The organism is Ferroacidibacillus organovorans (assembly GCF_001642725.1).
GTDB classification, from domain to species: domain Bacteria; phylum Bacillota; class Bacilli; order Alicyclobacillales; family SLC66; genus Ferroacidibacillus; species Ferroacidibacillus organovorans.
Window position 1 is genome coordinate 1 of the sequence record NZ_LSUQ01000006.1, and the last position, 56,787, is coordinate 56,787.

68 protein-coding genes and 1 rRNA gene (1 of these 69 only partly in view) are annotated in these 56,787 nt (G+C 52.2%); 63 read left to right on the plus strand and 6 right to left on the minus strand.

The genetic code is table 11. From position 1 onward, the window contains the following. Positions 1–292, minus strand: a 292-nt coding sequence (locus tag AYW79_RS03095) for a hypothetical protein (protein ID WP_156481929.1), incomplete at its 3' end; no start/stop codon positions are given. 218 nt (positions 293–510) lie between these two features. Here AYW79_RS03095 and AYW79_RS03100 point away from each other — a divergent pair. From AYW79_RS03100 to AYW79_RS03120, 5 genes are all read left to right on the plus strand, one after another. After that, positions 511–753: a S1 RNA-binding domain-containing protein gene (locus AYW79_RS03100; protein WP_067561449.1), complete on the plus strand. Its 243-nt coding sequence runs from the start codon at positions 511–513 to the stop codon at positions 751–753. Positions 754–833: 80 nt separating this feature from the next. After that, the gene (locus AYW79_RS03105) at positions 834–1,274 is read left to right on the plus strand and encodes a fluoride efflux transporter FluC (RefSeq protein ID WP_231877907.1); all 441 of its coding nucleotides are present in this window, start codon (positions 834–836) and stop codon (positions 1,272–1,274) included. After that, positions 1,271–1,633 carry a fluoride efflux transporter CrcB gene (gene crcB / locus AYW79_RS03110; RefSeq protein ID WP_067561454.1) on the plus strand — a complete coding sequence of 121 codons (363 nt, stop codon included), beginning with the start codon at positions 1,271–1,273 and terminating at the stop codon, positions 1,631–1,633. Before AYW79_RS03105 ends, crcB begins: the two co-directional genes overlap by 4 nt. A gap of 115 nt (positions 1,634–1,748) precedes the next feature. Next, positions 1,749–2,978, plus strand: a complete 1,230-nt coding sequence (locus AYW79_RS03115; RefSeq protein WP_067561456.1) for a cysteine desulfurase-like protein — start codon at positions 1,749–1,751, stop codon at positions 2,976–2,978. 154 nt (positions 2,979–3,132) lie between these two features. Beyond that, on the plus strand, positions 3,133–4,119 hold the full coding sequence (locus AYW79_RS03120; RefSeq protein ID WP_067561460.1) for an aldo/keto reductase: 987 nt from the start codon (positions 3,133–3,135) through the stop codon (positions 4,117–4,119). Positions 4,120–4,217: 98 nt separating this feature from the next. Here the strand turns inward: AYW79_RS03120 and AYW79_RS03125 are convergent, their stop codons facing one another. Further along, positions 4,218–5,366 (minus strand): glycoside hydrolase family 18 protein, encoded by a 1,149-nt coding sequence (locus tag AYW79_RS03125; protein ID WP_067561462.1) that lies wholly within the window; start codon positions 5,364–5,366, stop codon positions 4,218–4,220. Positions 5,367–5,605: 239 nt separating this feature from the next. On the opposite strand from AYW79_RS03125, the gene AYW79_RS03130 reads away from it, so the two are divergent. Further along, positions 5,606–6,139, plus strand: coding sequence for a YceI family protein (locus AYW79_RS03130; protein ID WP_067561464.1), 534 nt, complete (start codon positions 5,606–5,608; stop codon positions 6,137–6,139). Positions 6,140–6,221: 82 nt separating this feature from the next. On the opposite strand, the gene AYW79_RS03135 is transcribed toward AYW79_RS03130, so the two are convergent. Continuing rightward, on the minus strand, positions 6,222–7,418 hold the full coding sequence (locus AYW79_RS03135) for an MFS transporter (RefSeq protein ID WP_067561466.1): 1,197 nt from the start codon (positions 7,416–7,418) through the stop codon (positions 6,222–6,224). Between the two features lie 27 nt (positions 7,419–7,445). Then, positions 7,446–8,648, minus strand: coding sequence for an MFS transporter (locus tag AYW79_RS03140; RefSeq protein ID WP_067561468.1), 1,203 nt, complete (start codon positions 8,646–8,648; stop codon positions 7,446–7,448). Between the two features lie 179 nt (positions 8,649–8,827). Here AYW79_RS03140 and AYW79_RS03145 point away from each other — a divergent pair, with 179 nt between their 5' ends. The 3 genes from AYW79_RS03145 to rrf all read left to right on the plus strand — a co-directional run bounded on the left by AYW79_RS03145 (position 8,828) and on the right by rrf (position 10,528). Then, positions 8,828–9,202 (plus strand): hypothetical protein, encoded by a 375-nt coding sequence (locus AYW79_RS03145; protein WP_067561470.1) that lies wholly within the window; start codon positions 8,828–8,830, stop codon positions 9,200–9,202. A 102-nt stretch (positions 9,203–9,304) separates the two neighbouring features. After that, complete coding sequence (locus AYW79_RS03150; RefSeq protein WP_067561477.1) at positions 9,305–10,378, plus strand: AI-2E family transporter; 1,074 nt, start codon at positions 9,305–9,307, stop codon at positions 10,376–10,378. Between the two features lie 33 nt (positions 10,379–10,411). Further along, positions 10,412–10,528 (plus strand): 5S ribosomal RNA (gene rrf, locus AYW79_RS03155). A 94-nt stretch (positions 10,529–10,622) separates the two neighbouring features. On the opposite strand, the gene AYW79_RS03160 is transcribed toward rrf, so the two are convergent. Further along, the gene (locus AYW79_RS03160) at positions 10,623–12,017 is read right to left on the minus strand and encodes a methyltransferase domain-containing protein (RefSeq protein WP_067561479.1); all 1,395 of its coding nucleotides are present in this window, start codon (positions 12,015–12,017) and stop codon (positions 10,623–10,625) included. Between the two features lie 46 nt (positions 12,018–12,063). Then, positions 12,064–12,636, minus strand: a complete 573-nt coding sequence (locus AYW79_RS03165; protein WP_067561481.1) for a TetR/AcrR family transcriptional regulator — start codon at positions 12,634–12,636, stop codon at positions 12,064–12,066. A 145-nt stretch (positions 12,637–12,781) separates the two neighbouring features. On the opposite strand from AYW79_RS03165, the gene AYW79_RS03170 reads away from it, so the two are divergent. From AYW79_RS03170 to rplO, 54 genes are all read left to right on the plus strand, one after another. After that, complete coding sequence (locus tag AYW79_RS03170; protein WP_067561483.1) at positions 12,782–13,474, plus strand: HAD family hydrolase; 693 nt, start codon at positions 12,782–12,784, stop codon at positions 13,472–13,474. A 55-nt stretch (positions 13,475–13,529) separates the two neighbouring features. Beyond that, the gene (locus AYW79_RS03175) at positions 13,530–14,006 is read left to right on the plus strand and encodes a CtsR family transcriptional regulator (protein WP_067561485.1); all 477 of its coding nucleotides are present in this window, start codon (positions 13,530–13,532) and stop codon (positions 14,004–14,006) included. 57 nt (positions 14,007–14,063) lie between these two features. Beyond that, the gene (locus tag AYW79_RS03180) at positions 14,064–14,573 is read left to right on the plus strand and encodes a UvrB/UvrC motif-containing protein (protein WP_335339635.1); all 510 of its coding nucleotides are present in this window, start codon (positions 14,064–14,066) and stop codon (positions 14,571–14,573) included. A 34-nt stretch (positions 14,574–14,607) separates the two neighbouring features. Next, positions 14,608–15,684 (plus strand): protein arginine kinase, encoded by a 1,077-nt coding sequence (locus AYW79_RS03185; protein ID WP_067561488.1) that lies wholly within the window; start codon positions 14,608–14,610, stop codon positions 15,682–15,684. A gap of 14 nt (positions 15,685–15,698) precedes the next feature. Then, complete coding sequence (locus AYW79_RS03190; RefSeq protein WP_067561490.1) at positions 15,699–18,137, plus strand: ATP-dependent Clp protease ATP-binding subunit; 2,439 nt, start codon at positions 15,699–15,701, stop codon at positions 18,135–18,137. A gap of 127 nt (positions 18,138–18,264) precedes the next feature. Continuing rightward, positions 18,265–19,629 carry a DNA repair protein RadA gene (gene radA, locus AYW79_RS03195; protein ID WP_067561745.1) on the plus strand — a complete coding sequence of 455 codons (1,365 nt, stop codon included), beginning with the start codon at positions 18,265–18,267 and terminating at the stop codon, positions 19,627–19,629. 41 nt (positions 19,630–19,670) lie between these two features. Continuing rightward, entirely contained in the window at positions 19,671–20,720 is a 1,050-nt protein-coding gene (disA, locus tag AYW79_RS03200; RefSeq protein ID WP_067561748.1) for a DNA integrity scanning diadenylate cyclase DisA, read from the plus strand. 53 nt (positions 20,721–20,773) lie between these two features. Further along, on the plus strand, positions 20,774–21,484 hold the full coding sequence (gene pssA / locus AYW79_RS03205) for a CDP-diacylglycerol--serine O-phosphatidyltransferase (RefSeq protein ID WP_067561498.1): 711 nt from the start codon (positions 20,774–20,776) through the stop codon (positions 21,482–21,484). Positions 21,485–21,649: 165 nt separating this feature from the next. Further along, positions 21,650–22,738 carry a PIN/TRAM domain-containing protein gene (locus tag AYW79_RS03210; RefSeq protein ID WP_067561503.1) on the plus strand — a complete coding sequence of 363 codons (1,089 nt, stop codon included), beginning with the start codon at positions 21,650–21,652 and terminating at the stop codon, positions 22,736–22,738. Between the two features lie 47 nt (positions 22,739–22,785). Then, positions 22,786–23,478, plus strand: a complete 693-nt coding sequence (gene ispD, locus AYW79_RS03215) for a 2-C-methyl-D-erythritol 4-phosphate cytidylyltransferase (RefSeq protein WP_067561505.1) — start codon at positions 22,786–22,788, stop codon at positions 23,476–23,478. Continuing rightward, entirely contained in the window at positions 23,463–23,948 is a 486-nt protein-coding gene (gene ispF / locus AYW79_RS03220; RefSeq protein ID WP_067561508.1) for a 2-C-methyl-D-erythritol 2,4-cyclodiphosphate synthase, read from the plus strand. Before ispD ends, ispF begins: the two co-directional genes overlap by 16 nt. Before the next feature lie 66 nt (positions 23,949–24,014). Next, a complete protein-coding gene (gltX, locus tag AYW79_RS03225) occupies positions 24,015–25,475 on the plus strand; it encodes a glutamate--tRNA ligase (protein WP_231877900.1) in 1,461 nt (486 codons plus the stop codon). A 428-nt stretch (positions 25,476–25,903) separates the two neighbouring features. Next, a complete protein-coding gene (gene cysE / locus AYW79_RS03230) occupies positions 25,904–26,596 on the plus strand; it encodes a serine O-acetyltransferase (RefSeq protein WP_067561512.1) in 693 nt (230 codons plus the stop codon). After that, positions 26,577–27,965 (plus strand): cysteine--tRNA ligase, encoded by a 1,389-nt coding sequence (gene cysS, locus AYW79_RS03235; protein ID WP_067561513.1) that lies wholly within the window; start codon positions 26,577–26,579, stop codon positions 27,963–27,965. Before cysE ends, cysS begins: the two co-directional genes overlap by 20 nt. Further along, positions 27,962–28,348 carry a Mini-ribonuclease 3 gene (locus AYW79_RS03240; protein WP_143216275.1) on the plus strand — a complete coding sequence of 129 codons (387 nt, stop codon included), beginning with the start codon at positions 27,962–27,964 and terminating at the stop codon, positions 28,346–28,348. The genes cysS and AYW79_RS03240 overlap by 4 nt, the downstream gene beginning before the upstream one ends. A 44-nt stretch (positions 28,349–28,392) precedes the next feature. Then, positions 28,393–29,379, plus strand: coding sequence for a 23S rRNA (guanosine(2251)-2'-O)-methyltransferase RlmB (gene rlmB / locus AYW79_RS03245; RefSeq protein WP_231884532.1), 987 nt, complete (start codon positions 28,393–28,395; stop codon positions 29,377–29,379). A 268-nt stretch (positions 29,380–29,647) separates the two neighbouring features. Next, positions 29,648–30,292, plus strand: a complete 645-nt coding sequence (gene sigH, locus AYW79_RS03250) for an RNA polymerase sporulation sigma factor SigH (RefSeq protein ID WP_067561515.1) — start codon at positions 29,648–29,650, stop codon at positions 30,290–30,292. Between the two features lie 154 nt (positions 30,293–30,446). Beyond that, a complete protein-coding gene (gene rpmG / locus AYW79_RS03255; protein ID WP_067561757.1) occupies positions 30,447–30,596 on the plus strand; it encodes a 50S ribosomal protein L33 in 150 nt (49 codons plus the stop codon). A 40-nt stretch (positions 30,597–30,636) separates the two neighbouring features. Beyond that, positions 30,637–30,858 carry a preprotein translocase subunit SecE gene (gene secE / locus AYW79_RS15435; protein WP_231877898.1) on the plus strand — a complete coding sequence of 74 codons (222 nt, stop codon included), beginning with the start codon at positions 30,637–30,639 and terminating at the stop codon, positions 30,856–30,858. A gap of 39 nt (positions 30,859–30,897) precedes the next feature. Continuing rightward, on the plus strand, positions 30,898–31,443 hold the full coding sequence (nusG, locus tag AYW79_RS03265; RefSeq protein WP_067561521.1) for a transcription termination/antitermination protein NusG: 546 nt from the start codon (positions 30,898–30,900) through the stop codon (positions 31,441–31,443). 100 nt (positions 31,444–31,543) lie between these two features. Beyond that, the gene (gene rplK, locus AYW79_RS03270) at positions 31,544–31,969 is read left to right on the plus strand and encodes a 50S ribosomal protein L11 (protein WP_067561523.1); all 426 of its coding nucleotides are present in this window, start codon (positions 31,544–31,546) and stop codon (positions 31,967–31,969) included. Positions 31,970–32,035: 66 nt separating this feature from the next. After that, complete coding sequence (gene rplA / locus AYW79_RS03275; protein WP_067561526.1) at positions 32,036–32,740, plus strand: 50S ribosomal protein L1; 705 nt, start codon at positions 32,036–32,038, stop codon at positions 32,738–32,740. 249 nt (positions 32,741–32,989) lie between these two features. Continuing rightward, positions 32,990–33,484, plus strand: a complete 495-nt coding sequence (rplJ, locus tag AYW79_RS03280; RefSeq protein ID WP_067561528.1) for a 50S ribosomal protein L10 — start codon at positions 32,990–32,992, stop codon at positions 33,482–33,484. Between the two features lie 78 nt (positions 33,485–33,562). Further along, positions 33,563–33,931 carry a 50S ribosomal protein L7/L12 gene (rplL, locus tag AYW79_RS03285; protein WP_067561530.1) on the plus strand — a complete coding sequence of 123 codons (369 nt, stop codon included), beginning with the start codon at positions 33,563–33,565 and terminating at the stop codon, positions 33,929–33,931. Positions 33,932–34,007: 76 nt separating this feature from the next. Continuing rightward, entirely contained in the window at positions 34,008–34,619 is a 612-nt protein-coding gene (locus AYW79_RS03290) for a class I SAM-dependent methyltransferase (protein ID WP_067561536.1), read from the plus strand. A gap of 237 nt (positions 34,620–34,856) precedes the next feature. Further along, positions 34,857–38,390 (plus strand): DNA-directed RNA polymerase subunit beta, encoded by a 3,534-nt coding sequence (rpoB, locus tag AYW79_RS03295; protein WP_067561537.1) that lies wholly within the window; start codon positions 34,857–34,859, stop codon positions 38,388–38,390. 15 nt (positions 38,391–38,405) lie between these two features. Then, positions 38,406–42,065: a DNA-directed RNA polymerase subunit beta' gene (gene rpoC / locus AYW79_RS03300; RefSeq protein WP_082806806.1), complete on the plus strand. Its 3,660-nt coding sequence runs from the start codon at positions 38,406–38,408 to the stop codon at positions 42,063–42,065. 127 nt (positions 42,066–42,192) lie between these two features. Continuing rightward, the gene (locus tag AYW79_RS03305; RefSeq protein WP_067561539.1) at positions 42,193–42,447 is read left to right on the plus strand and encodes a ribosomal L7Ae/L30e/S12e/Gadd45 family protein; all 255 of its coding nucleotides are present in this window, start codon (positions 42,193–42,195) and stop codon (positions 42,445–42,447) included. 87 nt (positions 42,448–42,534) lie between these two features. Beyond that, entirely contained in the window at positions 42,535–42,954 is a 420-nt protein-coding gene (gene rpsL / locus AYW79_RS03310) for a 30S ribosomal protein S12 (protein WP_067561541.1), read from the plus strand. Positions 42,955–43,048: 94 nt separating this feature from the next. After that, entirely contained in the window at positions 43,049–43,519 is a 471-nt protein-coding gene (gene rpsG, locus AYW79_RS03315; RefSeq protein ID WP_067561543.1) for a 30S ribosomal protein S7, read from the plus strand. Between the two features lie 35 nt (positions 43,520–43,554). Next, on the plus strand, positions 43,555–45,627 hold the full coding sequence (gene fusA / locus AYW79_RS03320) for an elongation factor G (protein WP_067561546.1): 2,073 nt from the start codon (positions 43,555–43,557) through the stop codon (positions 45,625–45,627). A gap of 26 nt (positions 45,628–45,653) precedes the next feature. Continuing rightward, the gene (gene tuf, locus AYW79_RS03325; protein WP_067561548.1) at positions 45,654–46,844 is read left to right on the plus strand and encodes an elongation factor Tu; all 1,191 of its coding nucleotides are present in this window, start codon (positions 45,654–45,656) and stop codon (positions 46,842–46,844) included. Positions 46,845–46,998: 154 nt separating this feature from the next. After that, on the plus strand, positions 46,999–47,595 hold the full coding sequence (gene lepB / locus AYW79_RS03330; RefSeq protein WP_231877897.1) for a signal peptidase I: 597 nt from the start codon (positions 46,999–47,001) through the stop codon (positions 47,593–47,595). A 247-nt stretch (positions 47,596–47,842) separates the two neighbouring features. Continuing rightward, positions 47,843–48,151 (plus strand): 30S ribosomal protein S10, encoded by a 309-nt coding sequence (rpsJ, locus tag AYW79_RS03335; protein ID WP_067561550.1) that lies wholly within the window; start codon positions 47,843–47,845, stop codon positions 48,149–48,151. 23 nt (positions 48,152–48,174) lie between these two features. Then, positions 48,175–48,795, plus strand: a complete 621-nt coding sequence (rplC, locus tag AYW79_RS03340; RefSeq protein WP_067561552.1) for a 50S ribosomal protein L3 — start codon at positions 48,175–48,177, stop codon at positions 48,793–48,795. Between the two features lie 20 nt (positions 48,796–48,815). After that, the gene (gene rplD, locus AYW79_RS03345) at positions 48,816–49,442 is read left to right on the plus strand and encodes a 50S ribosomal protein L4 (RefSeq protein WP_067561556.1); all 627 of its coding nucleotides are present in this window, start codon (positions 48,816–48,818) and stop codon (positions 49,440–49,442) included. Further along, positions 49,439–49,726, plus strand: a complete 288-nt coding sequence (gene rplW, locus AYW79_RS03350; RefSeq protein WP_067561559.1) for a 50S ribosomal protein L23 — start codon at positions 49,439–49,441, stop codon at positions 49,724–49,726. Before rplD ends, rplW begins: the two co-directional genes overlap by 4 nt. Before the next feature lie 33 nt (positions 49,727–49,759). Further along, complete coding sequence (gene rplB, locus AYW79_RS03355; protein WP_067561562.1) at positions 49,760–50,590, plus strand: 50S ribosomal protein L2; 831 nt, start codon at positions 49,760–49,762, stop codon at positions 50,588–50,590. Between the two features lie 20 nt (positions 50,591–50,610). Further along, on the plus strand, positions 50,611–50,892 hold the full coding sequence (rpsS, locus tag AYW79_RS03360) for a 30S ribosomal protein S19 (RefSeq protein ID WP_067561565.1): 282 nt from the start codon (positions 50,611–50,613) through the stop codon (positions 50,890–50,892). 22 nt (positions 50,893–50,914) lie between these two features. Continuing rightward, positions 50,915–51,247 carry a 50S ribosomal protein L22 gene (gene rplV / locus AYW79_RS03365; protein WP_067561568.1) on the plus strand — a complete coding sequence of 111 codons (333 nt, stop codon included), beginning with the start codon at positions 50,915–50,917 and terminating at the stop codon, positions 51,245–51,247. 16 nt (positions 51,248–51,263) lie between these two features. Next, positions 51,264–51,929: a 30S ribosomal protein S3 gene (gene rpsC / locus AYW79_RS03370; protein ID WP_067561572.1), complete on the plus strand. Its 666-nt coding sequence runs from the start codon at positions 51,264–51,266 to the stop codon at positions 51,927–51,929. Positions 51,930–51,948: 19 nt separating this feature from the next. After that, complete coding sequence (rplP, locus tag AYW79_RS03375; RefSeq protein ID WP_067561577.1) at positions 51,949–52,383, plus strand: 50S ribosomal protein L16; 435 nt, start codon at positions 51,949–51,951, stop codon at positions 52,381–52,383. Continuing rightward, positions 52,373–52,570: a 50S ribosomal protein L29 gene (gene rpmC / locus AYW79_RS03380; RefSeq protein ID WP_067561581.1), complete on the plus strand. Its 198-nt coding sequence runs from the start codon at positions 52,373–52,375 to the stop codon at positions 52,568–52,570. Before rplP ends, rpmC begins: the two co-directional genes overlap by 11 nt. Before the next feature lie 23 nt (positions 52,571–52,593). Further along, positions 52,594–52,860 carry a 30S ribosomal protein S17 gene (gene rpsQ / locus AYW79_RS03385; RefSeq protein ID WP_067561583.1) on the plus strand — a complete coding sequence of 89 codons (267 nt, stop codon included), beginning with the start codon at positions 52,594–52,596 and terminating at the stop codon, positions 52,858–52,860. Between the two features lie 46 nt (positions 52,861–52,906). Next, on the plus strand, positions 52,907–53,275 hold the full coding sequence (gene rplN / locus AYW79_RS03390; protein ID WP_067561585.1) for a 50S ribosomal protein L14: 369 nt from the start codon (positions 52,907–52,909) through the stop codon (positions 53,273–53,275). A gap of 13 nt (positions 53,276–53,288) precedes the next feature. Then, positions 53,289–53,615, plus strand: coding sequence for a 50S ribosomal protein L24 (gene rplX / locus AYW79_RS03395; protein ID WP_079291819.1), 327 nt, complete (start codon positions 53,289–53,291; stop codon positions 53,613–53,615). 21 nt (positions 53,616–53,636) lie between these two features. Further along, entirely contained in the window at positions 53,637–54,185 is a 549-nt protein-coding gene (rplE, locus tag AYW79_RS03400; protein ID WP_079291818.1) for a 50S ribosomal protein L5, read from the plus strand. Between the two features lie 30 nt (positions 54,186–54,215). Then, the gene (locus AYW79_RS03405) at positions 54,216–54,401 is read left to right on the plus strand and encodes a type Z 30S ribosomal protein S14 (protein ID WP_067561590.1); all 186 of its coding nucleotides are present in this window, start codon (positions 54,216–54,218) and stop codon (positions 54,399–54,401) included. 26 nt (positions 54,402–54,427) lie between these two features. Continuing rightward, positions 54,428–54,826 (plus strand): 30S ribosomal protein S8, encoded by a 399-nt coding sequence (gene rpsH, locus AYW79_RS03410; protein WP_067561593.1) that lies wholly within the window; start codon positions 54,428–54,430, stop codon positions 54,824–54,826. Between the two features lie 30 nt (positions 54,827–54,856). Then, complete coding sequence (gene rplF, locus AYW79_RS03415) at positions 54,857–55,396, plus strand: 50S ribosomal protein L6 (protein WP_067561596.1); 540 nt, start codon at positions 54,857–54,859, stop codon at positions 55,394–55,396. Between the two features lie 19 nt (positions 55,397–55,415). Then, positions 55,416–55,784: a 50S ribosomal protein L18 gene (gene rplR / locus AYW79_RS03420; RefSeq protein WP_067561599.1), complete on the plus strand. Its 369-nt coding sequence runs from the start codon at positions 55,416–55,418 to the stop codon at positions 55,782–55,784. 29 nt (positions 55,785–55,813) lie between these two features. Next, positions 55,814–56,311: a 30S ribosomal protein S5 gene (gene rpsE, locus AYW79_RS03425; protein ID WP_067561602.1), complete on the plus strand. Its 498-nt coding sequence runs from the start codon at positions 55,814–55,816 to the stop codon at positions 56,309–56,311. Between the two features lie 52 nt (positions 56,312–56,363). Further along, the gene (gene rpmD / locus AYW79_RS03430) at positions 56,364–56,549 is read left to right on the plus strand and encodes a 50S ribosomal protein L30 (RefSeq protein ID WP_067561605.1); all 186 of its coding nucleotides are present in this window, start codon (positions 56,364–56,366) and stop codon (positions 56,547–56,549) included. Positions 56,550–56,600: 51 nt separating this feature from the next. Continuing rightward, positions 56,601–56,787, plus strand: the 5' end (the start) of a protein-coding gene (gene rplO, locus AYW79_RS03435; RefSeq protein WP_067561608.1) for a 50S ribosomal protein L15. Its footprint extends 257 nt past the window's final position; 187 of the gene's 444 nt are visible here — the first part of the coding sequence; the start codon lies at positions 56,601–56,603; its stop codon lies beyond the right edge, outside the window.

A 56,787-nucleotide genomic window follows, 5' to 3' on the forward strand; every position in this document is an offset into this window, starting at 1 on the left:
TCGACACGCTCATGAGCGAACCGATGAGCAGTTCGACGACGTCGAGCAGACTTTGCAATTTTAGCATCCAGATCGCAGGCGCGCAGATGGTCACGATCGGCAGGATGACGCTGAGCAGTTTGCTCCCTGTGGTCAGATCGATCAGCATCGCGAAGATGAAGGCGAGCGCCATGCAGTTGATCATGGAGGCGCGCATCGTGATGTGGCGCGGGGCGTGCGCGACGCGTGCAAACATCTGGTAGTAGGCGAGAAAGCCGATGAGCGAGCCGATGAAACTGGTGGCGATCAGCATGGGACACCTCCTGTGTTGACGTATGTATATGCGAGACAGTATCATTCAAGTAATTGAATCGCGATGGAGCTCGCATAAGCCCGGCCGTGGGATGATAGCCCCTACAAGTGTCCTTGGAGGAAACTCTGTGGCGCTTGTGGGGGTTTTTTGCTGAGATCGAGTGGGACGCGACGATCGCAAAACCTAAAGAGACTGCAACACCTAGAGGAGGAAGTTGTGTGAAACAGGGAGATCGCCTGGAGGCGCGCGTGGTTGCGCTCGATCAGCGCGGCGCGTGGGTGGAGCATCAAGGCATTCGCGCGTTCGTGCCACTCGCAGAACTCGCGTGGTACGAGATTGAGCACCCGACGGTTTCGCTTGGCGTTGGCGATTTGGTGCGCGTGCGTCTTGTAAAGAAGATGGAGGATGGGGTTTGGGCGTGTTCCGTTCGCCGGGTGGACGTGGATGGGACGCTGACGTAAGGCATGAATAGAGGCGTGGCCAGTCGGTTGCGCGACAGATCGATAGAGACAACTTCGATCAACGAAAGGTGTGTCAGGTGTTGGCTGAGGAGAAAAAACGCGAAGAAACGTCGCGCGATCTGTCTTTGCGGGGGGATGTCGCGCGCCAATACGGCGCAGTGGCAGTCGGTGGGGTCATCGGGGCGCTTTTGCGCGAACTGCTCGAGGTGGCGGTGCCACCCGTGCACGGGTTTCCGCTGGCGACACTCTTGATCAATTGGTCAGGAAGCTTTGTGCTGGCGTGGTTTTACACGGTCACCATCTGGCGCTTTAAGGTGCCGCAGTGGCTGCGCGCGGGCATTGGAACGGGGATCATCGGAGCGTATACCACGTTTTCCACGTTTGCCGTTGAGACGAACGCGCTTCTCATGCATGGGCAAAGTGCAACCGCACTTCTCTATGTGGTCCTCAGCCTTGTCGGCGGCTTTCTCATAGCGCTGCTCGGAAGCCATCTGGGCGGCGAGAGGAGGGAGATCGGATGATCGAGTGGGTCGGCGTTGCCATCGGCGGAATGTTTGGCGCGTGCACACGCTTTTTTATCACCAATCAGATCAACGCACGCTTTAAAAAAGGCTTTCCCGTCGCGACATTTCTCATCAACATCACAGGCGCGTTTTTACTCGGCTATGTCTATGCGGCGGCGCGTCCGAACAACCTTGTGGACTACTGGCTACGCAGCGCCATTGGCATCGGGTTCATTGGGGCGTACACCACGTTTTCCACGTGGATGTTTGAGAGCGCAACACTGCGCGATCGGCGCGCTGTGAAAACGATGGTCGCCTATCTGCTCGCGAGTCTGGTGGTCGGACTGTTTGGCGCGTGGGTCGGTTCACGCTTGTAATTTGTGGCGTCACTTAGGAATTACTTGCCAAGACGCGCTGTGTCTACTACCCTTAACCTATTGAATAGGAATAAGCGAGAATCGTTTGTTCAAATGGGCCAAAGGGGATGGCGGGATGAGTGACTCTTTTCCAATCGATGAGGTTCGCGCGCATTTTCCGGCGCTGAAGCGTCTGTATCACGGCCAGCGTGTCGCCTACTTTGACGGACCTGGCGGGTCGCAAGTGGCGCAATCGACGATTGATGCGATGACCTCTTACATGGCGCGCGGCGGCGCGAATCTGCACGGCGTCTTTCCGACGAGCGTTGAGACGGAAGCGACCATCGCAGACGCAAAGACAAAACTGGCGGCACTTCTTCATACGCAACCGTCGGAGATCGCATTTGGCGCCAACATGACAACCCTTACGTTCGCCATAGCGCGTGCACTCGCAAGAACGTGGGATGCGCAGACAGAGATTGTCGTGACGGAACTTGACCATCGGGCAAATGTTGACCCGTGGCTCACGGCGGCACGCGATCGCGGCGCAAAACCGGTGTGGCTACGGGTGAATGAAGAGTCACTCGCGCTCGATCTTGATCGTCTTGATGAAGCGATTACCCCACGCACGAGAGTGGTCGCGGTGGGACTTGCCTCCAATGCAGTCGGCACAATAACGGATGTGCGACGGATCGCACAGCGCGCGCATGAGGTGGGGGCGCTCGTGGTGGTTGACGCGGTGCATGCAGTACCGCATTTTTCCGTTGACCGCGAAATCTTGGACGCTGACATCCTGTTGTGTTCAACGTATAAGTTCTTTGGCCCGCACGTCGGCGTTGCGGCGATTCGCGAGGTGCTGTTTGCGCAAATCGACGTTTACAAACTGGACCCAGCCCCAACGTATGATCCGGACAAACTTGAAACGGGAACGCAGAGCCACGAAGGGATCGCGGGGATTGGCGGCGCGCTCGATTTTCTGGCAAGCCTTGGCGACGGGACGACGCTGCGTGAAAAGATGATTTCTGCCATGAAACGGATCGAGGCGTATGAGGACAGTCTGGCGCGTCACATGCGCGCGGGGTTACAGGCCATTCGTGGTGTGCGGCTTTTTTCGGCAGAAGAGGGAATCCCTAAAACGCCGACGCTTGCGATCACGGTCGATGGGAAGAATGCGCGCACTGTGTGCGAGCAAGTGGTGGAGACAGCGAGTGTTTTTGTGGCGGATGGCCATTTCTATGCGAGTACACTGGCTGATCGGCTCGATGTAAACGCCTGTGGCGGCTTTGTGCGGGCCGGGATTGCGCCGTACAATACGCAAGAAGAGGTGGATCGCTACCTGAATGCCTTAGAGCGAATCGCGCGGTAGCGCCATGGCGTGATCTGGCATGCGAAAAATGCCGTGAATCGCATGGCCACGTTGTATACGCGTATAGGAGCTTCGCCAGGTGGATCGATTGCAGGCGTTTCGTACATCGAAATGCTATAATAGGTAAGCTACATACAAAAAGGAGGTTCTCGTGATGGAAAAACGCAAATTGGGCGGACAAGGCTTAACCGTCTCCGCGCTCGGTCTTGGCTGCATGGGAATGTCTGATTTTTACGCTGGGCGAGACGACCAAGAGTCGATCGCGACGATTCACCGCGCGCTTGAGCTTGGCGTCGACTTTTTTGACACCGCGGATATGTACGGTGTTGGACGTAATGAAGAACTCGTTGGCAAAGCGCTAAAAAACCACCGCGATCAGGTGATTATCGCGACAAAGTTTGGCAATCGCCGGGCGCCAGACGGAACGTTTCTTGGTGTTTCGGGACACCCTGACTATGTCCGCCAGGCGTGCGATGACAGCTTGAAACGACTCGGGATTGAGACGATCGATCTCTATTATCAGCACCGGGTGGACCCGGATGTGCCGATTGAAGAGACGGTGGGCGCGATGGCGAGGCTTGTAGAGGAAGGCAAGGTGCGGTTTCTCGGGTTGTCCGAGGCGGCGGCGTCAACGATCAAAAAAGCGCACGCCGTGCACCCGATCAGTGCGCTACAAACGGAATATTCGCTGTGGAGCCGGGACGTGGAAGACGAGATCCTGCCGACGTGCCGCGAGCTCTCGATCGGGTTCGTCCCGTACAGCCCGCTTGGCCGCGGATTCTTGACGGGTGAGATTCGCACCTTTGAGGATTTGGCAGAAGACGACTATCGCCGCTTTTCGCCGCGTTTTCAAGGAGAAAACTTCGCGAAAAACTTGCAGCTCGTCGAACGGATTCGCGATTTGGCGACGCAAAAAGGATGCACGCCGTCGCAATTGGCACTCGCGTGGCTGCTTGCGCAGTGGGAGCAGATCGTGCCAATTCCCGGGACGAAACGGCGCAAGTACCTCGAAGAAAACGTCGAAGGTGTCGCGGTGCATTTGACACAGCAGGAACTCGCGTCCATCGCTGCGATTGCGCCTGTCGGTGTCGCGGAGGGTACGCGTTACCCGGAACAAGGTATGCGTAGCGTCAATCGCTGAGACTCAGCGCAACCAGGCAACCGATCCACGCTACAGTGGAGCAGTTGCCTGGTTTTTTTGCGTGTCTGCCTACGTTGCGTCGGTCTTGGCGTACCTTGTTAAAACGTGAGTTTGCGAACGTTTACGTTGTTTTCAATGACCGGCCAGAGTTGCGGAAAATCAGCGGGCATCGTCCACAGGCTGATGCCGCGTAGTCCGTAGCGTTTGACAAGATCCAGTTTTGCGAGAATGCTGCGCGCATCTTCAAACCACACTTCGTGCGCGCGATGCTGCGCGTCAACGTAGCGATAAAACGGCGCCTGATACGTGGTGTTGTACTGAATATCAACTTTGTATTGCGCGGCGCGCTCGACAGCCACTTGTGGGTCAAACGTCTCGGCGAGCGATTTGCCCTTGACAAAAGGGAGTGTCCAGTCGCGTCCATACGTAGGCACGCCCATCACGATCTTGTGCTTGGGAATCGCCGTGACCGCATAGTTGAGCACCTTTTCCACTTCATTGATCGGTGCAATCGCCCACGGCGGGCCGCCCGCCCAACCCCACTCATACGTCATGAGCACCACGAAATCGCACAATGCGCCGTGGACAGGATAATCGTGCGCGACATAGAGTAAGCCTTGCTGATTGGCGGATGTCTTTGGCGCGAGCGCCGTGGAGAGAAGGAAGCCTGCCTGGTGGATTCGCGTGGCGACTTTTCGCAAAAACGCGTTGTAGGCGTCCTTGTCTTGCGGGTAGAGGTACTCAAAATCGATATTGAGCCCCTTTAGGCCCTGGCTGTGCATGAGTTCGAGCGCGTTTGTGATCAGCGTGTCTTGCACGGCGGGCGTGTTAAGAATGGCATGAGCCACGTCCGAACTGAACATGCTTCCTGCATAGTTTGTGAGGACGAGCATGGGCATCACATGATGATTGCGCGCGATCAGAAGGAGACTCGACGTCTCGATCGGACGGATCGCGCCTTGCGCTGTCGCTTGGTGGCTAAAGGGGCTGACATACGTAAGATCGTGCGCCACCTGTGTAAGGTTGTTTTGACCTTTTGCGCCAAAATCGGTGTAATACGCATTGATTTCGATCATTGGTAAAGTTGCCTTGTTGACGTTTTCAGACGGAATGATCAACGCTTGACCGATGACCAGTTCATCAGGCGTTGTCAGTCCATTCATGTGAATCAACGTGTCGAGTGAAACGTGGTATTCTTTGGAGAGTGCGTAGAGCGTGTCGCCATGGGACACGATATGGATGATCACGACGGTTTCCTCCTGTGCGTTCGTCTCGACAACGTATGCGAATGCCTAGCGTGATGTTCCTTTTCTGTCGCGTTGGCGCTCGTGACGTGATCAACGGTAACGGAATAAGTAAAATACTACAGCACATTTCGTTACATCTTTTTTTTTATCTACTTGTTTTTTGTGTTAGGGTCGTTGTATGATGGAGTTGAGCATTTAACGAAGCAGTGAACATTCGAAAATAATAGGGAGGTTTTTTCGTGGCAACAACAACGTGGGCACTTGATACAGCACATAGTCACATTTCTTTCTCTGTTCGGCACATGATGATTTCGAACGTGCGTGGATCGTTTAAAACCTTTGAGGCGCAGGTGACGGCAGATCCTACAGATCTGACGGATGCAAAGGTTTCAGTGAAAATGGATACGAAGAGCATTGACACAGCAAACGAAGATCGTGACAACCATTTGCGCTCAGGGGATTTCTTTGAGGCAGACACGTATCCGACGATCGAATTCGTGTCGGACAGTGTGAAAAAATTGAGTGAGAATACACACACCTTGAAGGGGCAACTTACGATCAAAGGCGTAACGCGTCCGATTGAACTCACCTGTGAGATTGAAGGTCCTGCTAAAGATCCGTGGGGCAATGAGCGCATTGGCGTGGCTGCGACGGGTACGATAAATCGCTCTGACTTTGGTCTAACGTATAACGCGGTGCTTGAGACAGGCGGCGTACTCGTCGGTGATGCAATCAAGTTGAACATAGAGCTGGAGTTTGTAAAACAGGCGTGATTGGCTGATTTTCCTGATGAAAAGCAAAAGGCGATCGGGGATGTACCCGGTCGCCTTTTGCGTATCTTGATGTTGCGATGGATCACGCTACAGGTGTCGCCTTCTTTGCGTCAGATGGCAAAAAGATGGAAATGAGTGTCGCCGTAACCGGCAACCATACGATCAAATCAAAAATAAATGGAATGCCGTAGCGATCTGCGACAACGCCGAGCAGTGTCGCGCCGATACCGCCCGCCCCGACGCCAAATCCGATGATCAGGCCTGACGCCATGCCAATGTTTCGCGGCAGGAGCATCTGACCATAGACAACCGTTACGGCAAACGAAGAGAGAATGGTAAAGCCGAGCAAAAAGAGATCGATGGCTGCCATCCAGCCAGAAAGGTGGGGCAATAACCACGCGAATGGGATGGCGAGTGCGACCGATGCGAGTACCAGCTGTTTTTTGCTGAAGCGGTCGCTCAGCGTGCCGCCGACATACGTGGCCAACGCACCTGCGGCGAGAAAGAGGAATGTAAACAGTTCTGCGACGTTTAAGCTCAAATGGTGGTGAAGGTAGTAGAAGGGCAGAAAACCGGAAAGGCTGATTTGCGCAAAAGAGCGTAGAATGACGACAATGACGAGCAGTGTCAACCCGAGCGGTTGATTTTTTCCTGTGATTTCGCGCGCCTTGCTGCGCTCTTCTGCGATGCGTCGGCGATACCAGGGCAAAATGCGAAAGGTCATCCAACCAATCAGTGCGGAAGGAATGATAAAGTAGCGCAATCCTTGGACGCCTGTTGCAAAGAGAAAAAGTGGGATCATCAGGGGTCCCAAGGCTTGCCCCATATTGCCTCCAACTTGAAAAATCGCCTGAGCCATCCCTTTGACAGGTCCAGACGCGAGATGAGCGCCGCGCGACGCTTCGGGGTGAAATGCGCCTGAGCCTAACCCAGAGAAGGCGATGGCGATGAGTAGCCATGGCAGGGATGGCGCAAAGCCTGTCAAACTGAGACCCACACCTGAGAGCGTGACGCCAAGTGGTAAAAAAAATGCCTTTGGATGGCGATCCGTATAAAGGCCAAACAGTGGCTGCATGACGGACGACGTCAGGTAGGATGCGAGCACGATGAAGCCAACGCCGATGTAAGAGAGGTGAAACTCCTCTTTATAGAGCGGAAGAAGTGCCGGGACGATGCCTGTCGTCATCAGGTCATTAAACAGGTGTGCACCCGAGAGGGTCCACACCTGTTTTTTCTGAAGCTTGAGGGGTGCGCCCTGTGTCGTGGGGTTCGCTGCCATTTCATCTTCCTTTCGCGTGTGCTTCGATCAGGCTGCCAAAGGTTCTGTGGCCTCTTGGTTCAATCGTAACACGCTGAGGCAAACAGGGATAGCGATTACGGAGAAAAGGGAGCAGACGATCATGATCGAGCGAATCGGTACAAATGGAACAAGCGCCCCTCCCACCAGAACGGAGATCGAACCTGCGGTCATGTTAAGGGTGGCGAGCGCGCCGAGCACGCGACCTTGGACTTCGATAGGAATGAGGTTTTGCCGTATGGTGCGCGACGCGGTCATCATCGACATGATCCCAAGCCCCATCACGGCAACCCCTGCACCGACAGTAGCCAGCGTGTGCCCAAGCACATAAGTGATAATGCCAATGGGCGTGATCAAGCCGCCAATCGCCATGGATTGCCTTGGCGTGATTCGTTTTGCCAAACGCATGTTGATCATGCCGGAAACGACAAACGCAAGTCCGTTAATGGCGAGAAAGATCGAGTAACCCGTTGCGTTTAAATGGACTCCTTTGGTAATATAAATCGCTTCGTACGCATCGATCGCCCCTGCGCCCAAATTCATGATAATCATAATCGTCATGATCCTTCTTAAGAGGGTTGATCTTTTCATATAGGAAACAGCGAGTTGCAAATCTTCTTTGATCGTCGCGAGTGCAAATTTACGCGATCCACTCGCCGGTTTAGGCACGTTTAGGCGGAGCAGGAGAAGCGAGCCGGCCGACAAGAGAAACGAGAGCGACTGAGCATAAAAAGGAAACGTGTCTCCCGAAATCACGAGATACCCGCCGATCAATGGGCCAAACACCATCGCCACATAGGAAAACGTTGTTGTCATCGTGTTGACGCGGTGGCGGTTTCCCGTTGTTGTGATGCTCGTTATCAATGGGTTAAACGCATTGGTAAACGTATCCGTGCCAAATGTGTTGAGCGCGACGAGAAAAAAGAGAAAGGGGGTGCCGAGGGTGAGCGGAATGAGCGCGGTTGAGATTGCACAGAGGAGATCGGCAGAGAGCGCTGCGGTTCGAAACCCGAAGCGATCGACGAGCGTTCCTGAAAAATAGGAGAAGAAAAAGGGAACAAGCATGCGGATCGACCACAGCAGCAGAAGCTGTTCGCCGTGTTTTACCAAGAAAAGGCTAAGGGCAATCATATAGATACGATCTCCCATTTGCGAAACAAAACGTCCGAGATAAATGATCCAGTGCTTTGAGGTGTACGCGCTTTCGGTCAAGTTCATTCTCCTAATTTGTGTTACAACGGAGTAACAACGATCATTTTTACTAGAGTGTAATTCGGTTTCCTAGGACTGTCAATGCAAAGATTGGCGTTTTTTGTAATTGTAAGACATGGCGAGAAATCGTGAGATGGAACATGCTATGATCACGAGAAGAAGAAAAAGGGGGACGTCTCATGATCCTCACCCAGGATCGCGCGATACTCGCAGTTCTTGCGCTTGGTTTCGTATTTTTTCTGCAGATGAAACAGCGTCGCGCATCCGATGCTTACATGGCGCGCATCCGTGATCGTCAGCGCATGCGCGAGGATGCGCTACGGGACCGAGAAAGTGAAGCAAACGCGAGTGATGTGGATCTCTTTGAGGTGAGTCCGCAAAGCGGGGAAGTAAAACCAGAAGATCTCGTGTTGCCCGTTCCACCGACGGCTGCAGAAACGGCGGAGCGTCAAGCAGGGGTATCGGCAGACGTGAAGAAGGCACACCAAGAGGATGAACATCTGGATACGGATCCCGCCGCACAGCATCACCAACCCACACCGCCATCGCCCTAAGCGTGAACGCAGATTTCGCGCGCAGCTTGTCTAGAAAGCGCTGATTTCGCATACCCTAGAATCGCCGGCCACGCACAGCGCGGTGATAAGGGGGGATGGCACATGACGGAGCGGCGATCCCGCCTGCTGTTTATTGCGGTCATGACGCTGCTCGTGCTTTGCGACATCGCTTTGTTGGGGCATCTGCGCGCATTTTTCACTGACATCTGGGCGGTCGCGCGCGCGGTGATTGGCCCGCTTTTGCTCGCGATCATTGCAACATACGTGTTGCGCCCATCCGTCGATCTGCTCGAGCAACGCCGCGTTCCGCGCACGATCGCGATTCTCATGCTCTATACGATGATTCTCGTGTTGATCTTGCTGTTACTGGTTAGCACCATTCCGCTTTTACTTCATCAAATGCAACTTTTCATCACGTATTTGCCAGGCTACGTGACAATGGTTGACAAGACGATCGATCACATGTCAATCGCCACGCGCGTCCTTCCAAATAGCGTCAGACTTGGTATTGAAAAGGCACTTTCAAGCGCCGAAGGCGGCATTGCAGCTTGGCTATCTGGCACGCTTATCGGTGTGCGGGATTTGATCACAGGGATCGTGTCTGCGTTTGTCATCCCGTTTCTTGTTTTTTATCTCCTAAAGGATTACAGTCGCTTTCAATTGTTGCTCGTGCGCCTTTTTCCGCGTTCACAGCGTGAGACGGTCGTGCGCATTTTGCAGGGGGTTGACCACGCGCTCGGAAGGTATGTGCGCGGTCAGTTGCTCGTGATGGCGCTGGTGGGGGTTGCCACACTCATCGGTCTGATGATCGTGCGCATGCCAAATGCGCTACTGCTCTCGGTGGTGGTGGGGCTCACCAATATCATTCCGTATGTCGGGCCGTTTATCGGCGCCGCGCCCGGGCTCGTCATGGCCATCGGCATCTCTAAAGGAATGTTTATTAACGTTTTGCTTGTGAATCTGGTTGTGCAGCAGTTGGAAGGAAATTTGCTCTCCCCGATGATTATGGGAAAAACGATCGAGTTACATCCGCTGCTCATTTTGCTTGGCGTGATGGCGGCAGGCGAGATCGGCGGGATCACGGGACTCATCTTCGCGGTGCCCATCCTTGCGGTTATCAAGGTGGTCTACACGCAGATCCATCTTCACGTTTCGCGAAATGATGGGGGATCTTGACCTTTTCTTACAAATCGTGTATGCTTACTCTTGCCTGGTGATGATGGCGGAGGGGACACACTCGTTCCCATCCCGAACACGGCAGTTAAGCCCTCCAGCGCCGATGGTACTTGGACCGCAGGGTCCTGGGAGAGTAGGACGTTGCCAGACAAACGAGCGACACCTCACGGTGTCGCTTTTTTTCTTCAAATGGTAGCAAAAAAGCACCTGACTTCGATATCAGGTGCTTTTTTGCTAATGCATGTTATTTTTCTGCTTTGACGAGATACTGATAGACATTGAATTGCGTTGGCTCAGTATGAATTGAAAGCTTCATAAGGCTTGCAATCCAAATTTGGTCATTTTCCGAAATTGGCATTTGTGTAGAACTGTATAACCGGTTTATGAATCCACAGTTAACAAACATGCGTTCAATTTCATAGAGTGTGAAAAAACGGATGTGTGTTCGGTCTAATAACCCTGCATCTGTGTAGGTGAATTGTCCGTTGATGAGACTGCGTAGTGCACTAACATGCATCAAGTTGGGTATACTTGAGAGTACATATCCCCCCACTTTTAGATAATTCCTCAGATTAGCAAGCACTTTCCAAGGATCATATAAATGTTCAAGTACATCAGCCAAGATGATATAGTCAAAAAAATCCTGAGGGTATGAGAGGGGTTCTTCTGCGTTCATCGCCTGAACCTTCGCGAATGTTTCGGCAATAGCGGAAGAATGGGGATTTAACTCAATTCCGTATAGTTCGGCTTGTGGAAACCTATTTTTAATTTCTAATAGGGTTGCACCGCATGCACAGCCAATTTCAAGGACGCGAAGCGGGGCGCTCGAATCATGTTGGTCGAGCAATTGCAGAAGTTCATAACGTATAAATGAAGAATACGTTGTGTTAAATCCCCATTTTTTTTCGAATTTTGCCTGGTTCGTGGTAAGTAGTTGGTGATAAAGAGATTGTTCTTTTCCGAAGGATACAGAGCCTGTGTGATGAATAAATACATCTCGACATAGTTTGAGGCGATACCCCATTTGAACCATGCGGTAGGATAGATCATCATCTTCAAAATTTCCGGGAGAAAACTGTTCGTCGAGTAGGCCAATTGTATCGATCACCGAACGTTTGATAAGTATACAAAATCCTACAAGTTTTAAACGGTATTCTGATCTGCCATATGCATCACTCATGATATCCTTTGCGAATTGTTGCATTTCATCGAGCGATGAATAGGAAACTGGGATTGCTTGATAGTAACTGCAGTTATTTGTGATTGGACCAACGGCACCAGTGAATTCATCTTCATATAAGACCTCTGTCATGCGTTTTAACCATTTTGAAGTAACGACTGTATCATTATTTAAGAGAAGAATATTATTTCGCGTCGCAAGCTGTATGCCTTGATTGCATCCTGCTGGAAATCCAACATTTATTAGATTCTCCTGAACGATCAGATCCGGCTGGGCGTGTAGCCATTCGCGCGTTCCGTCAGTCGATGCGTTGTCAATGACGATGATCTCATAGTCGACATCTGACGTGTAGTCGCGAATACTTTGAATGCATAACTGCGTGTGCACGAGTTGGTTGTGAGTCAGAATTACAATGCTTGTAGAGTATAGACTCGCATCAGTCTGTAGCGTGTATTCCATGAAAAATGCCTCCTGAGTTGAACGGTATCGATGATGCGACCCGCGGTCAGCGATTGAGAATTCCGCGCAGGTGCAGGTCGCAAAAGTAGCGTGCTATCTCCTGCGGTGACTTTTTTCCATCCGCTTTATACCAGCGATAGACCCAGTTGCAAGATCCGAGAATGGAGAGGGCAGTCAAGCGTGGATCCTCGCCTCGAAATTCTCGTGTGGCGACCCCTTCTCGGATAATTTGTACCCATAGGTTCAGATAGCGATCGTTTGCATCTTTGATGAGTTGATGCTGGTCATCGCTTAAGAAAAAGGCCTCGCGAAGTAAGACGGTGGTCATCTCAAGGTGGCCGATGACGATATCAAAATGGTGTAGGATTGCCCGCTCAAGTTTCTCCTGTGCGGAGGATGCTTGTTCGCACACGGCTTCGAGATCGCGGCAAAATCCATTGATGGATTTTGTGGCGATCTCCAGCAACAACTCTTCTTTGCTGTTGATATAATGGTACAAACTGCCTTTTTGTAGGCCTACTTCATCGGCAATATCTTGAACAGAGGTGGCGTGATACCCTTTTCGGTTGAAAAGGGTGATGGCAGCTTGCGCGATTTCGTCATACTTGTTTGTGGCCAAAAGGGTACCTTCTCACACATTCATTTTCCTCAGTCTACCAACATGCGTGTGAAGGCGTCAATTGAGTGATGCGTCAATTGGGTGATGGTGTCATGAAAGGCGGTTCGTTTTAAGAGGTTGAATCTAGTTCATGGAGGAATGGTGGATGCAGAGAGAAGGCAATCTTTACATCTTTGATATGGATGGAACGCTGTTTCGGACGGAGGGGCTCGCCGTAAAAGCGTTTCGGGAAACCTTTGTCCGTCTTGAGGCGCGTGGAGTGAAATGTCCAATGGACGTGACGGATGGGGAGATTGTAGGAACATTCGGCCGCGTTCATGAAGAGATTTGGGAAGTGTTATACAGTCGACGTTTGACAAAGGACGAGTTGGAAGTGGCAGACGCGATTCTTCTTGAAGAAGAACTCGCTTTGTTAAAAAGAGGATACGGGAAACTTTATGATTGTGTTGAAAGCACCTTGGAAACACTGACAAAGGAAGGGGCGATTTGTGCCGTGGCAAGCAACGGTCAGCAGCGCTACATCGAGGGAATAGCAGATCACTTCGGTATCTCTCGCTATTTCAAAGGTGGACTTTTGAGCGCGGGCGGCATGCGTGTCGCACAAAAAGCGGATCTTGTTGGCGCGCTGTTAAAAGAAAATCCCCATAAACACGCGATGATGGTCGGTGATCGCTCATCGGATATCGCGGCTGGCATGGCGCACGGAATCCATACGGTTGCGTGTCAATACGGGTTTGGATCGCTTGAAGAATGGCGCATGGCTGATGATCAAGTTCATCGTTTCGACGAAATTTTAAATTTGACACCACGTGCACGTCGTACTATGATTAAGCCATAAGGTCAAAGATAGTCAAAGTCAAATTGCTGATTTTCAAGAGGGAGGGATGGGATGGGTGAAAAGTACGGCTGATCAGATCGAAGCCTATCTCTTCAAGAGGATTGAAGACAGTGAGAATGGCATGATCGATCTACAACGAAACGAATTGGCGCAACTCTTTTCTTGTGTTCCTTCACAAATCAATTATGTGATCGCCACTCGCTTTACACTTGAGCGGGGTTATGTGATCGAGTCAAAGCGTGGCGGTGGAGGATATATACGGATTCGCCGAGTTACCGACGAAGCGCACTCGGAACTGGATCCAATCATGCGCGCCATCGGTTCTCAGATTAGCCAGCGCGAAGCAGAAGGCATTGTCTGGCGCATGGAGTCAGACGGGATCTTGACGGCGCGCGAGGCAAAAATGATGCGTGCGGTGCTTTCGAGGGACGTGATTCACATGCCACTGCCGGCACGCGATGAGTTACGGGCACGTCTCTTTGTGGCGATGCTGGTCGCTGTTTTAACGCATGATGGAGAAGAAATGGAATAGTACATCGAGCCACACGTGAGTTGCTCGATTGGGTTATGTCAGGAGGTGATCGCTGTGATGTGCGAGCAGTGTGGAAATCGCACGGCGACCGTTCACTTTACCGAGATTGTGCAGGGCGAGAAAAATGAATTCCATCTTTGTGAGACCTGCGCGAAAGAAAAGGGATACGCCGCGTATCAATTTATGACAGGCGCGTTCTCTGTCAATCAGTTGCTGTCGGGACTGATGAACCTTGATCCTGCTGTGAAGCAGCGGGCCGGGTCATCACAGACGCGTTGTGAATCGTGTGGTCTTACGTTTTCGCAGTTCTCTCAGATTGGACGATTCGGGTGCGCGCATTGTTACGAGGCGTTCGCGCCGGGTCTCAATCCGATGCTCAAAAAAATTCAGAGCTCCAATCAACACGTGGGGAAGGTACCAAAGCGACAAGGGGGCACGATCGCCTATCGCCGCGAACTGACCCGTCTTCGACAGGAACTTCAGACGCGCATCCAGCAAGAGCAGTTTGAAGAGGCGGCGCGATTGCGCGATCAGATTCGCGAACTTGAGACGCGTGTGATGGAGTAAGCAGAAATTTCGACAGGATGAAGAAGGTGATCGGATGTCTCTTGAAGACTACCTTGCGCAAAACTCCGCAACGTGGCTAAAGGATGATGGCCCCGAATCAGACATTGTCATCAGTAGCCGCGTGCGTATCGCACGAAACCTGCGTGGACGCATCTTTCCGATGCTGGCAACGGATCAAGACAAGCAGGAGATTCTGGAGGCGGCGGCTCGCGCGGCAAAACACAGTGCGCTTTCTAAGCTCGGACCTTTTGAGCTGTTTGCGATGCGTGATCTGTCAGAGGTTGACCAGCAAGTTCTCATTGAAAAACATCTGATCAGTCCGGGCTTGATCGAATCATCGGGTGGCGCTGTTCTTTTACGGCCTGATGAGGAAGTGAGCATCATGGTCAATGAAGAAGACCATCTGCGGATTCAGTGCCTGTTGCCTGGGTATCAACTTGAGACGACGTACCGTCTGGCCGATCAGTTGGATGATGGACTAGAAGAAATGATCGACTATGCGTTTGATGAAGAGAAAGGTTATTTGACGGCATGTCCGACAAACGTCGGAACGGGGATGCGGGCGTCCATCATGATGCACCTGCCTGTTCTCGTGTTGACGGGGCACATCAACCGCATCCTGACCGCCGTGACGCATGTGGGACTGGCTGTTCGCGGAATCTATGGTGAGGGCAGCGATGCACTCGGGAACCTATTTCAAATCTCCAATCAGATCACGCTTGGTCAAACCGAACAGGAGATTATCGGGAACCTGCATGGAGTCGCGCGACAGTTGATCAATCACGAGCGAACTGCGCGTCAGCATCTTTTGCAAACGAATCGCGTGTTGCTTGAAGACCGCGTATGTCGCTCGTTTGGCATTCTTGCGTATGCGCGTCAGATTGATTCCAAAGAGGCGCTCTCTCGGCTCTCTGATGTGCGTCTGGGCATTGATCTTGGCATCATTCGCGGCGTTTCCGCAGGGATTCTAAAAGAGTTGATGGTAGCGACGCAACCGGGTTCTCTACAGAAAGCGGCGGGCCAGACGATGACTCCAGAGGAGCGGGATGTTCGCCGTGCCGCACTGATTCGCGATCGGCTGCGCGCCGATCCATCGAGCTCACTGCAATAACGGAGGGGATGAAGATGATGTTCAATCGATTCACGGAACGCGCGCAAAAAGTGCTTACACTCGCGCATGAAGAAGCGGTGCGACTGGGACATCCTGGCGTCGGCACGGAACATATTCTCCTTGGTCTCGTTCGGGAAGGTGAAGGCATTGCGGCAAAAGCGCTCGTCAGCTTTGGCCTCAGCGCAGAAAAGATTCAGCGCGAAGTAGAGCAGATTATCGGGCGCGGAACGGGCAATGCGACAGGCACGACGTATACGCCGCGCGCGAAAAAGGTGATCGAGCTCTCGATGGATGAGGCTCGCAAACTCGGCCACAATTACATTGGCACAGAGCACATCCTGCTCGGCCTGATTCGCGAGGGGGAAGGCATTGCCGCGCGCGTGCTCACAAACCTTGGCATCAGTCTGAACAAGGCGCGCCAGCAAGTCTTACAGTTACTTGGTTCGGACGCCCCAGAAGCAAGCTCGGATAATACACCTTCGGCGAGTACGCCGACGCTCGACGGACTCGCACGCGATTTGACTGTTCTTGCGAAAGACGGAAAACTCGATCCTGTGATTGGACGTGCAAAAGAGATTGAGCGCGTGATCCAGGTGCTCTCGCGACGCACAAAGAACAACCCTGTGCTCATTGGGGAGCCGGGCGTTGGAAAGACGGCGGTCGCAGAGGGGCTCGCGCAACGCATCGTGACCAACGAAATTCCAGAGGTGCTTCGCAATAAGCGCGTCATGGTGCTCGACATGGGAACCGTGGTTGCGGGAACCAAGTATCGCGGTGAGTTTGAGGATCGATTGAAGAAGATTATGGATGAGATTCGCAATGCGGGGAATGTGATTCTCTTCATCGACGAGTTGCACACCTTGATTGGCGCGGGTGGCGCAGAGGGCGCGATTGACGCGTCAAACATCCTGAAACCGGCGCTTGCACGCGGTGAGCTTCAGTGCATCGGAGCGACAACGCTTGACGAGTATCGCAAGCACATCGAGAAGGATGCAGCCCTTGAGCGGCGCTTCCAGCCAATCAAGGTGGAGCAACCCTCGACGGAAGAGGCGATTCAGATCCTGCTCGGTTTGCGTGACCGCTACGAGGCGCACCATCGCGTAAAAATCACCGATCAAGCGGTGGAAGCGGCGGTTCGCTACTCAGATCGCTACATCACGGATCGTTTCCTCCCTGACAAGGCGATCGATTTGATTGATGAAGCAGGCTCGCGCGTGCGGCTGCGCACGTATACTGCGCCGCCCAATTTGAAAGAGGCCGAGCAAAAACTCGAAGAGATTCGCTCTGAGAAGGACTCGGCCATTCAGGGGCAAGAATTTGAGTTGGCCGCCTCGCTGCGCGACCAGGAGCAGAAGCTTCGAGATGAGCTGGAGCGCCGGAAAATGGAGTGGCAGCAGCGGCAGGATTCACACGATGTGGCTGTGACAGAAGAGGATATTGCGGAAATTGTCTCTAGTTGGACGGGGATTCCAATCAAGAAGTTGGCTGAAGGGGAAACGCAGCGGCTTCTCAACATGGAACAATTGCTGCATGAGCGAGTCATTGGACAGGATGAGGCGGTCAAAGCCGTGGCGCGCGCGATTCGGCGGGCGCGGGCGGGTCTGAAAGATCCGAAGCGACCGATCGGGTCGTTCATCTTCCTTGGTCCGACGGGTGTTGGGAAAACGGAATTGGCGCGGGCGCTTGCGGAGTCAATGTTTGGGGATGAGGACGCCATGATTCGGATTGACATGTCCGAATACATGGAACGCCACACCACAGCGCGGCTTGTCGGAGCGCCTCCGGGCTATGTCGGGTTTGACGAAGGTGGACAGCTGACGGAAAAGGTTCGCAGGAAACCCTATTCCGTGGTGTTGCTCGACGAGATTGAAAAGGCGCACCCTGAGGTGTTTAACGTTCTCTTGCAGGTGCTGGATGACGGTCGATTGACGGATGGCAAAGGGAGAACGGTTGATTTTCGGAATACAGTGATCATCATGACGTCAAACGTTGGCGCGCAGATGGTCAAAAAAGGTGGGCCACTCGGATTTACGAATAATCGCGAGAACGAGTACAACGACATGAAAGACAAAGTGATGGAAGAGTTAAAGCGAACCTTCCGACCGGAATTCTTAAACCGGATTGATGACTTAATCGTCTTTCACTCGCTCGCAGAGCAAGACATCTCGAAGATCGTCAAACTACTTTTGGAAGAGCTCCGTGCGCGCCTTCACGATTATGGTCTCGATTTTACGCTGACAGAAGGCGCTGAAGCGTTCTTGGCGAAGGAAGGGTTTGACCCGCAGTATGGCGCGCGCCCACTGAAGCGCGCGATGCAGCGCCACATTGAGGATCGTCTCTCGGAGGCGCTGTTGAGCGGGGAGATCAAACAGGGCGATCACGTTACGATGGATCTTGATCCGGAGGGCGGATTGCGTGTGATCCGCGAAACGAAAGAGGTTGTCGGAAGCTGAGCGACACCGGGTTGATTCGACGCCGTGGGTGGGGACGCCCACGGCATTTTGTTCTTGATTTGACTGGGTGGGAAATATCCAATTTGCTATGGTGAGGACAAAAATCAAGGCGTATAGTGGTGACACAATGAAAAAAACAAAAACGAAGTTTGTCTGCGCGGAGTGTGGGGCGGAAAGCCCGAAGTGGATGGGAAAGTGTCCGAATTGCGGCACGTGGGGCAGTATGGTTGAGGAGATCGACAGCAAGGCATCGCCGAGTGCGCGTCTGCCGAGTTTCTCTTCTCCAGTGTTGCTTCAAGATGTACATATGGAAAAGATGGACCGGTATTCGTCTGGCAGTCACGAATTCGACCGCGTGCTCGGCGGTGGGATCATTCCGGGTTCGCTTTTTTTAGTCGGCGGCGATCCGGGGATTGGCAAATCGACACTGCTTTTGCAGACGGTGCACCGCATCGCAATAGAGGGGGGCGTCACCCTCTATGTTACGGGAGAAGAGTCACCTCAACAGGTGAAAATGCGGGCCGCGCGATTGGGGTCTTTCGCAGAATCGCTCTATATTTTGGCGGAGACGGATTTAGATCAAATTGAAAAGCATGTAAAGCATATCCAACCGATATTCTTAGTTATCGACTCCATTCAGACGATGTTTCGCTCTGCACTTCCTAGTGCGCCCGGTAGTCCGCAACAGGTGAGGGAGTGTACGATGCAGATCTTGCGGTTTGCTAAAGAGGCGCAGATCGCGACATGCATCGTCGGACATGTCACGAAGGATGGGACGATCGCGGGACCGAGATTGATGGAACACATGGTGGATGCTGTTCTCTATTTTGAGGGGGATCGCCATCACCGGTTTCGTATCTTGCGGGCCGTTAAAAATCGCTTTGGTTCGACGAATGAAATCGGTGTGTTTGACATGCAAGGCGGCGGATTGGAGGATGTCGCGAGTCCTTCGGAGATTTTCCTCGAGGAGCGGACGCAAGGCGCGGCCGGGTCGGCGGTTGTCGCAAGCCTTGAGGGGACACGTACAGTGCTCGCCGAAATTCAGGCGCTTGTCACGACAAGCGCCTTCGGGCAACCGCGCAGAATGGCGTCAGGGATGGATTATCAGCGCGTCACTCTGCTTATGGCGGTGCTCGAAAAACGGGTGGGACTCTATTTGCAAAGTCAAGATGCGTATGTCAATGTAGCGGGAGGTTTGCGCATTGAGGAACCCGCAATTGACTTGGGGATTTGTCTCGCCATCACGTCGAGTTTTCGCGACCAGCCATTGAAACCGGGAACGGTCGTGATCGGTGAAGTTGGACTTACGGGTGAGATACGCGCCGTCACGCGGCTTGAGCAGCGCATTCAGGAAGTGGCCAAACTCGGATTTTCTCGCATCATCGCCCCCAATCGAAGTGTAGCGCGATTAACAGAGTCGACTGTGCGCGATCTCGAACTGATCGGGGTCGACACCGTGGCGGATGCGATTCGGTATGCCATAGGGGGGTAGATGGATTGAAGGAACGGGATGACGGGAAAAAAGAAGCGGTCATGATGAAGATTTTGCGAATGGTGGCGCCTGGAACCCCCATTCGCGAAGGGGTTGACAACGTTTTGCGTGCGAAAACGGGTGGGCTCATTATCGTTGGCTGTGACGATGAAATGCTCTCCACCGTTGACGGCGGCTTTGCGATTAACTGCGAATTTACACCTGCTGGTCTCTACGAACTCGCAAAGATGGATGGTGCGATCATTCTGAGCGATGACGCAAAAAAAATTCTATACGCGAATACACAGTTAAATCCCGATCCATCAATCCCTACGAGCGAGACGGGAACGCGCCATCGCACGGCTGAACGAATGGCTCGGCATACGCAAAAGCTGGTGATCTGTGTTTCGCAGCGGCGAAATGTGATCACGCTGTATCAGGGAAACCTGCGCTATTCTTTGAAAGATTTGAGTGTTATCGTCACAAAGGCAAATCAAGCGATTCAAACCTTGGAGCGCTACAAGACTGTTCTTGACAATGCGCTTGGCAATCTCTCGGCGCTTGAGATGGGTGAATTGGTAACCCTGCAAGATGTTGTCAACGTGGTGCAGCGGTTTGAAATGGTGCTGCGGATTCGAACGGAGATCAAACGCTACATCACCGAACTCGGCACGGAGGGGCGGTTGGTCGCGATGCAGCTCGATGAACTGGTTTCGCGTGTCGATGAGGAAGCGTATTTGCTTGTAAAAGATTACGCTGGACCAGAACAATCGCTCACGCCGCATCAGGTATTGACGGAAGTGCATGAGCTTGATGCGGAAGAACTGTTGAATGGGCAGGTATTGGCGCAACTGCTCGGTTACACAGGCGTTCAAAACCTGTCTGAGGCGACGGTGCTCTCGCGCGGATTTCGCATTCTGCATAAAATTCCGCGTTTACCGCAACCGGTGATTGAGAATCTCGCAGAGGAGTTTGAGAGCTTGGGGCGCATCGTCTCAGCATCCGTCGAGGAATTGGATGAGGTGGAGGGGATTGGCGCTGTGCGCGCTCGCTCGATTAAAGAAGGATTAAAACGTATGCAGGAGCAAGTGTATCTAGAGCGCAATTTGTAAGCCGCAGTGACGCACACAAAGATTGTGACACATCCTACGCGTGGAGGCTTACTATGTTCCGACTGATTCCCAATATGCTGACGCTTGCGAATCTCATCGCGGGCATGACCGCCGTATTGCTCACTGTCGATGGAATGCCGCGCACGGCGGCAATCCTGGTGTTGGCAGGGATGTTGCTAGACGCGCTCGACGGTCGCGCCGCTCGCGCACTTCGCGTGGAGAGCGCGTTTGGTGAACAGCTTGACTCACTCTGCGACGTGGTCACATTTGGGGTGGCTCCGGCGCTCATCATGTATGTCGTTGCACTGCGCGGACTCGGTGTTGCTGGGATTCTCGGCGCGCTCGCGTTTGTGATTGCAGGCGTTTTGCGTCTGGCGAGATTTCACGTTTTGAAAGGCAACCGGAACGAATTTGTTGGAATGCCGATCACCGCTGCAGGTGGTCTGCTTGCGGCACTGGCGCTCTATCACGAAATGATCCCCACGCCGCTTATGGAAATTTTCACTTTCTCACTCAGTTATCTCATGGTGAGTAAATCGCGGTATCCAAACTTTAAACATGTAGGCCCACCGACTGTCTCTTACTTGGCGATTCCGATCATCGTTTTGTTCGCGGTGTTTATTTTTATTTTTCAACGTTCGTTTATCCCGCTTTTTTTGATGATTGTGTTGGCCGGCTATGGAATTTTCGGTGTTTTACACGACCTGCGCGCCGCGTACCGGATTTTCGGGCGGTTTTTTCATCGCCTTCACAGGGAGTTGTAAGGAATGCTTGCTATCCTGTACACAGGCGTGTTCAGACGCGTGTGGCAGATCTTCTCAGAATCCATAGAGCTTTGTTGACCGACCAAATTCTCCGTGGTAATGTAATTCTGAATACGTTTAAAAGGTGTGAAATTGCCTATACTGCTTGAAAGGAGGTGAACATTTATGGTTAATCGGATTGTGCAATTGTTTTTTATCGTGACAGGTATTGGACTCGGGTGGTCCTACGGTGAGCATTTGTTTGCACTTATCCATGTTCCTTCTTCAACGTGGATCACTCCTGTTTCGATTCTGATCGGCGGTTTAATTGGGTTGACAGTCGGAACCTTCCTCGTTGATCCGATTGTGAGATGGTTTCATTGGCTTGAAGATCGGTTGATTAAAACGCCGCTTCTGGATCTCCTTTCAGGGATTGTGGGACTTTTGATTGGACTGGCTGTCGCGTTTGTGCTGACACCGGCGATTGAACGGATTCCTTATGTGGGGATTTACGTTCAATTCTTTGTCTCCATTCTTTTAGGGTATCTCGGATTTCGTATCTTTTTTTCTCGTCGCGAAGAGATCGTTTCGCTGCTTCCGTTTCTCGCGCAGCGCGTCTCTCGTGATAAAAGCGGAGCAAAGGCAGTTCAAGAGGAGAATCCGTTCGTTGGAGCAAAATTGCTTGATACGAGCGTCATTATTGATGGCCGTATCGCAGATCTCGTGCAGACGGGGTTTTTGGAAGGCGTTTTGATCATTCCTTCTTTTGTTCTGGAAGAGTTGCAACACATTGCAGACAGCTCCGATGTGTTAAAACGAAATCGTGGACGGCGCGGATTGGACATTTTGAATCGCGTGCAAAAAGAACTCAAGGTGAAAGTCGAAGTTCTTGAGACAGACTTTGAGGATGTGGCGGAAGTCGACAGCAAACTCGTCAAACTCGCAAAACAGCTTGACGGGAAAGTGGTTACGAATGACTTTAATTTGAATAAAGTCTGCGAACTACAGGGAGTTTCCGTTTTAAACATCAATGATCTGGCGAATGCAGTAAAGCCAGTCGTTCTACCAGGAGAAGAGATTGTTGTTCTTGTGATCAAAGATGGCAAAGAGTTCGGGCAAGGGATCGGATACCTGGATGACGGTACGATGATTGTCATTGAGGGTGGACGTGAGCACATCGGCAATCGACTCGAAGTGGTTGTGACGAGTGTATTGCAAACATCAGCCGGGCGCATGATTTTTGCGAAACCCAAACTCCTCGAAAAAGCGCTATAATGGAAAAATGGGTTTGTGGAGAGAAGTAAGGCAGGGAATCGCGCGAGATGAAGCACTATGATGATGTTGATGTTTTGATTATGGCGGCTGGGACAGGTTCCAGAATGAATTTGGATGTGAAAAAGCAGTGGTTGACGCTTTGCGGTCAGCCACTGTTTAGCTATGTCGCACGCATGTTTCAAGCGCTCGGATTCACGTCGATCACGCTCGTCATGCATGAGGACGATCTTGCGCGCGCGCAGGGCGTGCTTCATGCGCAAGGACTTGACGCGATACGTCTTGTTGCGGGCGGTCCTGATCGCCAGACATCTGTGCGCAACGGACTTCTCGCATGTGTGCGTACGATCGTGTTGGTGCATGACGCGGCTCGTCCATTTCTTTGCGAAGAAGATGTGCGGGCGGTTATTGCGCGGGGTCGCGCTACTGGGGCTGCGACACTCGGGCACGCGGTGCGGGATACGCTCGTGAAGGCAGAGCGCGAAACGATTGTTGCGCGCGTGGATCGCGAGCAGCTCTATCAGTTGCAGACGCCACAAGTCTTTCGGCGCGAATTGTTGCAGCGCGCACACGATGAAGCGCTGCGTGCAGGGGCTGTTGCGACGGATGATACGAGCGTTGTAGAAAGGTTGGGCTGTGTGGTTGAAATTGTTGGGGGCGCTGCACACAACCTAAAAATTACGGAGCCTTCTGATCAACTTTTTTTGGCCATGTGGGAGGCTGTGCAATGCGGGTCGGATTAGGATTTGATGTCCATCGATTTCAAGAGGGCAGACCGCTCGTCCTGGCGGGGGTGGCAATTCCGTCGCCTATTGGACTGTTGGGTCACTCCGACGCGGATGTTATCTTGCACGCGCTTATGGACGCGTTGCTCGGGGCGCTGGCGCTGGGCGATATCGGCGATCACTTTCCGGACACGGATGAACAGTATCGCGGAATTTCTAGCGTGCAGTTGCTTTCTCGCGTGATGGATTTGATCACAGCGCGCGACTATGTCGTCTCAAACGTAGACGTGATGGTGATGGCAGAGGCGCCTAAGCTTTCACCCTATAAAAAAGAAATGATACAAAAGATGGCGCAGACCCTTCAGGTGAGCGATGATCAGGTCAGCTTGAAGGCGACGACCATGGAAGGCATGGGGTTTGTCGGGCGCAGGGAAGGAATTGCCGCGCAGGCGATGGTCTCTCTTGTGCGCTGCACAGAAAACGTGTAGCGTCACGCGGTGGGTGTCTATGAAATGGATTTACTCTGTAAAGAGAATCAAACCTAAAAAGTGGGGATCGCAATGACTGTACGATTGCGCTATGCGCCGAGTCCAACGGGGCATTTACATATCGGGGGCGCGCGGACAGCGCTTTTTAATTATTTGTACGCGATGCACCATCAAGGCACGTTCATCCTGCGCATCGAGGACACAGATCTTGAGCGCCATGTCGCGAATGCGGCAGATGAGTTTGCGGAAAACTTGCGCTGGCTTGGCATCGAGTGGCAAGAAGGTTATCAGGTAGGGGGCTCTTTTGGCCCGTACACGTGCATGGAACGGCTTGGCATCTATCGCGATCATGTGGATAAGCTGGTTCAGTCAGGTCGCGCGTATCCTTGTTTTTGCACAGAGGATGAACTGAGCGCTGTTCGCGAAAAACAACAGGCAGAAGGGGTCACCCCGCACTATCTCGGAACATGCCGCGCGCTTGCGGAGGATGAGCGTGCGATTCGCATAGAGCGTGGGGATGCGTATACGATTCGCTTTCGCGTGCCGGAGCACGCTGTTTCGTTTGATGATCTCATTCGGGGCGCACTGCATTTCGAGCCGGAGCATGTCGGAGGTGACTTTGTCATCGTCAAGTCAAACGGTGTGCCCGTTTACAATTTTGCTGTCACGGTCGATGATATGCTCATGGAAATTACACATGTGATACGCGGTGAAGAACACATTTCCAATACGCCGCGCCAGCTTTACCTGTATGAGGCGTTTGGAGCGAACCCGCCAATCTTTGGGCATGTACCTCTGATTCTCGGCGCGAATGGGAAAAAACTTAGCAAACGGGATGAGTCGATTGTACAGTTCATCGATCAGTACAGGGAACTCGGCTATCTTCCCGATGCGATCTTCAACTTCCTGGCGCTTTTGGGTTGGTCTCCGGGCGGAGAGCAAGAGGTCATGACGAAGCAAGAATTGATTGATCGATTCGATCTTGAACGCGTGAGTAAAAGTGGGGCGTTTTTTGACGCGGCCAAACTGCAGTGGATGAACGGGCACTATCTCCATGCGGTAGATCCTGCCACACTGCTGGAAGAGGCGCGCGCGTTACTGTTCGCTCGCGGCGTGGCAGCGCCTGACGATGAATGGCTTCACGCGTTTTTGTCGCTGGTACTTGAAAAAGTGACTCAACTCACAGAGATCGAAGGATATGCTCGCAATCTTCTCTCAGAGAACGTGACGCTTGAGCGCGATGCGCAGGAGACGCTCGCGTCCCCTCAGGCAATTACGGTGCTCGAATGTTTTGCGGGGGTGATTGACGCGGAGTGTGACGGGACGCCAGACGGGTTTAAAGCGGCGATTCGCCGCGTGCAAGATGAGACGAAGATTAAAGGCAAGGATCTGTTTATGCCGATTCGTGCGGCGCTTATGGGAACACTGCACGGACCTGACTTGAATCGCTCACTCTCGCTCATTGGCTGTGTTAGGTGTGTGAAACGCGTGCGGGAGGCACTAGTAAAGATGAAATCCTTAGGGTAGAATAGGAAGTGTATCAAGATAGGATCGCTCTATCGAGTCATCTCGGTTTTTGTGTGCAAGCGTGAGTTTCACAGATGAAATGGATGGATAGACGGTAGCATGGCGCTCTCACGCCACCGTCTGTGGGAAAAATAATCGGCTACGCCGTTATTTCTAGATAGACAATCGAACGCGCAGAGGAGTAAATTCGTTGCGCCATGACAGAGAGCCTTTTACGGGATACCGGTTGAGAAAAAGGGCCATGGCGACGAATTGAATGCACTGCACGCGAGCGGGATGAACAGGAGTACCCTCAGTAGTCCACGACGGATCGGCTCGTTATCGCCGTGAAAGGCGCGATCGTTGCGCGAAGCAGAGTGGGACCACGGCTGACGCCGTCTCTGGGATTACCGGAGACGGCATTTTATGTTCTTTGGAGGTGTAGAGTGATGTTACAGGGCATGAAGGAAGATGTCGATCACGTCATGCAACTGGATCCGGCCGCTCGCTCTCGCTTTGAAGTGTACATGACGTATGCGGGGCTTCACGCGGTGTGGTTGTATCGTATCGCACACGCGCTTCATGTGCGGGGCGTGACGACGCTGGCGCGCGTTTTGTCGCAAATCGCCCGATTTTTTACGGGCATTGAGATCCATCCTGGAGCGGTGATTGGCAAAGGACTTTTTATTGATCACGGGGATGGTGTCGTGATTGGTGAAACGGCAGTGCTTGGCGACTATGTAATCATGTATCAAGGCGTAACGCTCGGTGGGACGGGCAAAGAGCGGGGAAAACGTCACCCGACGATTGGCAATCACGTTCTGATTGCGACGGGCGCCAAAATTCTCGGCTCGATTACAGTCGGTGATTACGCGAAGATTGGCGCGGGGTCTGTTGTGCTAAAACCGGTTCCTCCGAATTCGACGGTCGTTGGCATCCCAGCGCGCATCGTCGTCATCGACGGTCGTCGCGTCGATGAGATGGATCAGACAAACCTGCCTGATCCGGTGAGTGAGCAGTGTGAGATGCTCGAAGATCGCATCGTGAAACTGGAACGCCACATCACAGAACTCGAGAGCAGGCTTTGCAAAACGCAGGTGAAAACGTTGGAGGAAGATTCAAATGTCTATTCGGGTGTATAACAGTCTGACCGGGCAGAAGGAGCCGTTTCAAACGCTTGAACCGGGTATTGTTCGCATGTACTCTTGCGGACCAACGGTTTACAATTACTTTCACATTGGGAACGCGCGCGCGTTTGTCGTTTTTGATATGGTGCGGAGATACTTACGGTATCGCGGCTATCGCGTGACGTTTGTCCAGAACTTTACAGACGTCGATGACAAGTTGATCGTGCGCGCGAATGAGTTGGGGACGAGTGTCACGGATGTGGCTGATTCGTATATTGAGGCGTATTTTCAGGACGCAGAGACGCTCGGGATCGAGCGGGCAGATGTGCACCCACGCGTCACGGAGACGATGCAGGATATCATCGACTTTATTGAATCGTTGGTGCGTGCGGGGTACGCATATGAGGCGGATGGCGATGTGCTGTTTGAGACTGTGCGCTTTCCGGGGTATGGCAAGCTTTCCAATCAATCTCTTGAAGACCTTCAGGCGGGAAGCCGCGTCGAAGTTTCTGACAAGAAAAGGAACGTGACCGATTTCACGCTGTGGAAAGCGGTAAAGCCGGGGGAACCGGCCTGGGAGAGTCCGTGGGGACTCGGGCGCCCAGGCTGGCATATCGAATGCTCGGCGATGATTCGCAAATACCTCGGCAACCACATTGACATTCACGGTGGCGGTCACGACTTGCTGTTTCCTCATCATGAGAATGAGATCGCGCAGAGTGAGTCGATCCTTGGTGAACCGCTGGCGGCGTACTTTATGCACAACGGGTACATCAACATTGACAACCAAAAAATGTCGAAGTCACTCGGCAACAGCATTTTTGTCCACGAACTCGCCAAACGTTATGATCCGCGCGCGCTTCGTCTGTTTCTTTTATCGGCGCATTATCGCAACCCGATCAATTACTCGGACGAGATCATGGGACAAATGACGGCGGCGCTGCGGCGCATCGACAACTTTCGCGAGCATCTCGCGCTAAGACAGCGCATGGAGTACCTGCCTGAAGGTGAGGTGCTGCATTTCTCAGCCGAAGAAGAGCGTCTGCAGGCGGCGATGGATGATGATTTTAACACGGCGGACGCGCTCGGCGTTTTGTTTGATTTTGTGCGAGATGGCAATCAGTACATTCATTCTTCGGTGATCACGCGAAAAGGGCTTGAGAGTTACCGCGCAAAGCTCGCGACTTGGCTTTCGCTCTTTGGCTTGCGCGAGAGTGAGGTGACAGCGCGTGACGAAGAGATTGACGGCTTGATCGCAGAGCGTGAACAGGCGCGCAAATCGCGCGATTTTGCGCGTGCGGATCGCGTGCGCGAAGAGCTCACGGCGCGCGGTATTAAATTGGAAGACACTGCGCAAGGAACGCGTTGGTGGCGAGAGGCATGATGAGCGAACAGGAGGCGTTTGCGGTCGCTCCGCTCGCGCTCGCCTATTTAGGGGACGCAGTGTGGGAGCTGGCTGTGCGCGAGGCTTTGATTCTAAAGGGTGAGCGCCAACCGAATCAGCTGCATCACCAAGCGCTCGATTATGTGAAAGCGGTCAATCAGGCTGAGCGGATTCGGCGAATGTCGGAGCGTTTGACTGAGCGTGAAATGTCTGTCTTTAAACGCGGTCGAAACGCGAAGAGCCACTCGATGCCAAAATCAGCACGGATGGCTGACTATCGGCATAGCACGGGGCTTGAAGCGCTATTGGGATACCTCTATTTAGCGGGAGATCAAGTGCGGATGAAGGAAATTCTTCACTTGCTTCTCGCAGAGGTGGAGTGAGAACGTCAGGAAGTATATATCAAAACAGCTAAGGGTGTGTCAGGTTGAGAAATCAAGGATCAGGGCGAGCGCAAGGGTTCAAATCCCGCTCCGAACGCGGTGGAAAACAGGAGAGGCAAGAAGGTGGTTTGCGCAGAGGAGGCGATTCGCGCGGTTCGGAGGATGCGCGCAGAAGGAACGGTCCGCGCGGTTCGGAGGATGCGCGCAGGAGGAGCGGCCCGCGCAGAGGAGTGAGTCGCGGACCCATTCGCGAGCGCGACGGTGCGGACGTCGAGATGACGCAAGAAACCGAGATGGTCATCGGTCGCCGGGCAGTGCTCGAAGCGATCAAGGGACAGCGCACACTGAACAAGTTGTTGGTTCAAGAAGGCGCTTCTGGCGGAAGTATCGGCGAAATCCTTGCGCTCTCGCGCGCAAACGGCATCGTCACACAGATGGTCCCGAAAGCAAAGCTTGACGAACTTGCGCAGAACAAGAGCCATCAAGGCGTCGCCGCTTATTTGAGCGCGAAGGATTACGTCGAGTTGGAAGCGCTCATCGCGCACGCTAGGGCGCACGGACCTGGGCTTATCGTGCTTCTCGATGGGTTGGAAGACCCGCACAACCTCGGTTCGGTCTTACGTTCTGCGGAAGGAGCAGGCGCACACGGCGTGATTATCCCGAAACGGCGCGCGGTTCCGCTTACGGGTACAGTGGCAAAGGCATCGGCAGGGGCGCTTGAACATGTGCAGGTTGCCCGTGTTGGAAATGTGAGCCAGGCGATTGAGACACTCCAAAAAGCGGGGTTCTGGGTATACGGGGCGGATGCAGAAGGGGAACAGACGCATGATCGCGTTGATCTGACAGAAGATGTTGTTCTCGTCATCGGCAATGAGGGTGCAGGACTTGCGCCGCTCGTAAAAAAACGCTGTGACCATTTGATTCGCATCCCGATGACTGGGAAAATTCAATCGCTAAATGCCGGAGTCGCGACAGGAATTTTACTGTTTGAAGCGGTGAGGCAGCGGAGAAACGCGAAATCGCCTCAATGATTCGCTGCGGTGGTAGAGAATAGTAGCGCGATTGTATCGCGTCGCAAGGCACCTTCCGCGTGTCAGGGGAGGTGCCTTTTTGTGCGATGGAGCCGTCTGATCATGGATCTCTCATTCAATCGTTGACCTTACTAGATTACATAATGTATACTAGGCTCACTTCAAAGGATTGCGAAACACGCCCCTGTCTGTTGCTCTCGATAGGTCACGACACGAAACCGTGATGTTCATCTTTGCGCTTTTTTAGGTTCAGCAGGAGGGATGCCTCATGGCTATGGAAATCCCCGTTACTCTGGAGCGAGATCTCTCCGACATCCCTGATGAACTGCTGGTGGAGTGTGTACGAATCGGCGACGATGACGCACTGCTCAGTCTAATTCATCGCTACAAGTCATTTGTGCGTGGGAAGGCAAGATCGTATTTCCTCATTGGGGCGGATCGCGAAGATATTGTTCAAGAAGGCATGATTGGGCTCTACAAGGCTATTCGCGACTTTCGCGATGACAAGCTCTCGTCGTTTAAAGCGTTTGCCGAGTTGTGCGTGACGCGCCAGATCATCACGGCGATCAAGACGGCGACTAGGCAGAAACACGTTCCCCTCAACTCCTATATTTCGTTGGACAAGCCTATATACGAGGAAGATTCGGATCGCACACTGATGGACGTCATTGGCGGCGCGCGCGTCACAGATCCGGAAGAGCTGTTCATACACCAAGAAGAGTTCTCTGCAATCGAAGGTAAGATGGCAGAGCTTTTGAGTGGATTGGAGCGTGATGTTTTGATGCTCTATCTTGATGGACGCTCATACCAAGAGATTGCGGAAGACTTACAGCGTCATGTTAAAAGTATTGACAATGCGCTTCAACGCGTCAAACGGAAACTGGAGAAATATTTGGAAGACCGTTTTTTGTAATCTGTCGAGATTTTTGATAAGATGTCTAAGTGTCATGGGACGGTCGACGTCCCTTTTTTGACGTGTGATTTTTTTGTTGACTTTCGCTTAACTCAGTGGTAATGTATATGGGTATTTTTACGGATTTCTGACCGTGGTTTTGGAGGTGGTTGATGTGAGAGTCATGATTACGATGGCGTGCACGGATTGCAAACAGCGCAATTACACAAGCATGAAAAACAAGAAAAACAATCCTGACCGTATGGAACTCAAGAAATATTGCAAGTTCTGCAACGGTCACACGGTGCACCGCGAAACGCGCTGATCATCGATTGCTTTCAGAGAAGGATGGAGGCGAAGCGTTCGTGAGTTCAACGCCGTCTGAAGAGGGTCGACCCTTGCCGCAACCCTTCTCCTATTTTCGGGGGGTCTATGCGGAACTAAAGAAGGTGCGCTGGCCTAACCGCAAGGAAATGGTTCGTTATACGACGACAGTGGTTGTCGTATGTGTCATTCTTTTTGTCTTAACGTACGCATTCGATCTTCTGGTCACAAAGCTCTTTCAGTTGATCGGGATCGGTTCTTAGTCATCTACGCAGGGGAGGTGCGGGCGTCCGCCCTCGGTAATGGACAATCAAACAGAAGTCAGTTGGTACGTGGTGCACACGTATTCCGGCTATGAAAACAAAGTAAAAGCAAACCTTGAGCGCCGCGTTGAGTCGATGGACATGTCGGACAAGATTTTTCGCGTTCTCGTGCCGGTTAACGAGGAGATCGAGGTCAAGAACGGCAAGCGAAAGACAGTCCAGCACAAGGTCTATCCCGGTTATGTTCTCGTCGAGATGATCATGACGGACGATTCGTGGTATGTGGTGCGCAATACGCCGGGGGTGACGGGGTTCGTTGGCGCCAATACGTCAGGAGCCAAACCGATTCCTCTTTTGTCCAACGAGGTGCGTTCGATCATGCGCCAAATGGGCGTAGATGATGTGAAGACGCGTTTTGATTTCGAGCAAAAAGAGGCTGTGCGAATTGTCGCGGGACCGTTTGCAAACTTCGTCGGCACGATCGATCAGATCGATATGACGCTCGAAAAAGTACAGGTGGTCGTCACGATGTTCGGTCGTGATACGCCAGTAGAACTTGATTTTGATCAGATCGAAAAACTATAATCATTTGGTTGTGATGTGTGCTATACGTACCTGTGGGAGGTCGCGTGGTGCAAAGCGTCCGTCATGACCACATTCTGAGCGAAAAGAGGAGGTGTGCGCAGTGGCAAAACGCGTTATGAAGATCGTGAAGCTCCAAGTTATCGGGGGCAAAGCCACGCCAGCGCCACCGATTGGTCCAGCTCTTGGCCAAGCCGGTGTCAACATTATGATGTTTTGTAAAGAGTTTAATGCACGCACGGCAGATCAGGCGGGAACTGTGATTCCTGTTGTCATCACGGTGTACGAGGATCGCTCGTTTACGTTTGAGCTGAAGACGCCGCCTGCGGCAGTCTTGATCAAGAAAGCGATTGGAATCGAGTCTGGTTCCGGCGAGCCGAACAAGAAGAAGGTCGGCACGATCAGCCGTACGAAAGTCCGCGAGATTGCGGAGTTGAAGATGGTCGATCTGAATGCCGCTTCGATCGAAGCTGCAATGCGGATGGTTGAAGGTACAGCGCGTTCGATGGGCGTGACAGTCGGGGAGTAAGGATATCCCTGATGAGCGTGGGAGGTATTCGCATACCGCTTACCACATGTGAAGGAGAGTGATCAAATGGCGGGGAAAAAGTACCAGGACGTCGTGAAGTTGATCGACCCAGAAAAGGCGTACGATCCGCTTGAAGCGATGGAACTCGTGAAAAAGACCTCTGTCGTCAAGTTCGACGCGACAGTTGAAGTTGCATTCCGTATGGGTCTTGACCAACGGAAAAATGATCAGCAAATCCGTGGCGCGGTTGTCTTGCCGCACGGCACAGGGCGCTCCGTTCGCCTTGTCGTTTTTGCGAAGGGTGACAAAGCGCGAGAGGCTGAGGCGGCTGGAGCTGACGTCGTGGGCGATGACGATCTCATCGCGCGCATTGCAGGTGGATGGCTTGAGTTTGATGCGGCGATCGCAACGCCAGACATGATGGCGTCGGTGGGTCGCTTAGGGCGTGTCCTTGGACCGCGTGGCTTAATGCCAAACCCCAAAACAGGCACGGTTACGTTTGATGTTAAACGTGCGGTTGAAGAGGTAAAAGCCGGTAAAGTGGAATACCGTCTCGATAAGGGCGGCAACGTTCACGCGGTGCTCGGCAAAGTTAGTTTCTCGACAGAACAATTGCTGGGGAATTTCCGCGTGATTGTCGATGCGATTCAGAAAGCCAAACCGGCTGCGGCGAAAGGTCAATACTTCCGCCATGTCAGTGTGAGCAGCACGATGGCGCCTGGTATTCAGCTGAACTTGCAACGGTTGTCTGCCTCTTCTGCGGCTGAGTGAGTTGTAGGTGAATCGTTGGTCGCGTGGATTGCTAAATGCAATCGCGCTCTGCTATACTGATACAGTATGTCGCGCTGTAGACAGCGGGTGCCGCGAGGCTTAATGTTACCCGCCGAGGTCGTCGACACTCTAACACTTCATAGGAATGTGTATGACTCCTTGATAGGGTTTGGGTTCGAGAAGAGACCTCCGTCGCAATGCGGAGGTCTCTTGGTTTACAGCAACCAATGTAGAGTGGAGGTGTCAAAAATGAGTGTGCATGAAGAAAAAGCGCAGGTTGTCACTGAAGTCGTCGAGAAATTTCAAGCGGCCAAAAGTGTGATCGTCACCGATTATCGTGGCTTGACTGTCGCTGAGGTGACAGAGCTTCGCAAGAATTTACGTGAAGCTGGAATTGATTTTCGGGTGCTTAAAAACACCTTGACACGTCGCGCAACGGCGATTGCACAGGTGCAAGGTTTGGATCCTTTCTTGAAGGGACCGACTGCCGTAGCGTTTGGTGAAGATGTTATCAGCCCTGCCAAAATTCTCAATGACTTTGCCGGAAAACACAAGGCGCTTGAGATCAAAGGCGGATTGGTAGAAGGGCGCGTCATTGATGTTGATGGCGTGAAAGAGCTTGCGACGCTACCGTCGCGCGAAGGATTGCTCTCGATGCTGCTTAGTGTGCTACAAGCGCCGATGCGCAACTTTGCCTATGCGACAAAGCAAGTGGCCGATCAAAAGGAAGCTGCTGGCGCTTAAACACATGATTTCGAGAGGTGATGCGCTATTGATGCGTGTTGCCGCAAATTTATAGAATGATTCCAAGGAGGAATTGAGATGTCGAGTGAACAAATTCTCGAAGCGATCAAAACGATGACGGTTCTCGAATTAAATGATTTGGTGAAAGCGATTGAAACAGAGTTTGGCGTGACGGCTGCAGCGCCTATGGCAATGGGCGGTGGCGGCGGCGCCGCGGTTGAGGCGGAAGTGGAGCAAACAGAGTTTGACGTCATTTTGACGGGCGCTGGCGCATCCAAAATCAACGTCATTAAAGCGGTTCGCGAAGTGACAGGCCTTGGTCTGAAAGAAGCAAAAGATCTTGTAGACAACCTGCCGAAACCTCTTAAAGAGAAAGTAAGCAAGGAAGATGCAGAAGGCTTCAAAGCGAAGATTGACGAAGCTGGCGGAACGGTCGAAATCAAGTAAGTTAATTGAAGAATGGATGATGATAAAAAGGAGTTGCTGCATTGCGGCGCTCCTTTTGTCTGTCAGGTGAACGATCATGAGCGACCACTATTACACAGAAAATCCTCAGTCCCCCTCTGCTAAAACGCGGTGGACAACACGTATCAAAGACGTGCCTATCACATTTCAAACTGCTCACGGCGTATTCAGCCGTGAGCGAGTGGATGAAGGGACGCGTCTCTTGATTGAGTCTGCGCAGATTTTGCCTCACGCGAATGTCCTTGATCTCGGTTGTGGCTATGGCGCGGTTGGCGTGAGTGTTCTCACGCTCGTGAAGACTGCGACCGTTACAATGGTGGATGTGAATGCGCGCGCGGTAGCGCTGGCTGAACAAAATGCGCAGATCAATCATGTCGATGAGCGCGCGCGGACGCTGTGTGGCGACGCCGTCGGTCTTTTGATGACAGATGCGCAATGCTATGACGTTATCATGTTGAACCCGCCTATTCGCGCTGGGAAAGACGTCGTATTTTCGCTCTATGAAGTTGCTCGAATGAAACTGAATCAGCAGGGCGTGTTGTACGTCGTGATTCAGAAGAAGCAAGGTGCGCCTTCGACGGAAGATAAATTGCTTACGCTCTTCCAACAGGTGGAACGCGTCGCGCGCCATCGCGGTTATGTCGTCTTCTGTGCCAGGAACCCCCGCTGACATTCAAAATTTATTCATTTTGATGAAATTCTCCTGTTGACTTCAATTTGTCGTCGTGGTATTGTTTAATAATGCGAAATGATACTGTGGTATGCTATGCCACTGGGAATATTTTGCTTTGCTATTGGCAATACAAGAATACTGCGCGCTATGTAAAGGGAATTTGCGGCTGTGAGGCCCGTTCCTTTTTCTATCTTTTCACGGAACGCCAGCATCCAGCTACGAGGGGTGACCGTATTGCAAGGACATGTTGTTCAGTATGGACGCCGTCAGCGTCGGACGTATTCGCGGGTGTCAGAAGTTCATGAACTTCCGAATTTAATTGAGATTCAACAAAAGTCGTATGAATGGTTTTTGAATGAGGGGTTGCGCGAAATGTTTGCGGACATTTCACCGATCCAAGACTTTACAGGAAACCTCGTGCTGGAGTTTATCGACTACAGTCTCGGCGAACCGAAATACAGTGTTGATGAGTCAAAAGAGCGCGATGTTACCTATGCTGCTCCTCTTCGTGTCAAAGTACGGTTGATTAACCGTGAAACGGGCGAAGTGAAAGAGCAAGAGGTATTCATGGGTGATTTCCCTCTGATGACTGAAACGGGAACGTTTATCATCAATGGCGCTGAGCGCGTCATCGTAAGCCAACTCGTTCGCTCTCCGAGTGTGTATTTTAACGCAAAGATTGACAAAAACGGCAAACGCACATTCAGTGCGACTGTGATTCCCAATCGCGGCGCCTGGCTCGAACTTGAGACGGACGCGAAAGACATAATATATGTTCGCATTGATCGAACGAGGAAAATTCCGGTCACGGTGCTTTTACGCGCGCTCGGATTCTCGACGGATGCTGAAATTTTAAACCTTTTGGGTGAAGACGACTATCTGAGAAACACGCTCGAAAAGGATAGCACAGATTCGACCGAAAAAGCGTTGACTGAAATTTATGAGCGGTTGCGTCCTGGTGAACCGCCGACGGTAGATAATGCGCGGAATCTCTTGTCTTCACGCTTTTTCGACCCGAAGCGCTACGACCTTGCCAACGTGGGTCGCTACAAAATCAATAAGAAATTACATCTTAAAAACCGCCTTCTGAATCAACGGTTGGCAGAGACGCTGGTCGACCCGGAAACGGGGGAGGTCATCGCAGAGACGGGACAGTTGATTGATCGTCGCCTCCTTGACCGATTGACGGTATACCTCGAAAACGGACTGAATCAAGTGACGCTGCGTTCGAACGCGGGACTTCTTGAAGACCCGACGGTCGTTATGCAAGAGATTCGCATCCTCAGCCAAGTCGAAGAGGGTAAAATGATCAAAGTGATCGGGAATGGGCAAATCGACCGTCAGGTTAAAAACATCATTCCGGCGGATATTATTGCATCGATCAACTACTTTATGAATTTGTTGCACGGTGTTGGAACGACGGATGACATTGACCATCTCGGCAATCGTCGTCTGCGCTCCGTGGGAGAGTTGCTTCAAAACCAGTTTCGTATCGGGTTGTCGCGCATGGAGCGCGTGGTTCGCGAGCGGATGTCAATTCAGGATGCCAATGCAATCACGCCACAGGCGCTGATCAACATTCGTCCGGTGATTGCCGCGATCAAGGAGTTTTTCGGTTCCAGCCAGTTGTCGCAGTTTATGGACCAAACCAACCCGTTGGCTGAACTTACTCACAAGCGCCGCTTGTCTGCGCTTGGGCCGGGCGGACTTACGCGCGAACGTGCAGGCTTTGAGGTGCGCGACGTTCACCCGTCTCACTACGGACGCATGTGTCCAATCGAGACGCCAGAAGGTCCGAACATTGGCTTGATCAACTCCCTCTCGACGTATGCGCGCATTAATGAGTTCGGTTTTATTGAAACACCGTACCGCCGCCTTGACCCGGATACGGGCCGCATTTCTGAAGTTGCGGACTATTTGACGGCGGATGAAGAAGACAATTATGTCATCGGGCAGGCTGTCGCCAAACTGACGAAAGAAAACCGCATGGTTGAGGATGAGCAGATTGTCCGCTACAAAGGCGACATCCTCACGATGCCAAAAGAGCGCGTCGATTATATCGACGTTTCGCCAAAACAAGTTGTGTCTGTCGCGACGGCCATGATTCCGTTTCTTGAGAATGACGATGCGAACCGCGCTCTAATGGGATCAAACATGCAACGTCAAGCGGTGCCGCTGCTCGTGACGGAAGCGCCGTTCGTTGGAACGGGTATGGAACACAAAGCAGCGAAAGACTCAGGCGTGGTCATCGTGGCGCGACATGACGGTGTCGTTGAGCGCGTGACGGCCACCGAGATTATCGTGCGCACAGAGCTCACTGTGGATGGACAACTGGTGAAAGGTGACGTAGTACGCTACCGCTGCCAGAAGTTTATGCGCTCTAACCAAGGGACGTGTATTAATCAGCGTCCGCTCGTGCGCATGGGTGATCGCGTGAAACGCGGTGATATCTTGGCGGATGGACCTGCGACAGAACAGGGCGAGTTAGCGCTCGGACGAAATGTGCTCGTCGCGTTTATGACGTGGGAAGGGTACAACTACGAGGATGCGATTCTGCTCAGCGAAACGATGGTCAAGGACGATGTTTACACATCGATTCACATTGAAGAGTACGAGTGTGAAGCGCGCGATACGAAGCTAGGGCCTGAAGAGATTACGCGCGATATCCCGAACGTGGGTGAAGAGGCGCTGCGCAATCTCGATGACCGCGGAATTATTCGCATTGGCGCAGAGATATTTGCAAATGACATCCTTGTCGGGAAGGTTACGCCAAAAGGAGTCACGGAACTCACAGCTGAAGAGCGATTGCTACACGCGATTTTCGGAGAGAAAGCGCGTGAAGTGCGTGACACGTCTCAGCGTGTTCCAAACGGTGGCGCGGGAATCGTCGTCGACGTGAAGGTGTTTACGCGTGAAAATGGCGATGAGTTGCCACCGGGCGTCAATCAGTTGGTCCGCGTTTATATTGCACAGAAGCGCAAGATTTCCGAGGGTGACAAGATGGCAGGCCGTCACGGAAACAAGGGTGTCGTCGCGCGGATCATGCCGATCGAGGATATGCCTTATTTGCCTGATGGTACCCCTGTGCAAATCGTCTTGAATCCGCTTGGTGTTCCTTCACGGATGAACATTGGCCAGGTGCTGGAGACGCATTTGGGGATGGCGGCGAAAATGCTCGGCATTCATGTTGCGACGCCGGTTTTTGACGGCGCTCACGAGAGTGACGTGTTTGACGCGTTGGAAGAGGCGGGGCTTGCGCGGGATGGCAAAACGGTGCTCTTCGATGGTAGAACGGGTGAACGCTTTGACGGTCGCGTGACCGTTGGGTACGTGTATATGTTGAAATTGGCACACTTGGTCGATGACAAGATTCACGCGCGCTCGACGGGGCCTTACTCGCTTGTCACACAGCAACCGCTCGGAGGCAAGGCGCAGTTTGGCGGACAACGCTTTGGGGAGATGGAAGTGTGGGCGCTTGAAGCGTATGGAGCAGCCTATACCCTGCAGGAGATTCTCACAGTCAAATCGGATGATGTCGTGGGTCGCGTGAAAACCTATGAAGCGATCGTGAAAGGCGAGAATGTACCGGAACCTGGTGTGCCTGAGTCATTCAAAGTGTTGATCAAGGAACTGCAAAGTCTTGGTCTCGATGTCAAGATCTTGTCTGAAGATGAACAAGAGATCGCGATGCGCGAAGTCGATGAGGATGACGATACGTCAGAAAAACTCAACTTTAGCCTCGAAATGCGCGAGTTAGGCGACGACTGATAGGGAGGGACCCCTTTGCTGGATGTCAACAACTTTGAGTATATGAAAATCGGTCTTGCATCGCCGGATAAAATTCGCTCGTGGTCACACGGTGAAGTAAAAAAACCGGAAACGATTAACTATCGCACACTGAAACCCGAAAAAGAGGGGCTCTTTTGCGAGAAGATTTTTGGCCCGCAGCGCGACTGGGAGTGTCACTGCGGAAAGTATAAGCGTGTCCGCTATAAAGGCGTGGTGTGTGATCGCTGCGGCGTGGAGGTTACACGCGCAAAAGTTCGACGCGAGCGCATGGGGCACATTGAATTGGCGGCGCCGGTATCGCACATCTGGTATTTCAAAGGAATTCCAAGTCGCATGGGGCTTGTCCTTGACATGTCTCCGCGCAATCTTGAAGAAGTCATCTATTTTGCCTCCTATGTCGTGACAGATCCAGGCGATACCCCGCTTGAGTTAAAGCAGTTGCTCTCGGAGAAAGAGTATCGCAGCTATCGCGAAAAGTATGGCTATGGCTTCGAGGCGGGGATGGGCGCAGAGGCAGTGAAAAAGCTTCTGCTCGGCATTGATGTCGATCAACAAATTGAAACACTCCGCGAAGAACTGCGCACCGTTCAAGGTCAGCGTAGAAATCGTGCGATCAAGCGCCTCGAAGTTCTTGACGCTTTCAAGCAATCAGCAAACGACCCGTCGTGGATGATTCTTGACGCACTACCCGTCATTCCGCCGGATCTTCGCCCGATGGTTCAGCTCGACGGAGGACGTTTTGCGACTTCCGATCTAAATGACCTGTATCGCCGCGTCATCAACAGAAACAATCGTCTAAAGCGGTTGCTTGAACTGGGCGCGCCTGACATCATCGTGCAAAATGAGAAGCGGATGCTTCAAGAAGCGGTCGACGCGTTGATTGACAACGGCCGCCGTGGTCGCCCTGTTACCGGGCCTGGAAATCGACCGCTCAAATCTCTGTCGCACATGCTAAAAGGGAAACAGGGGCGGTTTCGTCAGAATCTCTTGGGTAAACGCGTTGACTATTCCGGTCGCTCAGTAATCGTTGTTGGTCCGGAGTTGAAGATGTATCAGTGCGGCCTGCCAAAAGAGATGGCGCTCGAACTGTTCAAACCGTTTGTTATGAAGGAGCTTGTTGCACAAGGGCTCGCGCACAACATCAAGAGCGCAAAACGCAAAGTTGAGCGCGTGTCGGATGAGGTTTGGGATGTTCTCGAACAGGTCATCACCGAACACCCTGTGTTGCTCAATCGTGCACCGACGCTCCACCGACTGGGGATTCAGGCATTCGAACCGATTCTCGTGGCGGGGCGCGCCATTAAACTGCACCCGCTCGTCTGCACGGCGTATAATGCTGACTTTGACGGCGACCAGATGGCGGTTCACGTTCCGCTCTCGGCAGAAGCTCAGGCGGAAGCGCGTCTGCTCATGCTTGCAGCGCATAACATCTTGAATCCAAAAGATGGAAAACCGGTTGTTACGCCGACGCAGGACATGGTGTTAGGATCGTATTACCTTACGATTGAGCGAGAAGGCGAAGTTGGTGAGGGACGGATTTTTTCGAGTCCGGAAGAAGTCCTTCTTGCCTATCAGGACCATCAAGTAACGCTCCACACGCGAATCATGATTCCGGCAAAAGTGTTAAACAAGGTGTCCTTTACAGCTCGTCAACGTGAGGCTATTTTGGTGACGACGCCGGGAAAAATCCTATTTAATGAGATCTTCCCGAGCGAGTTTCCTTACATCAACGTGGCGGATCGCAAGAACTTGCTGCATGGAACGCCGGATGACTACTTTGTCTTTGAACGGGGCGTCAATCTGCGCGAACACGCGATGAGTATTCCGTTTAAGGGAGCGATCGTCAAGTCTTTCCTCGGTGCGATTATTGGTGAGTGCTTTGCGCGCTATGGAACGACGAGAACGGCAGAAATTCTCGACAGAGTGAAAAAGCTTAGCTTTACGTACTCGACGAAAGCAGGCATCACCATCTCTGTCGCAGACATCTATGTTCCTGAGCAAAAAGAGCGGATTCTGGCTGACGCGGAACAAAAGGAAGATCGCGTCTTGGTTCAGTTTCGCCGCGGATTGATCACGGAAGAAGAGCGCTACAATCGATTTATTAGCATTTGGAGTTCGGCGAAAGATGAACTTACCAATACGCTTATGGATTCGCTCGATCGGTTTAATCCGATTTACATGATGGCCAATTCTGGAGCGCGCGGATCGGTTTCGCAAATCACGCAGCTCGCGGGAATGCGCGGATTGATGGCGAATCCATCTGGTCGCATTATCGAGTTGCCGATTAAGTCGAATTTCCGCGAGGGTCTCACGGTTCTCGAGTATTTCATATCGACGCACGGCGCTCGAAAAGGACTCGCAGATACGGCACTGCGGACGGCAGACTCAGGGTACTTGACGCGGCGCTTGGTTGACGTGGCGCAAGATACGATTGTCCGCCAGGAAGACTGTGGGACGGATCGCGGAATCATGGTGGAAGAGATTCGCGATGGAAAAGAGATTATTGAGGATCTTTATGACCGGATTGTCGGGCGCATCGCGTTCAAAACGCTGCGCCATCCAGAGACGAGTGAGGTTCTCGTTGAAAAAGACGGTCTGATCGATGAAGCGATCGCGCGTTCGATCATCGACGCGAACATTCAGTCTGTCGTGATTCGCTCCGTGCTGACCTGCCGGGCGCGCCACGGTGTCTGCATACAGTGCTATGGAAGAAACCTCGCGACAGGAAAAATGGTCGAGATTGGTGAAGCTGTTGGAATTATTGCGGCGCAATCCATCGGTGAGCCAGGAACACAGTTGACCATGAGGACGTTCCACACAGGGGGCGTCGCGGGAGATGACATCACGCAAGGTTTGCCGCGGATTCAGGAACTTTTTGAAGCGCGCCACCCCAAAGGGCAAGCGACGATCACGGAGATTTCTGGCACGATCTCAGATATTCGCGAGATCAAAGACAAGCGCGAGGTTGAAGTCGTCGGTGAGTCTGAGACAAAAGTCTACGCGATTCCGTTTGGATCGCGCATTCGGGCGAGTGTCGGGCAGATTGTTGAAGCGGGCGACGAGTTGACGGAGGGTTCGGTTGATCCGAAGGAAATGTTGCGCGTTAAAGGGTTGCGTGGGGTGCAAAACTACCTTTTACGCGAAGTCCAACGGGTTTACCGCATTCAGGGCGTCGACATCAATGACAAGCACGTCGAGGTGATGATTCGCCAAATGATGCGCAAAGTGCGTATCGTGGATAGTGGCACTACGGATCTGTTACCAGGCACGTATGTCGATTTACTTGCGTATGAAGAGTCGAATCGCAAGGTGCTTCTGTCGGGTGGAGAACCGGCCGTTGCTCGTCCAGCGCTTCTTGGCATCACGAAAGCATCGCTTGAGACAGATTCCTTCTTGTCCGCTGCATCCTTCCAGGAGACGACGCGCGTCCTTACGGAAGCCGCCATCAAAGGAAAGGTTGATCATCTGCTCGGGCTGAAAGAAAATGTCATCATCGGCAAATTAATCCCTGCGGGAACGGGTATGTCGCGCTACCGCAACATTGCGCTGGTTGATGCATCTGCGTATACCGATGATGTGACGGGAACGGCTACAGCAGTGAAACCTAAAGAACTGGTTGAAGTTCTCGCGACAGAATCGGGCGATCTGCACTAGCCCTTGCGTGATGAGAGACGGTGAAAGCCGGGAGAGCGAAAAATGCTCCCCGGCTTTCTTGACTTGAATGTCAAAGACGTGATAATATCATCAAGTGTGCCTACATGTGAGCGTTGAGGTGTCACCTATGTACCAACGAGTCAAAAAACAGCAGCGTCGTACAGTCGGAACTTCGTCGACTCTGCGTGCGATTGAACGCGACCGAATCTCGGAGGTTTATATCGCGCGAGATGTTGACCGCCATGTCCTCAACCCGGTAATCGCCATCTGCAAAGAAAAGGGCGTCAAAATTAATTGGGTTGATTGCCAAGGTGCGCTAGGCGCAGCCTGCGGAATGAAATTAGCTACGTCGACCGTAGGATTTCTTCGTGACGATGTGTGATTCTTTTTTTGGCTCACAAAATGAACCACCAGGGTCTGTGGTCTAAAAAAACACTGCAGAACCCACTCTTGGAAGGAGGTGCACACGATGCCGACAATCAACCAACTCGTCCGCAAAGGACGTTTGGCACTCGAAGACAAGTCAGGCGCTCCTGCCCTGCAAAAAGGCTATAACAGCTTTCAAAAAGAGCAGACTGATTTGCCTTCGCCGCAAAAGCGTGGCGTCTGTACTCGTGTAGGAACGATGACGCCGAAGAAACCAAACTCGGCGCTTCGCAAATACGCGCGTGTCCGTTTGACGAACGGGATTGAGGTTACAGCCTATATCCCTGGGATTGGCCACAACTTGCAGGAGCACTCCGTCGTTCTCGTTCGCGGAGGGCGCGTAAAAGACCTGCCAGGTGTTCGCTATCACATCGTGCGTGGCGCGCTCGATACTGCTGGCGTGAAAGATCGTCAACAAGCGCGCTCAAAATACGGCGCAAAACGCCCGAAAAAGAAAAAGTAAGACTCATCGATCTGTCGCCTGATGCAACGTATTGTACAGTGTGATGGAGGTATTGCGCGATGTCACGGATCGTGCGAGAAAGGAGGATGTACTCATGCCGAGAAAAGGACCTGTACCGCGTAGAGATGTTATGCCGGACCCGCTTTTCACCAACAAGTTGGTCACGCGTTTGATTAATAAAGTGATGCTTGATGGCAAGCGTGGTGTGGCACAGAATCTCGTTTACGGTGCGTTTGAAAAAGTGCGTGAACGTTCGGGAAAAGACCCGATGGAAGTGTTTGACGCGGCAATGAAAAATATTATGCCCGTCTTGGAAGTCAAAGCACGTCGGGTTGGTGGATCGAATTATCAGGTGCCTGTTGAAGTTCGCCCGGATCGTCGCACGACGCTTGGCTTGCGCTGGCTTGTTCAGTATTCGAGACAGCGTCATGAAAAGAGCATGGATGATCGTCTCGCCAATGAAATTCTTGATGCTGCCAACAATGCGGGCGGCGCTGTAAAGAAACGCGAAGATACGCATCGCATGGCGGAAGCGAATAAGGCGTTTGCCCACTATCGCTGGTAGGATCATGAGATTGCGAAGAAAGGAGGACACAGCTCATGGCAAGGCAGTTTCCGCTCGATAAGACGCGCAACATTGGTATCATGGCGCATATCGACGCGGGTAAGACAACGACCACGGAGCGTATCCTGTTTTACACAGGCCGCGTGCACAAAATCGGTGAAGTTCACGAGGGTGCGGCGACCATGGACTGGATGGTTCAAGAGCAAGAGCGTGGAATCACGATTACGTCGGCTGCTACGACTGCGCAGTGGAAAGCGCATCGCATCAACATCATTGATACGCCAGGGCACGTTGATTTCACAGTTGAAGTCGAACGCTCTTTGCGTGTACTCGACGGTGCGGTGGCTGTTTTTGACGCCAAGGGTGGCGTTGAACCACAGTCAGAAACGGTGTGGCGTCAAGCAGACAAGTATGATGTGCCTCGTTTGGCTTATGTCAACAAAATGGATATTATCGGTGCTGACTATTTTGAGTGCATTCGCCAAATCCGCGATCGCCTTAAGTCAAACCCGGTTGCGATTCAAGTCCCAATTGGAGCTGAAGATCACTTTCATGGCGTCATTGATCTGGTCGAGAATCGCGCGATCGTCTATACGGATGATCTCGGTACAACTTCAGAATCTCGCGATATCCCGGAAGAGTATCAAGCCCAAGTGGAAGAGTACCGCACGTTGTTACTTGAAGCTTGCGCCGAGGTTGAGAACGAGTTGATGGAGAAGTATCTCGAAGGCGAAGAGCTCACGGTTGAGGAGATCAAACGCGCGCTTCGCAAAGGCACGATCGCTTCAACGCTCGTGCCTGTACTCTGTGGCTCATCGTACCGCAACAAGGGTGTTCAACCAATGCTTGATGCGGTTGTCGACTACCTTCCATCGCCGCTCGATGTGCCGGCGATCAAAGGGACATCGCCTGACGGTGAGGATATGGAGCGGCACGCGAGTGACGAAGAACCGTTCTCGGCGCTTGCGTTCAAAATCATGACCGACCCGTTTGTCGGAAAGCTTGCGTTCTTTCGCGTCTATTCCGGAACGCTCTCTTCTGGTTCGTATGTCTTGAATTCGACGAAAAACAAGCGTGAGCGCATTGGGCGCATTCTGCAGATGCACGCGAACCACCGCGAAGAGATTCCGGTTGTGTACTCCGGAGATATTGCGGCTGCCGTCGGATTAAAAGATACGACGACTGGCGATACACTGTGCGAAGAGAAGAATGTGGTTATTCTTGAGTCGATGGACTTTCCGGAACCGGTTATCTCGGTTGCGATTGAGCCTAAAACAAAAGCGGACCAGGATAAGATGGGAATTGCGCTCTCCAAACTGTCTGAAGAGGATCCGACGTTTCGGACGCACACCAACCACGAGACTGGGCAAACGATCATCTCGGGCATGGGCGAGTTGCACCTGGAAATTATCGTTGATCGCATGATGCGTGAGTTTAAAGTCGAGGCAAACGTCGGCAAGCCGCAGGTTGCTTACAAGGAAACCATTCGCAACAAGGTAAAGGCGGAAGGGAAATTTGTGCGGCAGTCCGGCGGTCGTGGACAGTATGGTCACGTCTGGGTCGAATTCGAACCACTCGAGCGCGGTCAAGGGTATCTGTTTGAAAACAAAGTTGTCGGTGGTGTTGTTCCTCGCGAATACATCCCGGCGGTTGACAACGGTATCCAGGAAGCCATGCGCAATGGCGTGCTTGCAGGCTATCCGATGCTTGACGTCAAGGCGACAATCGTTGACGGTTCGTACCATGATGTTGACTCGTCTGAAATGGCGTTTCACATTGCCGGTTCGATGGCGCTGAAAAACGCGGTAAGCCGCGCTGACGCGCACTTGCTTGAACCGATCATGAAGGTTGAAGTAACCGTTCCGGAAGAGTACATGGGCGATATCATGGGGGATATCAACTCCCGCCGTGGTCGCATCGAGGGTATGGAGGCGCGCTCTGGCGCGCAAGTCATCCGCGGGTTTGTCCCTCTCTCTGAAATGTTCGGATACGCGACAATCCTTCGCTCGCGCACGCAAGGACGCGGAACGTATACGATGGAACCTGCCACGTATGAAGAAGTTCCGAAAAACATCGCGGCAGAGATCATTGCGAAACAAAAAGGTTAAAACGATACGATAAGGAGCTGATTTCATTGGCAAAGTCAAAATTCGAACGGAATAAACCGCACGTAAACATCGGTACAATCGGTCACGTTGACCACGGTAAAACCACACTCACAGCGGCGATCACGACCGTTCTTTCTAAATCTGGTCAAGCGCAAGCGATGGCGTATGACGCGATTGACAAGGCGCCGGAAGAGCGCGAGCGCGGTATCACGATCAACACTGCGCACGTGGAATACGAGACGGCAAACCGTCACTATGCACACGTTGACTGCCCGGGACACGCCGACTATGTAAAGAACATGATCACGGGTGCCGCGCAAATGGACGGCGGTATTCTCGTCGTGTCCGCGACGGATGGCCCTATGCCACAAACGCGCGAGCACATCCTGCTCTCCCGCCAAGTTGGCGTTCCGCACCTTGTCGTCTTCATGAACAAGTGCGACATGGTGGAAGACGAAGAACTTCTTGAGTTGGTCGAGATGGAAATTCGTGATCTTCTCAGTGAGTATGAATTCCCTGGCGATGACACCCCAGTGATTCGTGGTTCGGCGCTCAAGGCGCTCGAAGATCCGAGTGGTGAGTGGGCGAAGAAGATCGACGAGTTGATGGCGGCGGTTGACAGCTTTATCCCAACGCCTGAGCGCGATACCGACAAGCCTTTCTTGATGCCTGTTGAAGACGTGTTTACGATCACGGGTCGCGGTACGGTTGCAACAGGTCGTGTTGAGCGTGGACAACTGAAAGTCGGCGACGAAGTTGAAGTGGTTGGCTTTACGGAAGACCCACGCAAAACGGTTGCCACGGGGATTGAAATGTTTCGCAAGCTCCTCGACTTTGCGCAAGCCGGCGACAATATCGGCGCTTTGCTTCGCGGCGTTGATCGCAAAGACATCGAGCGCGGCCAAGTCATTTGCAAACCGGGCTCGATTAAACCGCACACCAACTTTCAAGCGCAGGTGTACGTTTTGAAAAAGGAAGAAGGCGGTCGTCACACGCCGTTTTTCAACAACTATCGCCCGCAGTTTTATTTCCGTACGACGGACGTTACGGGAATCATCACGCTCCCAGAAGGTACGGAAATGGTGATGCCTGGTGATAACATCACGGTTACGGTTGAGCTTATTTCGCAAATTGCAATCGAAGATGGCACGCGCTTCGCGATTCGCGAAGGCGGCCGCACAGTTGGTGCGGGTGTCGTTGTTGGCATCTCGAAATAAGGAAAATTGATGTAAGGAAGGGGCCTTCTTTGAAGGCTCCCTTTTTTTGTGATCAGGCTCGTCGCATTGGGCGATGGATGTATGTATAATGATGAAGGTATAACCATGGACATTGTAGGCAGGTAATGCTTGTACATAAAGGAGTGCTTTGACGTTGGATGACCAGGTGACGGACGAGATACAAGCGCCTGCGCATAAAAAGGGCAACCAAAGGAAAGATTCCGTTTGGGATTGGGTCAAAGCGGGAATTGTTGCGTTGATCATCGCGTTTGGCATTCACCAGTTTCTTTTTACGCAGTTTCGCGTCGACGGTCAATCGATGGATTATACTCTGGCAAATGGCGAACGCTTGATCGTCGATAAGATCCCGTATTATTTTGGCATGCCAAAACGAGGCGACATCATTGTATTTTTGGCGCCGGATGGTCAATATTGGGTGAAGCGTGTCATCGGCTTACCGGGTGATACGATTCAAATCAAGAATGGTCAATTGATCTTGAATGGCAAAGTGATCAAGGAACCGTTTATCGCGCAACCGATGGACCCGAGTATGCCGTTTGGTCCGGTAAAAGTACCACCAGGACGACTGTTCGTTATGGGGGACAATCGAAACATCAGTGAAGATAGTCGCGTCATTGGACCGATTAAGATTTCAAGCGTCGTGGGGCGTGTCGATCTGGTGATTTGGCCGTTCAATAAATTCGAAGTGATCGGATCGACGCAGGAACATTTTTTACCGCAAACACCGTGATCATCTGAGTGAGCGCTTGAAAGATCGATAACGCTGAAGTGCAGCTTTTCGGATGCGGAGAGACTCCGCATCTTTTTTTATATATTGTATTGTGTTTCGTCGAGGTGTTTAGTATAATTTTATATTGTTGGTTTAAGACTGCGTTGATGCAAAAGGTTGCTCACGTACCGTTCGCCATGTGCGGGACCACTGAGGAAATTTTTGCTGAGTATGTCCAATCGATTGGGCGACGAAGGAGGGAAACCATATGGCAAAGCAAAAGATTCGCATTCGACTCAAAGCGTATGACCACAAGTTGTTGGATCAGTCCGCTGAAAAGATTGTCGAGACCGCCAAACGTTCTGGCGCTGGTGTGGCGGGGCCCATACCGCTTCCGACCGATAAGTCAATTATCACGATTTTGCGTTCACCGCACAAATACAAAGACTCTCGGGAGCAGTTTGAGATGCGCACCCATAAACGACTCATTGATATATTGAGTCCGACGCCGCAGACGGTTGATGCGCTGATGCGTCTTGATCTGCCTTCTGGCGTGGACATTGAGATTAAACTTTGATGTAAGAAGCGGGGGTGTAAGTTATGAAAGGGATTCTTGGACGCAAACTTGGAATGACACAAGTGTTTCTCGAAGATGGAAACGTTGTGCCTGTGACCGTTGTTGAAGCGGGTCCGTGTGTTGTGTTGCAAGTGAAAACGCCTAATACGGATGGCTACGAAAGTGTACAGTTGGGGTTCGCTGACAAAAAGCGCCCAACCAAACCGGAGGCAGGCCACGCTGCAAAAGCGAACACGGTTGCCAAGCGCTACGTTCGAGAGCTTCGTGGGCCACTCAGCGAGACTTATGAAGTGGGTCAGGAAGTCAAAGCGGATGTCTTTGCAAGCGGGGATATCGTCGATGTGATCGGCGTCTCAAAAGGTAAGGGGACGGCGGGACCGATCAAGCGTCACAATCAATCGCGCGGTCCAATGGCGCACGGTTCCAAATATCACCGTGGTGTCGGTTCGCTTGGTTCGATCAATGCAAACCGCGTTTTTAAGGGTCAAACCATGGCGGGACGCATGGGTCACGAGCGCGTGACGGTGCAAAACCTTGAAGTGGTTCGCGTTGATGTTGCTCGCAATGTTCTTCTGATTAAAGGTGCGTTGCCTGGTCCGAAGAACTCATTTGTAACCGTGCGTTCTGCGGTTAAAAAGCGCTAGGATGAAAGGAGGTACAATCCATGGCAAAAGTTCCGGTTTACAACCTGGAAGGTGCGGTCGTCGGGGAAATTGAGCTCTCGGCTGACGTGTGGAATACAGAAGGAAAAGAACACTTGTTGCATCCGGCTGTCGTCGCGCAATTGGCGAGTCGCAGAGCGGGCACGCATAAAGTGAAGGGCCGCTCAGAAGTGCGCGGTGGCGGACGCAAACCTTGGCGTCAAAAAGGAACGGGTCGGGCGCGTCAAGGAAGCATTCGCAGTCCGCAATGGGTAGGCGGCGGTACGGTTCACGGTCCAGTTCCACGCAGTTACGCGATCTCGCTTCCGAAAAAGGTGCGTCGCGCAGCGATTCGCTCGGCACTCACGTCAAAGGTTCAAGCGGGCACCATTCTTGTGTTGGATCAACTGTCGCTTGAAGGTATCAAAACCAAAGTGATGGCACAAGCGTTACAGAAACTCGGCGTGACTAAAAAAGCGTTGCTGGTGGATGCTGTTAAGCAGCAAAATGTGTACCTATCGATACGCAATCTACCGGGTGTTTCTTATTCAGGCGCAGACACTGTCAACGTATACGATGTCTTGGCGCATCAGCGTCTCGTCATCACGACGGCTGGCGTGGCTCGTGTGGAGGAGGTGTTTTCAAAGTGAAAGATGCGCGCGATATCATTAAACGCCCGATCGTAACGGAAAACACCACAGAGCTTATGGAATCGAATGTTTATACGTTTGAAGTGGACGGACACGCGAACAAAATCGAGATTGCACAGGCTGTCGAAACCCTTTTTGGTGGATCGAAAGTGGCTGCCGTCAATACGATGTGGGTTCCGGCAAAACGCAAACGCTACGGGAAACATTATGGTTTCACATCGAAATGGAAAAAAGCCTATGTAAAATTCACGGCTGAATCCGAATTGCCTGATTTCTTAGGTTGATTGACAACGGCGTGAAAAGAGGAGGGAAACAAGATGGCGATTAAGAAGTATAAACCGACTTCTCCAGGGCGCAGATTTATGTCTGTCTCGACGTTTGAAGAGATTACGACAGATAAACCGGAAAAGTCGCTGCTAAGACCGCTTGCAAAGCGTGCGGGTCGCAACCATCAGGGTAAAATTACTGTGCGCCATCGCGGTGGCGGACACAAGCGTCAGTACCGGATTATCGATTTTAAACGTGACAAAGATGGCATACCAGGCCGCGTTGCCACGATCGAGTACGATCCGAATCGCTCTTCGCGTATTGCACTGATTAACTATGTGGATGGCGAGAAGCGGTACATCTTGGCTCCGGTTGGATTGAAAGTTGGAGACATGATCTACTCCGGTCCGGATGTTGACATTAAAGTGGGAAATACGTTGCCGCTTATCAACATTCCTGTCGGTACGGTTCTTCACAACGTGGAATTGAAGCCTGGCAAAGGTGGCCAATTGGCGCGTGCGGCGGGTGCGGAAGCGCAACTGCTTGGTAAAGATGGGGATTATGTCACGCTTCGCCTTTCGTCGGGGGAAGTTCGAATGGTTCGCAAAGAATGTCGCGCGACGGTTGGGCAAGTTGGGAATCTTGATCACGAGAATATATCGATCGGAAAAGCGGGTCGCACGCGCTGGAAGGGCATTCGTCCAACAGTTCGTGGTGTCGTTATGAACCCGAACGATCACCCGCACGGTGGCGGTGAAGGTCGCGCTCCGATTGGTCGCAAGTCTCCGATGTCGCCTTGGGGTAAGCCGACCCTTGGTAAAAAGACGCGGAAAAAGAATCACAATACGGATAAGTACATTGTGCGTCGCAGGAAGAAGTAGTGTGAGAGGAGGCTTTAGGCATGGGACGTTCTTTGAAGAAAGGCCCGTTTGCGGATGAGCATCTGCTAAAGAAGGTTGAAGTACTAAACGCTGCGAATGAAAAACGCGTGTTTAAGACGTGGTCACGTCGCTCAACCATTTTTCCGCAGTTTGTAGGTCACACCATTGCAGTGCATGATGGTCGTAAACATGTGCCGGTGTATATTACAGAAGACATGGTTGGTCACAAACTCGGAGAGTTTGCCCCGACCCGCACGTTTAAGGGCCATGCTGGTGACGAGAAGTCGTCGCGGTCACGCTGATCGCGAAAGGAGGAGGCAAGTCATGGAAGCACGCGCTGTGGCAAAACACATCCGCATTGCGCCGCGTAAGATGCGTCTGGTTGTCGACCTGATTCGCGGTAAAAGTGTGGGCGAAGCAATTGCGATTTTGAAACACACCCCAAAAGCAGGTTCGCCTGTCATAGAAAAGGTGTTGAAATCGGCGATTGCCAACGCAGAACACAATTACAACCTGGATACAGAACGTCTTGTTATCAGCAAGGTGTTTGTCGATCAAGGGTCTACACTGAAACGGTTTCATCCCCGGTCCCAAGGACGTGCGTTTAGTATTCTTAAGCATACGAGCCATGTGACGGTCGTTGTGACGGAAAAGTAAAGGAGGGATCGACTGCATGGGTCAAAAGGTAAACCCTACAGGCTTGCGTATTGGTATCATTCGCGACTGGGAGTCAAAATGGTTTGCGTCCAAGAAGGACTATCGCGGTCTCTTGCATGAAGACCTTCGCATTCGTGAATTCGTGTTTCGTCGTTTGAAAGATGCAGCGGTTTCCCATGTGCAGATCGAGCGTTCGCCGAATCGCATCAATGTGACGGTGCAAACCGCGAAACCTGGCATGGTGATCGGCAAGGGCGGAACGGAAGTGGACACACTCCGAAATACGCTTAGCGACATGACGGGCAAACGTGTACACATCAATATCACGGAAATCAAATCGGCGGATCTCGACGCGAAACTGGTTGCGGACAATATTGCATTGCAGCTGCAGCGGCGGGTAGCGTTTCGTCGCGCGATGAAGCAGGCGATGCAGCGGACGCTTCGCGCGGGAGCTAAAGGGATCAAGGTGCAGGTTTCTGGTCGACTGGGCGGTGCGGACATTGCGCGGACAGAAGGCTATTCAGAAGGTACTGTTCCATTGCACACCCTTCGCGCAGATATCGACTATGCACTCTCTGAGGCGCATACGACATTTGGTCGCATCGGTGTAAAGGTATGGATTTATCGCGGAGAAATTCTCCCGACTAAAGTAAAAAAAGAGGCGGAACAGCCCGAACTCTAAGTTAGGGAGGCAACCAAGCATGTTGATGCCAAAGCGCGTCTTACACCGTAAAGAACATCGCGGGCGTATGACGGGAATGAGCAAGGGCGGCAACGAAGTGACGTTTGGTGAGTATGGACTACAGGCTCTTGAGCCTGCGTGGATCACCAATCGGCAAATTGAGGCTGCTCGAATTGCGATGACACGCTATATCCGTCGAGGCGGAAAAGTGTGGATCAAGATTTTCCCGAGTAAGCCAGTGACAGCAAAGCCTGCTGAGACTCGGATGGGTAGCGGTAAAGGTTCACCGGAAAAATGGGTGGCCGTAGTAAAACCAGGTCGAATTCTTTTCGAATTAGCTGGTGTTCCTGAAGAGGTTGCACGCGAGGCGTTGCGTCTGGCTGCTCATAAACTTCCGATTAAAACGAAGTTTGTCACTCGCCAGGAAGCAGGGGGTGAATCGGTTGAAGGTTAAAGAGATGCGTTCAAAGACTAACGTAGAAATTTTGCAAGATATCGATTCACTTAAAGGCGAATTGTTCAATCTGCGCTTTCAGGTTGCCACAGGTCAGTGTGAGAATCCGATGCGCATCCGTGAAGTTCGCAAAGCGATCGCGCGTGCAAAAACCATTTTGCGCGAGCGTGAACTGGGTATCGGTTAAGCAAGACGAAAGGAGGCTGTTTGATGAGCGAAGTGCGTAGTGAGCGTAAAGTTCGAAGTGGCAAGGTTGTCAGCGATAAAATGCAAAAGACAATCGTTGTGGCAGTTGAAACGACGATGCGCCATCCGCTTTATGGTAAGCGAGTAAAGCGCACGAAAAAATTCAAGGCGCACGATGAATACAACGAAGCTAAGATTGGCGATGTTGTGCGCATCATGGAGACGCGGCCACTCAGCAAAGACAAGAATTGGCGCTTGGTGGAGATCGTTGAGAAGGCTGAGATTTTGTGATCAAATGCGTGTGTAGCATCGAGTTAATGGAAGGGAGGCGCTCGCAGTGATTCAACCGCAAACGAGACTGGTTGTCGCCGATAATTCAGGTGCGAAAGAGATTATGTGTTTTCGTGTACTGGGTGGGTCCAACCGTAAGACTGCGAACATCGGAGATATCATTGTGGCTTCTGTCAAAAGCGCAACACCAGGGGGCGTTGTCAAGAAAGGCGATGTTGTTAAAGCCGTCGTCGTTCGTACCCGTCGTGGTGTCCAACGCGAAGATGGATCGTATATCCGATTTGATGAAAATGCCGCAGTCATTATTAAAGAGGACAAGGGACCACGTGGGACGCGGATCTTTGGCCCTGTCGCTCGCGAACTTCGCGATCGGGATTTTATGAAGATCATCTCCCTCGCTCCTGAGGTACTGTAAAGGAGGGATTAACGTGACACAACCGAAGTTGAAGGTCAAAAAAGGCGATACGGTCATTGTGATCTCTGGCAAAAATCGCGATCAAAAGGGTAAGGTATTGGCTGTCTATCCGCGCGAAAGCCGTGTGGTGATCGAAGGCGTCAATATGATCAAGAAGCACACAAAGCCGAGCTTTCAATCGCCAGAAGGCGGTATTGTTGAGAGAGAAGCTCCGCTGCACGTTTCCAATGTTGCTCTGGTCGACCCAAAGACAGGTGGCCCAACGCGTGTAGGCTACAAAATCCTTGAGGATGGAACCAAGGTTCGCATTGCAAAAAAATCTGGTGAAGTACTCGACTAGTAGCCAGGTCAAAACGAGGTGATGTTCGTGGCAAGGTTAAAAGATCACTATGTCAGTGCGGTTACGCCGAATCTCATGGAAAAATTCTCTTATAAAAGCGTAATGCAAGTGCCGAGAATTGAAAAAGTCGTCATCAATATGGGTGTCGGCGAAGCGGCTCAAAACGAGAAGGTTCTCGACCATGCGGTTACCGACCTAACGCTGATCGCAGGTCAAAAACCTGTGATCACAAGGGCGAAAAAGTCGATTGCCGGTTTCAAACTCCGTGAGAATCAGAAAATCGGCGTGAAAGTAACACTGCGCGGTGAGCGGATGTTTTACTTTCTCGACAAGCTTTTCAACATTGCACTCCCACGCGTTCGCGACTTTCGCGGGGTTTCTCCAAAGTCGTTTGACGGACGCGGCAATTACACGCTTGGCGTTCGCGAGCAATTGATTTTTCCTGAAATCGAGTATGACAAGATTGACAAAACTCGCGGCATGGATATCGTCATCGTCACAACGGCGGGGAGCGACGAAGAGGCGCGCGCGCTGTTGACGGAGATGGGCATGCCTTTTCGCACTGCATAATGCGGTGAGCAAGATTAAGGAGGAACACCTGTGGCAAAAAAGTCGATGATCATTAAAGCGTCACGGCCCGCAAAATTCAGCACGCAGGCGTACACGCGTTGCACGCGTTGTGGACGACCACACTCCGTACTACGTCGCTTTGGGATTTGTCGGATTTGTTTCCGCCAATTGGCACACAACGGGCAACTGCCTGGCGTGACCAAGGCGAGCTGGTAAGGGGAATCGGAAGGAGGTTTTGTTTCATGGTATTGTCAGATCCAATCGCGGATATGCTCACACGCATTCGAAACGGCAACATGGTCGGGCATGAGAAGGTTGACATTCCAGGGTCGAAGATTAAAAAATCGATCGCTGATATCCTGAAAGCTGAAGGATACATTCGGGATGCCGAGTTTATTGCAGATGAGAAGCAAGGCACGATTCGCGTGCACCTGAAGTATGGTCCGCAAAATACGAAGGTGATCACTGGGCTAAAGCGTATCAGCAAACCAGGGTTGCGCGTTTATGCAGGCGCCGAGGAATTGCCTCGCGTGCTTGGGGGACTTGGCATCGCGATCGTCTCGACATCGCGCGGCATCATGACGGATCGTCAAGCCCGTCAGCACAAAGTTGGCGGAGAAGTTCTCTGCTACGTTTGGTAATCGATTCAGTCAGACAAGGGAGGTGTCGGTGTGTCCCGTATTGGCAGAAAGCCGATTGTTGTGCCTGCGGGTGTAACCATCACCCAGGAAGGCCACGTGTTGACCGTTAAAGGACCCAAGGGGACTTTGAGTCGCGCGCTACATGAGGACATGATCGTACGTATAGAAACCGACGAAATTCATGTAGAACGTCCATCCGATGCAAAATTGCATCGCAGTTTGCACGGTACGACGCGCAGTGTGGTTTCCAACATGGTTGAAGGTGTCACGAAAGGCTATGAAAAAGTGCTGGATCTCGTTGGTGTCGGTTACCGCGCTACGAAGGCTGGCAACAAGGTCACCCTGACACTCGGATTTTCCCACCCGGTTGAAGTGGTTGCGGAAGAGGGTCTGGAGATTGACGTCCCGACCAATACGCGCCTTATTGTAAAAGGAATTGACAAGGAGCGTGTGGGGACATTCTCCGCAAAGATCCGTGATCTGCGCAGACCTGAGCCGTACAAAGGTAAAGGAATTCGCTATGAAAATGAAGTGGTTCGCCGCAAGGTCGGTAAGACCGGTAAGAAATAACCGGAAGGGGGCGTAAACGGTGATTAATAAAGTTGATAAAGTCGCGGGCCGCGCGAGAAGACACTCGCGGATTCGCAAAAACCTGACGGGTTCCCCTGCGCGTCCGAGGTTGAATGTGTTTCGCTCTGGCAAGCACATCTATGCGCAAGTCATCGATGATTCGGCGTCTCGCACACTCGTCTCCGCATCGTCTGTCGAAAAGGATCTCAAAACGGAGATTCCACACGGCAATACGGTGGAAGCAGCGAAAGCGATTGGTCGCATTGTGGCAAAACGTGCTAAAGAAGCAGGGATTTCAACAGTCGTTTTTGATCGCGGCGGTTATCTCTATCACGGACGGATTCAGGCGCTTGCCGACGCTGCTCGTGAAGAAGGCCTCGAGTTTTAACTTGAAAGGACAAGGAGGGAATCTCGCAGGTGCGCATTGATCCGACTAACCTCGATTTGACAGAGAAAGTAGTACACATCAACCGCGTCGCCAAAGTGGTGAAAGGCGGTCGTCGCTTCAGTTTCAGCGCGCTCGTCGTCGTCGGCGACGGTCAAGGGCATGTTGGCGCTGGTCTTGGCAAAGCTTCGGAGGTTCAAGAAGCTGTACGTAAGGGTGTCGCGGATGCGAAGAAGAATCTCATTAGCGTCGCAATGCAACGCACGTCGGTCCCACACGAGATTTTGGGACGCTTTGGCGCTGGTCGCGTCTTGATCAAGCCAGCGCGCGAAGGTACGGGTGTTATTGCAGGCGGTCCTGTTCGCGCAGTGATCGAACTCGCAGGGATTAAGGATATTGTGACAAAGTCGCTTGGCTCTTCAAACTCCATCAACATGGTACACGCAACACTTGAAGGTCTTCGTCAATTGAAACGCCCTGAAGACGTTGCAAAAATGCGCGGTAAAACGGTTGAAGAGATTCGCGGATAATACGTGATTCGGATCCGCTGAATCTACTGTGTTTTGTAGGAGGTGCATCGTCGTGAAACAAGTGGAAATCACCTTGGTGAAGAGCCTGATTGGCCAGAATGAGAAACAAAGAGCAACGGTACAGGCTTTGGGACTTCGCAAGATTCGCCAATCGATCGTTCGGGAAGATTCGCCATCCTTACGCGGTATGATCGACAAGGTTGGGCACCTCGTTCAGTACAAAGTGATTGAAGCGTAACAGACGTGAATACGGAACGGGTCACTCATCGACCCGATCGGAGGGATCGCATTGAATCTTCATGAACTATCTCCGCAACCCGGATCGCGCAAAAGTCGCAAGCGTTTGGGACGCGGAATCGGTTCTGGACTTGGAAAAACATCGGGGCGCGGACACAAAGGTCAGTGGGCGCGTTCAGGCGGTGGTGTACGTCTCGGATTTGAGGGTGGTCAGACACCGCTTTTCCGTCGACTGCCAA

Bases quoted from the DNA above. Each gene is read 5' to 3' on its own strand.
- rplD (WP_067561556.1), top strand. From the start codon at position 48,816: ATGGCAAAAGTTCCGGTTTACAACCTGGAAGGTGCGGTCGTCGGGGAA.
- AYW79_RS03115 (WP_067561456.1), top strand. From the start codon at position 1,749: ATGAGTGACTCTTTTCCAATCGATGAGGTTCGCGCGCATTTTCCGGCG.
- cysE (WP_067561512.1), top strand. From the start codon at position 25,904: ATGTTACAGGGCATGAAGGAAGATGTCGATCACGTCATGCAACTGGAT.
- rplE (WP_079291818.1), top strand. From the start codon at position 53,637: ATGTTCGTGGCAAGGTTAAAAGATCACTATGTCAGTGCGGTTACGCCG.
- radA (WP_067561745.1), top strand. From the start codon at position 18,265: ATGAAAAAAACAAAAACGAAGTTTGTCTGCGCGGAGTGTGGGGCGGAA.
- rpsQ (WP_067561583.1), top strand. From the start codon at position 52,594: ATGAGCGAAGTGCGTAGTGAGCGTAAAGTTCGAAGTGGCAAGGTTGTC.
- disA (WP_067561748.1), top strand. From the start codon at position 19,671: ATGATGAAGATTTTGCGAATGGTGGCGCCTGGAACCCCCATTCGCGAA.
- rplA (WP_067561526.1), top strand. From the start codon at position 32,036: ATGGCGGGGAAAAAGTACCAGGACGTCGTGAAGTTGATCGACCCAGAA.
- ispD (WP_067561505.1), top strand. From the start codon at position 22,786: ATGAAGCACTATGATGATGTTGATGTTTTGATTATGGCGGCTGGGACA.
- AYW79_RS03240 (WP_143216275.1), top strand. From the start codon at position 27,962: ATGATGAGCGAACAGGAGGCGTTTGCGGTCGCTCCGCTCGCGCTCGCC.
- AYW79_RS03190 (WP_067561490.1), top strand. From the start codon at position 15,699: ATGATGTTCAATCGATTCACGGAACGCGCGCAAAAAGTGCTTACACTC.
- AYW79_RS03290 (WP_067561536.1), top strand. From the start codon at position 34,008: ATGAGCGACCACTATTACACAGAAAATCCTCAGTCCCCCTCTGCTAAA.
- rplJ (WP_067561528.1), top strand. From the start codon at position 32,990: ATGAGTGTGCATGAAGAAAAAGCGCAGGTTGTCACTGAAGTCGTCGAG.
- AYW79_RS03150 (WP_067561477.1), top strand. From the start codon at position 9,305: ATGACGGAGCGGCGATCCCGCCTGCTGTTTATTGCGGTCATGACGCTG.
- rpsH (WP_067561593.1), top strand. From the start codon at position 54,428: ATGGTATTGTCAGATCCAATCGCGGATATGCTCACACGCATTCGAAAC.
- rpsG (WP_067561543.1), top strand. From the start codon at position 43,049: ATGCCGAGAAAAGGACCTGTACCGCGTAGAGATGTTATGCCGGACCCG.
- rpsJ (WP_067561550.1), top strand. From the start codon at position 47,843: ATGGCAAAGCAAAAGATTCGCATTCGACTCAAAGCGTATGACCACAAG.
- AYW79_RS03170 (WP_067561483.1), top strand. From the start codon at position 12,782: ATGCAGAGAGAAGGCAATCTTTACATCTTTGATATGGATGGAACGCTG.
- rplC (WP_067561552.1), top strand. From the start codon at position 48,175: ATGAAAGGGATTCTTGGACGCAAACTTGGAATGACACAAGTGTTTCTC.
- AYW79_RS03185 (WP_067561488.1), top strand. From the start codon at position 14,608: ATGTCTCTTGAAGACTACCTTGCGCAAAACTCCGCAACGTGGCTAAAG.
- rpsS (WP_067561565.1), top strand. From the start codon at position 50,611: ATGGGACGTTCTTTGAAGAAAGGCCCGTTTGCGGATGAGCATCTGCTA.
- rplB (WP_067561562.1), top strand. From the start codon at position 49,760: ATGGCGATTAAGAAGTATAAACCGACTTCTCCAGGGCGCAGATTTATG.
- rplP (WP_067561577.1), top strand. From the start codon at position 51,949: ATGTTGATGCCAAAGCGCGTCTTACACCGTAAAGAACATCGCGGGCGT.
- crcB (WP_067561454.1), top strand. From the start codon at position 1,271: ATGATCGAGTGGGTCGGCGTTGCCATCGGCGGAATGTTTGGCGCGTGC.
- AYW79_RS03160 (WP_067561479.1), bottom strand. From the start codon at position 12,017: ATGGAATACACGCTACAGACTGATGCGAGTCTATACTCTACAAGCATT.
- rpsL (WP_067561541.1), top strand. From the start codon at position 42,535: ATGCCGACAATCAACCAACTCGTCCGCAAAGGACGTTTGGCACTCGAA.
- rpsC (WP_067561572.1), top strand. From the start codon at position 51,264: ATGGGTCAAAAGGTAAACCCTACAGGCTTGCGTATTGGTATCATTCGC.
- AYW79_RS03305 (WP_067561539.1), top strand. From the start codon at position 42,193: ATGTACCAACGAGTCAAAAAACAGCAGCGTCGTACAGTCGGAACTTCG.
- AYW79_RS03210 (WP_067561503.1), top strand. From the start codon at position 21,650: ATGGTTAATCGGATTGTGCAATTGTTTTTTATCGTGACAGGTATTGGA.
- sigH (WP_067561515.1), top strand. From the start codon at position 29,648: ATGGCTATGGAAATCCCCGTTACTCTGGAGCGAGATCTCTCCGACATC.
- fusA (WP_067561546.1), top strand. From the start codon at position 43,555: ATGGCAAGGCAGTTTCCGCTCGATAAGACGCGCAACATTGGTATCATG.
- rplV (WP_067561568.1), top strand. From the start codon at position 50,915: ATGGAAGCACGCGCTGTGGCAAAACACATCCGCATTGCGCCGCGTAAG.
- ispF (WP_067561508.1), top strand. From the start codon at position 23,463: ATGCGGGTCGGATTAGGATTTGATGTCCATCGATTTCAAGAGGGCAGA.
- AYW79_RS03120 (WP_067561460.1), top strand. From the start codon at position 3,133: ATGGAAAAACGCAAATTGGGCGGACAAGGCTTAACCGTCTCCGCGCTC.
- cysS (WP_067561513.1), top strand. From the start codon at position 26,577: ATGTCTATTCGGGTGTATAACAGTCTGACCGGGCAGAAGGAGCCGTTT.
- nusG (WP_067561521.1), top strand. From the start codon at position 30,898: ATGGACAATCAAACAGAAGTCAGTTGGTACGTGGTGCACACGTATTCC.
- pssA (WP_067561498.1), top strand. From the start codon at position 20,774: ATGTTCCGACTGATTCCCAATATGCTGACGCTTGCGAATCTCATCGCG.
- AYW79_RS03135 (WP_067561466.1), bottom strand. From the start codon at position 7,418: ATGGCAGCGAACCCCACGACACAGGGCGCACCCCTCAAGCTTCAGAAA.
- AYW79_RS03145 (WP_067561470.1), top strand. From the start codon at position 8,828: ATGATCCTCACCCAGGATCGCGCGATACTCGCAGTTCTTGCGCTTGGT.
- rplL (WP_067561530.1), top strand. From the start codon at position 33,563: ATGTCGAGTGAACAAATTCTCGAAGCGATCAAAACGATGACGGTTCTC.
- AYW79_RS03180 (WP_335339635.1), top strand. From the start codon at position 14,064: ATGTGCGAGCAGTGTGGAAATCGCACGGCGACCGTTCACTTTACCGAG.